The organism is Stenotrophomonas maltophilia, from assembly GCF_023518235.1.
Classification (GTDB): Bacteria; Pseudomonadota; Gammaproteobacteria; order Xanthomonadales; family Xanthomonadaceae; genus Stenotrophomonas.
This window is the reverse complement of the sequence record NZ_CP090423.1, coordinates 2,778,330-2,833,520: the sequence shown is the minus strand read 5'-3', so window position 1 is coordinate 2,833,520 and position 55,191 is coordinate 2,778,330. Positions and strand designations below refer to the sequence as shown.

The window sequence follows — 55,191 nt, the reverse complement described above, 5'->3', positions numbered from 1 at the left end:
AGGGCGGCAGGCAGCAGGAGCAGCGTTCGCAGAAGCATCCGCAGCAGCGCTGACGGAATCGGGGTCGGATCCCGCGCAGCGGGCTCTGACCCCACCCCCAGCCGGGCTCAATCCGGAATCGGCAGGCTCAGCGTCTCCTTCACCTCTTCCATCACGATGTAGCTCTTCGACTCACGGACATGCGGCAGCGTCAGCAGCGTGCTGCCGAGCAGCTTGCGGTAGGAGGCCATCTCGCTGATCCGTGCCTTGAGCAGGTAATCGAAGTCGCCCGACACCAGGTGGCACTCCAGCACGTTGGGCAGCTTCAGGGCGGCGCGGCGGAATTCCTCGAAGATGTCGCCGGACTTGTAGGCCAGGCTGATTTCCACGAACACCAGCAGGCTGGCCTTCACCGCGGCCGGGTCGAGGTGGGCGTGATAGCCGGTGATCACCCCTTCGCGCTCCAGCCGGCGCACGCGCTCGGTGCAGGGGGTGGTGGACAGGCCGACCCGCTCACCCAGCTCGGTGAAGGAGATACGGCCTTCGGCCTGCAGGATGCGCAGGATCTTGCGGTCGATCTTGTCCAGTTCGCGGGTACGGGTGGCCATGGCCGTCAACCTTCGGGAATGAATTGCAGGAGAACATCCTGCCGGTGTGTTTCAAAACAGGCAAATCAACTGGTATTGGCTGTCTATACTTCCCCAATTATGGTCCCGGCGCGCTTCAGTGCAGGGAATGATCGGGTTGGAGAAGTCCCATGCGAGTCCTAGTTCTCGGCAGCGGCGTGATCGGCACCACCAGTGCCTGGTACCTGCGACAGGCCGGGTTTGAAGTCACGGTCATCGACCGCCAGCCCGGCCCGGCGCTGGAGACCAGCTTCGCCAACGCCGGCCAGCTGTCGTTCGGCTACACCTCGCCGTGGGCGGCCCCGGGCGTGCCGAAGAAGGCGATCGGCTGGCTGTTCGAGAAACACGCGCCACTGGCGATCCGCCCGGGCATGGACCTGGCCCAGTACCGCTGGCTGTGGCAGATGCTGCGCAACTGCACCCACGAGCGCTATGCGATCAACAAGGCGCGCATGGTGCGCATGTCCGAGTACAGCCGCGATTGCCTGAACGAGCTGCGCGCGCAGGTCGGCATCGAGTTCGAAGGCCGCGACCTGGGCACCACCCAGCTGTTCCGCACCCAGCAGCAGCTGGACGCCTCGGCGCAGGACATCGAGATCCTGGCCCAGTACGGCGTGCCGTACCAGGTGCTGGACCGTGCCGGCGTCATCCAGGCCGAACCGGCCCTGGCCCACGTCGATGGCCTGGTCGGCGCGCTGCGCCTGCCGCGTGACCAGACCGGCGACTGCCAGCTGTTCACCCGCCGCCTGGCGCAGATGTGCGTGGACGCCGGCGTCGAGTTCCGCTTCGACCAGGACATCACCGGGCTGGAGTTCGATGGTGACCGCATCACCGGTGTGCGTATCGACGGCAAGCTGGAAACCGCCGACCGCTTCGTGGTCGCGCTCGGCAGCTATTCGCCGGCGCTGGTGGCACCGCTGGGCATGCGCTTGCCGGTGTACCCGCTGAAGGGCTATTCGCTGACCCTGCCGATCACCGACCCGGCGATGGCGCCGACCTCGACCATCCTCGATGAGAGCTACAAGGTGGCGGTGACCCGTTTCGACGACCGCATCCGCGTCGGTGGCATGGCCGAAGTGGCCGGCTTCGACCTGTCGTTGTCGCAGCGCCGCCGCGAGACCCTGGAGCTGGTGGTCCGCGACCTGTACCCGAAGGGCGGCGACCTGTCGCGTGCGCAGTTCTGGACCGGCCTGCGCCCGGCCACGCCGGACGGCACGCCGGTGATCGGCGCCACGCCGTTCCGCAACCTGTTCCTCAACACCGGCCATGGCACGCTGGGCTGGACCATGGCCTGCGGTTCGGGCCGCTACCTGGCCGATCTGATGAGCGCGCGTCAGCCGCAGATCAGCACCGAAGGCCTGGATATTTTCCGCTACGGCCAGTACGGTCACGCGCCGCAACATGAGAACCGCACATGCGTCCTGCCCGCGCGCTGATTGATCTGGGCGCCCTGCGCAGCAACTACCGGCTCGCCCGCGAACTGGGCGGCGGCAAGGCCCTGGCGATCATCAAGGCCGATGCCTATGGCCATGGCGCAGTGCGCTGCGCACAGGCGCTGGAGGGCGAGGCCGATGGTTTCGGTGTGGCCACCATCGAAGAGGCACTGGAGCTGCGCCAGGCCGGCATCGGTGCGCCGATCCTGCTGCTCGAAGGCATCTTCGAACCCAGCGACATGGCGCTGGTGGCCGAGCACGATTTCTGGTGCGCGGTCGGTTCGCCGTGGCAGCTGGAAGCACTGGCCGCCTTCGACAGCCCGCGCCCGCTGACGGTGTGGCTGAAGCTGGACAGTGGCATGCACCGCCTTGGTCTGGCCGTGGACAGCTTCCGCGCCGCGCATGCGCGCCTGTCAGCGCTGCCGCAGGTCGAGCGCATCGTACTGATGACCCACCTGGCGCGTGCCGATGAGCTGGACAGCGAACGCACCCATGAGCAGGCAGCCACCTTTGCGCGTGCCATCGATGGCCTCGAGGGTGAGACCAGTGTGTGCAATTCGCCGGCGCTGCTGGGCTGGCCGGATGTGCGCAGCGACTGGGTGCGCCCGGGCCTGATGCTGTACGGCGCCAACCCGCTGCCGGACAACAGCGCGCTGACCGAGCGCCTGCGCCCGGTGATGACCATGCAGTCCAAGGTGATTGCCGAGCGCTGGATCGAGCCCGGAGAGCCGGTCGGCTATGGCGCGCGCTTTGTGTCCAAGGTGCGTACCCGCGTGGGCGTGGTTGCGCTGGGCTACGCCGATGGTTATCCGCAGTTCGCGCCGAACGGTACGCCGGTGTTGATCGATGGCCAACCCGGTGCGCTGATCGGCCGTGTATCGATGGACATGCTGACCGTGGATCTGACCGCACACCCGCAGGCCACAGTCGGCAGTGTGGTGGAGCTGTGGGGCACTGCGCCGACATTGGCGGAACTGGCACCGCGTTGTGGCGTAAGCGCCTATCAGCTGCCGTGCGCGGTCAAGCGCGTGGCACGCGTCTATCAGGACTGAGGGGGTGCCGGCCAGCGGCCGGCACTACCGGAATCCGAGGGTAGCGCCGGCTGCAGGCCGGCGCCGTGCATGCGTGCCGACCAAGGCCGACACCTGCCCATGGGCCTACCGCGCCGCGGTGGCCTGCGCCGTCAGCTCGCGCTTCACCCAGTCATCGATCAGGCGCTTCTCGTAGCGCAGCGGGTCGCTGTCACTTCTCAGCCCGAGGTTGTGCAGGTAGCCACTGTCGCTGAGCTTGGCCTCGCCTTCGTCGACAATGCGGCCACTGGCGTCCTTCAGCGTGTACTGCAGCGTGATGCGCGGCGGATAGATGTCGCGCATGACCCTGATATCGCTGCCGCGCGGGCCGTGCCAGGGTTCATAGTCGCCCGCGCGCTTGATGTCGACCAGCGTCACATCCAGGGTCTGCCCGGGCTGCAGCGGTTTGGCCGCCGTGTCCTGCACATAGCTGGCCAGCTGCTGCACCCAGTTGCCGCGTTCGGCCTCGAAGCGGTTGGTGCTCTGGCGGATCTCGGTGAAGGTGGCCGGATCGTCCCACTTCACGCTGACCGGTCCCTTGGCCTGCAGCGCGCGCGGTGCATCCGGGGCGGTCACGGTGCGCGGTGCTGCGTGCGCGCCACCGGCCAGAAGAGCGCCCGCCAGCAGCAGGGCAGTTGCACGTGCGAGTTTCATGACGGTCTCCTGCGTCCCGCAACGGGGCGCGACGTTGATCACGGATTCGAGTGTGATCCTGCTGCCAGAGCGCCGCAATGGCCGATTGCGACATGCGCAAGAGCGGTTGCCGCCAATTCATCCTCGTCAAGCATGACTGACGGCGCTTGACGCTGTGAATACGCCCTTTGGAAGATGCTGTGCCTCCAACCCGGCCTGTCCAGACGCCCTTGTCCACTCTGCCGCCCCTCGTGGAGCGCCCACCGATGATGGTGCCGGCGCCCGAACCCGACCTGCATCATGGCGTGCTTGAGCGCATCAACGCCGGTTTCTGTGTGATCCAGGTGCTGTTCGAGGGCGAGCGTGCCGTCGACTACCGTTTCATCGAAGTCAACGACGCCTTCGAACGCCATACCGGGCTGAAGGATGCGCGGGGCCAGCGCATGACCGCGCTGGAGCCGAACCATGAGCAGGACTGGTTCCGGATCTACGGCGACGTGGCCCGCAGCGGCCGTCCGGCCCAGTTCGAGATGGAAGCGCGCGCGCTGGGCCGCTCGTTCGCGGTCGATGCGGTGCGCGTGGGCCGGCCCGGCGAGGACAAGGTCGGCATCCTGTTCTTCGACATCACCGCGCGCAAGCAGATGGAAGTGGAACTGGGCGAGAGCGAAGCGCGCTTCAGTGCACTGGCCGACGGCCTGCCGATGCCGGTGTGGGTGCTCGACGAACGTGGCCACGCCCGCTTCGTCAACAGTGCCTTCAGCGAATTCTTCGGTGGCGACGAAACGCGCGTGCCGGAGGATGTATGGCGCGGCCTGGTGCACCCCGATGACGCCTCGGTGTTCGAGTACGAGCTGCAGGAGGCGCTGAAGGCGCAGCGTTCGATGCATGCGCTGGTGCGTGCACGCCGTGCCGATGGCCAGTGGCGCTGGCTGGAGATGAACGCGCGGCCGCGCTTTTCGCGCATGGGCCGTTTCATCGGCCTGGCCGGCAGCAGCCCGGACGTGACCGAACGCCGCGAGATCGAACTGGCGCGCGAGGAACTGCTGCAGTCCGAGCGGGCCGCGCGCAGTGCCGCCGAGAACATGGCGCGGTTGAAAGACGAATTCCTGGCCACGCTGTCGCACGAACTGCGCACGCCGCTGACCACCATCCTGGGCTGGAGTGAACTGCTGCTGCAGCGCGTGGACAACACCAGCCCGCTGTTCAAGGGCCTGAACGTGATCGCCAACAGCGCCGCGGCGCAGAAGCGCCTGATCTCGGACATGCTCGACCTCAGCAGCATGCTGCTGGGCAAGGTGCAGCTGGAAGTGGAAGTGCTGGACCTGCGCGACCTGCTGGGTGAAGCCATCGGCGCGCAGGAACTGGTGGCCGAAGGCAAGGCGCTGGACGTCACCCTGCAGCTGCCCGAACAGCCCAGCCAGGTGCTGGGCGACGCCACCCGCCTGCAACAGGTGTTCTGGAACCTGCTGTCGAACGCGATCAAGTTCACTCCGGCCGAAGGCCGCATCGATCTGCAGCTGCAGTCCGACGGCAACCACTGGGTGATCACCGTGCGCGACAGCGGCGACGGCATCGCGCCGGAATTCCTCAACCACCTGTTCAGCCGCTTCCGCCAGGCCGATGGCACCACCACCCGCCGCCACGGCGGCCTGGGCCTGGGCCTGGCGATCGTGCAGCAGCTGGTGGAACTGCATGGCGGCACCGTCACGGCTGCCAGCGAGGGCCATGGCCACGGCGCCACCTTTACCGTGCGCCTGCCCAAGCACATCCCGGATGCCGAACGGCGGCCGTTGCGTGAAGTGATCAGCGGGCCGATCCTGGAACCGGTGATCGTCGAGCCCTATCCGCTGCGTGGCATGCATGTGCTGGCGGTGGAAGACCAGCCGGAAGTGCTGGAGTACCTGCGGCGCATGCTGGAAGAGCAGGGGGCCAGCGTGTCGGCAGCCAGTTCGGCCGGCGAAGCCCTGGCGCTGCTGGCCGACACCGGCCACCTGCAGTACCACGTGATGCTGACCGACATCGGCATGCCCGGCATGGACGGCTATGGGCTGGTGCGCACGCTGCGCGAGGACATGGGCGTGGATGCGGCTACCCTGCCGGCGGTGGCGGTGACCGCGCTGGCACGTGCCGATGATCGTCGGCGCGCGCTGGCATCGGGCTTCCAGGAACACGTCGCCAAGCCGTACTCGGTGGCACAGCTGGTGTCTGCGGTACGCAAGGTGCAGGTGCCGCGCGTCGACAGCGCGCTGCACTGAGCATTCACGGCCGATCGGCGACCCTGTCCGCAGGAGGTCGCCGATGTCCCGCTTAGCTCCCCGCATCCATACCGATCCGGCGCAGATCGCGCGCCTGGAAGCCCTGCTGCCACAGCTTGAAGGTGAAACACAGGTGCAGCTGACCCTGCACGATGGCCGCCGCCTGCTCGGTACGGTGGCGGTGAAGCCGACCGTGCAGCAGTACCGCAACGATGCCGGCGATGAAGGCAGCAATGGCCAGCTGCGCCTGGATGACTACGACACGCCGGTGCAGCAGCACCATGTGTGGCTGGATGAGATCGCCAGCATCGACCGGTTGCCGCCGAAGGCGCCTTGATGCGAAACGCCGTCGGCGTGGCCTCGAACCGCCGGTTTGATCCTGTGGTCTGCGCGGCTGCGCCGTCGCCCGAGCATGGGCTCGGGCGCTACAGGTGTGTCAATGCTCGAACAGCGTTGGCGTAGCCTCGAACCGCCGCGCATAGGCGCGTTCCTCGGCCACCCGCGCCACCTCGTCATCGGCCAGCTCCGGTGCACCGTACACCGCATAGGCCACGCTGCCGTCGGCGCCATGGCCGACCTGGTGCAGCCGATAGCGCGAATGGCCGCCGCCGGTGTCCTCGGGGTAATGCACGGGCGGATGGCTGCCTTCCAGGTCCATTTCACTGTTGTCGACCACGCCACCGACGAACAAGGCTCGCATGCAGGTTCTCCTGAGGTTTCCGGGGGAGCCTCTACCCTGAACGTTTCAATGTTGCTGGCACATCAAGGGCCCGTTCGGGTTTCGCAAAACCGGCGCCGGGGCGGGCCCGGCCAAGCCGGTACAATGGACGGCCCTCACGCTTGAAGTACCCGCGCCGATGGCCTCCAGCGACGACGCCCCCCTGCAGACCCTGCTCCTGCCGTTCTCCCAAGGCGCCCTGCGCTGGCCGGAGGGCACGGTGGCCTTCCTGCGCGCCCGCGATGGCTGGCCGCTGCGCGAAGTGGCCGGCAACCGCGAGCTGCACTGCGAACAGAGTTTTGCCCCGTTTGCGCAGCCGCTGCAGCAGGCTGCTGGCTGGACCGTCAGCGGCCAGCTGGACGACGTGGCCGGCAAGGGCCGCTACCCGCTGGTGCTGGTGCTGCCGCCGCGTCAGCGCGAGGAAGCCCGGGCGCTGTTCGCCCGCGCACTGGCGCTGGTGGCCGACGGCGGCCGCATCGTCGCCTGCCAGTCCAACAATGAAGGCGCGCGCTCCGGTGAAGGCGATCTCAAGCAGCTGGCCGGCCTCGGCGGCAGCCTGACCAAGAACCATTGCCGCGTTTACTGGACCGCACCGATGCAGGGCCAGCACGACGTCGACCTGGCCAAGCGCTGGGCCGCCCTGGACGCGGTACGCCCGATCGTCGGCGGGCGCTTCCTCAGCCGCCCGGGCGTGTTCGCCTGGGACCGCATCGACCCGGCGTCGGCGCTGCTGGCCGAGCATCTGCCGGCTGACCTGGCCGGCCGCGCCGCCGACCTCGGTGCCGGCTACGGCTACCTGTCGCGCGAGCTGCTGGAGCGCTGCCCGAAGATCACCGCGCTGGACCTGTACGAGGCCGAGCAGCGTGCCCTGGCGCTGGCCGAACTGAACCTGGCACCGCCGCCGCGCCCGCTCCCGCTGCGCTTCCTGTGGCGTGACGTCACCGCCGGCATCGAGCCGGGCTACGACGTCATCATCAGCAATCCGCCGTTCCACACGCCCTCGCGGGCCGACCGCCCGGACATCGGCCAGCGCTTCATCGCCGTGGCCGCGCAGGCGCTGCGCCCGGGCGGGCGCCTGTATGTGGTGGCCAACCGCCATCTGCCGTACGAGCACACCCTCAACGACAGCTTCGGCGCGGTGCGCGTGGTGGCCGAGCGCGACGGCTTCAAGCTGGTCGAAGCGGTGAAGGGGAAGGGCCGATGAAACTGGTCAAGCACATCGCCAACCTGGGCTATGGCAGCCGCAAGCAGGTGCAGTGGATGTTCCGCGAAGGCCGCGTCACCGACGCCGAGGGTGAAGTGCTGTACGCCGATGACCAGGTGCCGCACGAGGCCATCCGGGTTGATGGTGAGCCGCTTGATCCCCCGGTGGGCCTGTCTATCGCGCTGCACAAGCCGGCCGGCTACACCTGCTCGACGAAGGACACCGGCCGCCTGATCTACGATCTGCTGCCGCCGCGTTTCCGCGACCGCGACCCGGTGCTGTCCACCGTCGGCCGGCTGGATCGGGACACCAGTGGCCTGCTGCTGCTGACCGACGACGGTGGCCTGCTGCACCGGATCATCTCGCCGAAGTCGAAGCTGCCCAAGGTCTATGAAGTGGAACTGGGCGAGGATCTGCGCGGCGACGAAGTGGCGCTGTTCGCCAGCGGTACGCTGATGCTGGAATCGGAGAAGACCCCCCTGCTGCCGGCTGAACTGGAAGTGCTGGACGCGCGTCGTGCGCGCCTGGTGCTGCATGAAGGCCGCTACCATCAGGTACGCCGCATGTTCGCCGCCACCGGCAACCACGTGCAGGCCCTGCATCGCAGCCGCGTTGGCGGCCTGGATCTGCAGGGGCTGGACGAGGGGCAGTGGCGGCAGCTCACTTCCACCGACCTGGATACGCTGTTCGCTCCATGACCGCCATCGCTGCGCTGCCGTTCCTGCCCGCTGCCGTCATCTTCGACATGGACGGCCTGATGATCGACAGCGAGCGGGTCTCGCTGGCCTGCTGGAGCGAGGCCGCCGATGCATTCGGCCTGGGCCTGGATGAGGCGGTGTTCCTGCGCATGGTCGGCCTGGGTGACCGCGATTCACACGCGTTGCTGCGTGCGCAGGGCATCGAGGACAGCGTGATCGAAGCGGTGGCCGCGCATTGCCATGAGCTGTACGAAGCCCGCACCCAGACCGGTCTGCCGCTGCGGCCGGGCATCCTGGCGCTGCTGGAACTGCTGAAGGCGCACGCGATTCCGCGCGCGGTGGCGACCACCACGCGGCAGCCGCGCGCCAACCGCAAGCTGGCCGCTGCCGGCCTGCTGCCGTACTTCGATGCGGTGATCACCAGTGGCGATGTGGCGCGGCCGAAGCCGGCACCGGACATCTATCTGCTGGCCGCACAGCGGCTGGGCCAGGCACCGGAGCGCTGCCTGGCGCTGGAGGATTCACCGGCCGGTACGCGCGCCGCCCTGGCGGCGGGCATGACCGTCATCCAGGTGCCGGATCTGGTGCACCCGGACGAGGAACTGCGCGCGCTGGGTCACCGCATCGTCGGCTCGCTGGTGGACGCGCACGCGCTGCTGCTGCCGCTGCTGCCGAAATAACCGGGGTTGGCAGTCGAGCAAGCTCGACTCTACATTCATGGGTGGGTGCCGACCGTTGGTCGGCACCCCTGCCCTCATCACACCCGCCCGAACACCAGTGCCGCGTTGGTGCCACCGAAACCGAAGCTGTTGGACATCACCGTGTCCAGCTTCTGCTCGCGGCTCTCACGCAGGATCGGGAAGCTCTCCACCTTCGGGTCCAGCTCGCCGATGTTGGCCGAACCGGCGACGAAGCCATCGCGCATCATCAGCAGGCAGTAGATCGCCTCGTGCACGCTGGCCGCACCCAAGGAGTGGCCGGACAACGCCTTGGTCGAAGACAACGGCGGCACCGCATCGCCGAACACTTCGCGGATCGCGTTGAGCTCGGTGACATCGCCCAGCGGGGTCGAGGTGCCGTGGGTGTTGAGGTAGTCCAGCGGGCGATCGACACCCTGCAGTGCCATCTTCATGCAGCGCACCGCGCCTTCGCCGGACGGCGCCACCATGTCGGCACCGTCGGAGGTGACGCCATAGCCGATCAGCTCGGCATGGATGTGTGCACCGCGTGCAACGGCGTGGTCGTAATCCTCCAGCACCAGCATGCCGCCGCCACCGGCGATGACGAAGCCGTCGCGGTCCTTGTCATAGGGGCGCGAGGCGCTGGCCGGGGTGTCGTTGAAGCTGGTCGACAGCGCGCCCATCGCATCGAACATCACGCTCATCGACCAGTGCAGGTCTTCGCCGCCACCGGCGAACATGATGTCCTGCGCGCCGTGACGGATCATGTCCGCGGCCGCGCCGATGCAGTGCGCCGAGGTCGCGCAGGCGGCCGAAAGCGAGTAGCTGACGCCCTTGATCTGATAGGCGGTGGCCAGGCAGGCCGAGACCGTGGAGCACATCGTGCGCGGCACCATGTACGGGCCGACCTTGCGCACCCCGCGCTCGCGCAGCAGATCAACCGCACCGATCTGCCATTCGCTGGAACCACCGCCGGAGCCGGCGATCAGGCCGGTACGAAGGCTGCTGACCTGCTCGGCGCTGAGCCCGGCATCGGCGATGGCATCGCGCATGGCCAGATAGGCGAAGGCCGCCGCATCGCTCATGAAGCGCTTCTGCTTGCGGTCGATCAGTGCCTCCAGTTCGAGGTCGACACGACCACCCACCTGGCTGCGCAGGCCGGCCTCGGCATGGTCGGCCAGTGCGGTGATGCCCGAGCGGCCTTCGCGCAGCGCGCTGGAGACCGTATCCAGATCATTGCCGAGGCAGGACGTGATGCCCATGCCGGTGATGACGACGCGACGCATCAGAAGCTCCCGGTTTCGGTGAACAGGCCCACGCGCAGGTCGCGGGCGCTGTAGATTTCGCGATCATCCACGTACATCCGGGCGTCGGACTGGGCCATCACCAGCTTGCGGTTGATCACCCGGCTGATGTCGATCTCGTAGCGCACAAGCTTGGCCTCCGGCAGCACCTGGCCGGTGAACTTCACCTCGCCACAGCCGAGCGCGCGGCCCTTGCCGGGCGCGCCCAGCCAGGTCAGGTAGAAGCCGGTCAGCTGCCACATGGCATCCAGGCCCAGGCAGCCGGGCATTACCGGGTCGCCGATGAAATGGCAGCCGAAGAACCACAGGTCCGGGCGGATATCCAGTTCGGCGCGTACCATGCCCTTGCCATGCGGTCCGCCGTCCTCGCGGATTTCGGTGATGCGGTCGAACATCAGCATCGGGTCGTTGGGCAAACGGCCGGCAGCGGTGCCGAACAGTTCACCGCGTGCGCTGGCCAGCAGCTGTTCGCGGTTGAACGCGTGGAGACGGGTCATGAAGCACAATCCTGGAAGCGGGGAAACAGGGAAACAAGCGCTCGAGGATGCCCGTGGAAACTGCGCCGAGCAAACATTTCAACCGTACGCGACCGTAGTGTTTTCAAGGGAATACGCGCATCCTGTTGATGTGCAACGACCATACTTCGGCGTGTGGCCCGCACCGCCTGCCCCCGGCTCTTCCACCTGACATGACCCGACTGCGCAAGATCATCCACGTCGACATGGACGCGTTCTACGCGTCGGTGGAGCAGCGCGACGATTCCTCGCTGCGCGGCAGGCCGGTGGTGGTGGCCTGGCGCGGCGCGCGTTCAGTGGTCTGCGCGGCGTCGTACGAGGCGCGGGTGTTCGGCGTGCGTTCGGCGATGCCTGCGGTGCGCGCTGAACGCCTGTGCCCGGACGCGATCTTCGTGCCGCCCGACTTCGCACGTTACAAGGCGGTGTCACAGCAGGTGCGGGCGATCTTCCTGCGCCATACCGACCTGGTCGAGCCGCTGTCGCTGGACGAGGCCTACCTGGATGTGACCGAACCGAAGAGCGGCATCGAACTGGCCACCGAGATCGCCCGCACCATCCGCGCGCAGATCCGCGAGGAAACGAACCTGACTGCTTCAGCCGGGATTGCACCGAACAAGTTCCTGGCCAAGATCGCCTCGGACTGGCGCAAGCCCGATGGCCAGTTCGTGATTCCGCCGCAGCGGGTGGATGCGTTCCTGGCACCACTGCCGGTGAACCGCGTGCCGGGCGTGGGCAAGGTGATGGAAGGCAAGCTGGCCGCGCGCGGCATCGTCACCTGTGGCGACCTGCGGCAATGGGCACTGATCGATCTGGAAGAGGCCTTCGGCAGCTTCGGCCGCAGCCTGTACAACCGCGCACGCGGGATCGACGAGCGCCCGGTGGAACCGGACCAGCAGGTGCAGTCGATTTCCTCCGAAGATACTTTTGCCGAGGACCTGCTGCTGGAAGATCTGGGCGAGGCCATCGTGCAGCTGGCCGAAAAGACCTGGAAGGCCACCCGCAAGACCGAGCGCATCGGCCACACCGTGGTGCTGAAACTGAAGACCGCGCAGTTCCGCATCCTCACCCGCAGCTTCACCCCCGAGCGCCCACCCGAATCGGAACAGGAGCTGCGTGATATCGCCTTGGCACTGCGCGCGCGCGTGGACCTGCCGGCCGATACCCGTTACCGCCTGGTTGGCGTGGGCCTGGGTGGTTTCCGCGAAAAGGAACCGGTGGTGCAGGGGGAATTGTTCGAGCACGAACCCAACGATTCCCCGCGAAGCTGATCTATGTGTCGACCAAGGTCGACACCCACCAAGAGCAGGCCATGCCATCCAGACAGATTGCGGAGATCTGTCGAAGGCGGGGTGGGTCCGGTTGCGGGGGCGTGAGCGCCATGGATGGCGCGACCGAGCCTCCATGGACGGATTCACGGCGTCCCCCGCAACCGGATCCACCTCGCCATCCCACGGATAGCCAGCTGTTGCTGTTGCTTCGGCTGTGGCCGTTGCATTGAGCAGGTGCAGGGCGCAGCCCTGCAATAGAAAACTCCCTACCTCATGGCCACTGCATCTCGCCCTTGGCCACCTTCGCGCTCAGCTCCAGCGATGCTTCGCCGGCCAGCGTCGGGTAGCGCGCCTGCATCGCCTTCACCAGTGCCGCACTGTCCCTGGCCTTGGCCGTCTCGGCATCGAAGGCACGGATGTAGTCGGCGGTGAAGCGCAGCGCGCTGGCGTCCAGCGCCGCACCGGGTGCGTAATGTCCCGGCACCACCACCTTCGGCTTCAGTGCCTGCAGGCGTTGCAGCGTCTGCAGCCAGTCGGTGTGCGACTTCGGCGTCTGCGTATCGGCCATCCACACATGCTCACCGGCCACCACCGGAATGCCGCCGACGATCGCACGCAGCGAGGGCACCCACAGCACGCTGCGGTCCGGGGTCGGGCCGTCCAGACCGATCAGCGGCAGGCGCTGGCCTTCCAGCTGCAGGGCATCGCCGTCGAGCACCTGCGGCAGCACGATGCGTGCGGGTGCATCGGCGCCCATCTTCGGCCCCCAGTAGGCCAGCTTGCCGGCCTGGGTCTGCTGGATGTGGGCGACGGTCTGTGCGGTGGCAACGATGCGCGCCTGCGGGAACGCGTCCTGCACGGTGGCCAGACCGAAGTAGTAGTCCGGATCGCCGTGGCTGATGTAGATCGTGGTCAGCTGCTTGCCGCTGGCGCGGATCAGATCCACCAGCCTGCGCGCATCGCTGGTACCGAACTGCGCATCGACCAGGATCGCGTCGTGGCGGCCCTCGATCAGCACCGAAGACACCGAGAACATCGCCTGCGGGCCGGGATGGAAGGTCTGCAGGTGCAGCTGGGATTTCGCTGCCGTGGCCGGTGCCGGCGCCGCCGGGGCGGCCAGCAGCGGAGTGCTGGCGAAACTGGCGGCCAGGGCAAGGGGAAGCAGCAGGGCGGCGGTGCGCATGGGCAATTCCTTGTATCGGATGGGGAGCCGAGCGTGGGCTATGCCGGGCGTCCTTGCCCGGCCCCCTACGGGCCGTCGCAAGCGACGTTGGCAACGGCTCCTGCCGTTGCCTCCGGCTCTACACGTAGGTAGCGCCGGGCCATGCCCGGCGGACGGCATGATCAATATGCGGCAGTGATGATCTGCTTCGGGTACTGGTGCGCCTCCAGCTCGGCCACGAACGCCGCGCCGTAGTCGGCGTAGCTGATGCGGCTGTGGCCGCTGGCGTCGGCCAGGAAGGCCTTGGGCTGCACGCGGTACTGGCCTCGTTCTTCGCCCGGGCCGATTTCAGCGGCCGGCGAGAAGAAGGTCCAGTCCAGGTCGTCCACCGCCTGCAGGCGCTTGAACGCTTCGCGGTGGGCCAGCGCGTACAGCTTGTAGGCCTCAGGGAAGTTCGGGGTATCGACCAGCTGCACGCCCGGCGCGACTTCCAGGCTGCCGGCGCCACCGACCACCACCAGGCGCGGCACACCGGCCTTGCGCGCGGCCGCAGCCAGCTGCGCGGCCACTTCGCCGACGCGGCCGACGTCATCACCCGGGCGCGGGCCGTAGGCGCTGGCCAGCACGTCGTGGCCGGCGATGGCCGCCACCAGGGCGTCCTGGTCATCCAGCGAGGCGATCACCGGATGCGCGCCGGCCAGTTCGGCCGGCAGGTTCTGCGCGCTGCGCACGATGACGGTGAGTTGATGGCCGTGGGCCAGCGCGTGGCGGGCGATCTGGCGGCCGATATTGCCGGTGGAACCAACGAGGGCGATCTTCATGGCAGGACTCCGTGGGGCGGTGTGGGGTGGGAATGGGCTCACTCTAGGCCGCTGCAGTCGCTCGAAAAACAGCGTATAACGCGCTTGTTTGTTGCAGGAATCGAGCAGATGGACCGATTGACCGCCATGACCGTGTTCGTCGAGGTGGCCGAGCGCGGCAGCCTCACCGCCGCTGCCGAGGTGCTGGACATGTCGCGGGCGATGGTCACCCGCTACCTGGCCGAGGTCGAGGGTTGGCTGGGCGTGCGCCTGCTGCACCGGACCACGCGGCGGATCAGCCTGACCGGTCCCGGCGAAGCGGCACTGGCGCGCTTCCGGCAGATGCTGGCCATCGGCGAGGCGCTGCAGGGCGAACTGGCCAGCGACGATCCCGAGCCGCACGGCACGCTGCGGGTGACGGCCAGCGTGTCGTTCGGACAGAGCCATCTGGCGCGTGCGGTGGCCCGCTTCGTCGCGCGGCATCCGGCGGCGCGCATCGAGCTGCTGCTGGTCGACCGCACGGTCAACCTGGTGGAGGAACGGGTGGACCTGGCGGTGCGCATCGCCCGCCAGATCGACCCGAGCCTGATCGCGCGACGGCTGGCCACCTGCCGCTCAGTGCTGTGCGCGACTCCCGCCTACCTGCAGCTGCACGGTACTCCCACTGCGCCTGAGCATCTGGCCGCGCACAATTGCCTGACCCATCACTACGTGGGCAAGAGCCTGTGGCAGCTGCACCGCGATGGCCGCTCACTCTCGGTGGCGGTGGGCGGCAACATCAGCGCCAACGAGGCGTCGCTGTTGCTGGAAGCGGTGCGTGCCGGCGCCGGCATCGCCATGTTGCCGACCTACCAGGTGGCGCCGCTGCTGCGCAGTGGCGAGCTGATCGAGCTGTTGCCCGAGTTCAGTCTGGATGAGCTGGGCATTCATGCGGTGTACGCATCGCGGCGCCAGCAGCCCGTTATCATGCGGCGATTCCTGGACTTCCTGGCCGAATGCTTCGCCAGCCCGTCCTTCCAGGATCTGGATTGGCGCCCACCGGGCAAGGAGAACGCATGAACCATGGACAGGCCCTGATCGACCACAACCGCGCTGCCTGGGACCGCCAGGCCAGCGAGGTGCGCGAATGGTCGCGCCCCGTGGACAGCGCCACCGTCGCCGCCGCCCGCGAAGGTCGATGGCAGGTGCACCTGACCCCGCGCGCGCTGCCGCTGGACTGGCTGGGTGATGTGCGCGGCCGCCGCATCCTGTGCCTGGCTTCGGGCGGCGGCCAGCAGGCGCCGGTACTGGCGGCGGCCGGTGCCGAGGTCACCGTGTTCGACCTTTCCGATGGGCAGCTGGAACAGGACCGTGCGGTGGCCGCGCGCGATGGCCTGCAGCTGCGCACCGTGCAGGGCGACATGCGCGATCTGCACGCCTTCGCCAGCGGCAGCTTCGATGTGGTGTTCCAGCCGATCTCCAATCTGTACGTGCCCGACGTGCGCCCGGTGTGGAACGAGTGCCACCGCGTGCTGGCCCGCGATGGCCTGTTGATGGCCAGCTTCTACAACCCGGTGCTGTTTGTCGGTGCACGCGATCCGCAGCTGGATGCGCAGGGCCTGATCCGGCCGCAGTACGCCATTCCCTACTCGGATCTGGAAGACCTGGCGCCGGCCGAGCGCGAAGCGAAACTGGCCCGTGGCGATGCATTGACCTTCGGCCACAGCCTGACCGAACTGCTCGGCGGCCAGCTCGATGCCGGCTTCGTCATCGATCGCTTCCTGGAAGACTGGCAGCCGCAGCCACGCTTCCTCATCGATCGCTATCTGCCCACCTTCCTGGCCACGCGTGCGCGCCGCATCGGTTGAGGCCGGTCCGGCAGGAAAACCGGCGGCGTACAATGGACGGCTCCACGTCGTGCAGGTGCCGTCCCTTGTCGTATCCCTATCCGCTGGTTGTGTTTGACCTTGATGGCACGCTGGTGGACAGCGCCGCCGATATCGCTGAAGCGCTGAACCGCACGCTGGAGCAGATCGGCGTGGCGCGCGTGCCCGAGTCCACCGTGCTGGGCTGGATCGGCGACGGCGTGGGCCGGCTGGTTGAACAGGCCATGCAGGCAGCCGGTCGCAAGGTCGATCTTGCTGCTGTGATGCCGGTGTTCATGGTGCATTACCGCGACTGCCTGCTGCGCAGCCCGCAGCTGTTCGAAGGCGTGGCCGGGGCGCTGGCGCAGCTACGTGCCCGCGACGTGCCGCTGGCGATCTGCACCAACAAGCCCGAAGCCCTGGTGCCGCCACTGCTGCAGCACCTGGGCATCGCCGATGCGTTCGCGCTGGTGCTGGGCGGTGATTCTCTGCCACAGCGCAAGCCCAGCGGCGAGCCGCTGCGCCACATTGCCACCCACTTCGGGCTGCCGGTGGAGGACTGCCTGATGGTCGGTGACTCGCTCACCGATTACCGCGCCGCCGAAGATGCCGGCATGCCGATCGCACTGGTGCGCTACGGCTATCCGCGCGGCCTGGATCTGGCCACCGCGCATGCGGTGGCGGTGATCGATGACCTGCGCGAACTGCCGGGGTTGCAGCGTTGATTCAACGGACAACGCCGGTCGTCGGGCGGTAACCCGGGCCAACCCAATGGGTAGCGCCGGCCGCTGGCCGGCACCCCGCAATGCGTTGCCGAAGGTCATGATGTTGCCGGCCAGCGGCCGGCACTACCTCGGCTGGTAACGCACGCTCAGCTGGTACTCGCGGCCGGGCTGGTTGAACCACGCCACCGTCTCGTACCTGCGGTCGAACACGTTGGCCGCGCGCGCCAGTAGCGACCACGATGGTGTCAATGCGTACTCGGCGCGCAGGTCCAGCGTGCCGTAGCCGCCGACCTTCACCGTGTTGGCGGCATCGTCATAGCGCTTGCCGGCACCCTGCACGGTCGCCCCGGCGCGGAAATCACCGAAGCGACGGTCGATGTCCAGGCGAGCGGTCTGCTGCGCGCGGCGCGGCAGCCAGTTGTCGAACTGGGCACTGTCCCCGGTGCGGTTGCGCGGGTCGGTGTAGCTCAGCTGCGCAGTGATGTCGAAGCCGGCCAGCAGCGCGCCACCGGTCAGTTCGGCGCCGCGGATGCGCGCCTTCTCCACCTGTTGCATCCGGAACGTCGCGGCATCGTAGGTGATCAGGTCGTCGATACGCGTTTCGTACACGTCCAGGCCCCAGTGCCAGCCCTGGCCCTGCTGCGAAACGCCCAGATTGGCGCTTTTGGACTTCTCCGGATCCAGGGTCGGCACGCCGCTCCATGGGTCGTACAGGTCGCTGAAGGTCGGTGCCTTGAAGGCGGTGCCGTAGCTGGCGTTGAGGCGCAGGCCGTGGCCCAGCTCCATCGCCCAGCCGACGCTGCCGGTGGCGTGGTTGCCGAACTGCTGGTTGTCGTCGTTACGCGCGCTGGCCTGCAGCTGGTGGCGGCCGAAGCGGCCCTGGTACTGCACGAACACGCCGGTGTTGCGGCGGCTGTCGACGAGGTAACCGGCGCTGCTGCCGTCCAGGTTGTCTTCGCTCCAGTCGACGCCGGCGCTCAGCAGCTGGCCCTCGGCCACGCCGAAATCACCCTGCAGCGAAGCGCTGTCGCGGTGGGTCTGCGCGCTGCCACGCACATCGAAGGCGCCGAAGTTGTCCGATTCGTTGTCGCTGCGTCCGAGGTTGGCGGTGACGGCCACGCGCTCGGACGGGGTGTAGCGCACCTTGCCGGCCAGCACCTGCTGGCGGGTTTCGGAGTAGTTGTAGTAGCCGTCGTAATGGTTGTTGCCATCGGCGCGCAACGCGCTGCCTTCCACGTTCCACTGCTCGTTGAAGGTGTAGCCGCCGCGCAGGCTCTTGGACAGGTTGCGGTAGCCGTCGCGGTCAGGCTCGTCGGCGAAGCAGCCGGTGAACAGCGTGGCCGAGCCACGGCAGGCATCAATGCCATCGGAATGCTGGTAGGCGATGTCGGCGCCGAACCAGCCGCGCTCGGTGCCGCCGCCGATGCCACCGCTGGCCTCGCGCAGGCCGTTGCTGCCGCCACCGAGCTGGAAGTGCGGGGCGAAGTCACCCTGGTTGCGACGGGTGAAGATCTGGATCACGCCACCGATGGCATCGGCGCCGTACAGACTCGACTGCGGACCACGGACGATTTCCACGCGCTCGATCTGCGCCAGCGGCAGGTCCTGGTACATGGCCAGGCCGAGGTCGGCGCTGTTGATGCGCACGCCATCGACCAGCACCACGGTGTGGCCGGAGTTGGTGCCACGCAGGAACAGCGAACTCTGCTTGCCGAGGCCGCCGGCGTTGGTCAGGTTGATGCCGGCACGGCCGCGTAGCAGCTCCTGCAGCGAAGTGGCCTGGCTGGATTCGATCTGCGCACGGTCGATCACCTGCGCTGGCGCGATGCTGTCCTGCAGGGCGATCGGGGTGCGGGTGGCAGTGACCAGGATCTGGTCAAGCGCGGTGGTGTCCTGGTTGGCATGGGCCAGCGCGGGCAGGGCGGCCAGCACGGCCAAGGACAGCATTCGGGACTGCAGCTTCATGGGGGGACTCCAGGTGCCACGCACGCCCGCGTGGCGAAGGGGAGGAGCCGCGAAGGCAGGCACGCGCCGATGCCCGCAGGCTGCAGGCATCTGGCGCCATGCCCACCGCATCGCGACCTGAGGCTTCCGGGCCGGTCTCCGGGCTCGCCGCCGGGTGGCGCGAGGCCACCGTCCAGGCGCCTTCCCGTGCGCGCGGCACAGTGGCGTATTGCCTGGAACTGACGTGCTTACCGTTGCGGGGGCAGCGCCGGCATGGCGCGGAATCGCGCGTCACCGGCTTCCCGTTTCAACCTGCCGGCCGAAGCCGCAGGTCACCTGGAAGTGCGCGCAGTCTAAGTCATTGCCTGCCGCGGGCGTTAGAGTAGTGGCCTCTTCAGGTTCGTGCGAGTGGCCATGGTTGCGAAGGATCGCCTGCAGTTTCTCGATGCACTGCGTGGGCTGGCGGCGGTGTACGTGGTGCTGTACCACGTACAGTCGATGCCGGCACCGGCCCTGCCGGTAGCGGCGGCCTGGCTGCCGGCCGTGCACATGGGGGCCACCGGCGTTGCGCTGTTCTTCGTCATCAGTGCGTTTTCCCTGTGTTACACCATGCCCCGGCACCAGGCCAGCGGCCGGCCGCTGCTGAGCTTCTATCTGCATCGATTCCTTCGCATCGCGCCGCTGTTCTATGTGCTGTTGATGTTCTCCCTGTTCCGCGATGGTCGCGGCGACCATGCCGGCCATTCGTGGGGGGAGATCGCGGCCAACCTGTCCTTCACCTTCAACCTGTTCCCGGGATGGGAAGCGGGCATCGTGTGGGCCAGTTGGGCGGTGGGCGTGGAGATGCTGTTCTATGCCATCTTTCCCGCGCTCTACGTGCTGGTCGGCAAGGCGCGCAGCGCCTGGGCCCTGCTGATCGGGTTGCTGGCGCTGGTGGCGTTGGCCTGGATGGGCGTGCTGGGCCCGCGCCTCCAGGCTTCGCTGGGTGACTACGGTTGGCTGCGCCATGCCCCCGTCTTCGCGATGGGGCTGGTGGGCTTCCATGCCTTTACTGCACTGGCGCGGTTGCCGGCACCGCGCGCGCGGCGCTGGGCACAGGGGTTGAACCTGGCGGGTGTGCTGTTGTTGCTGCTGGCCGCGTCCTCAGCCGCGTGGGCTGCCGCCGGCCCCTGGCAGTGGCAGTTGTCGGGGCTGGGCTACCTGTGCCTGCTGCTGGGCTTCTCGCAGTGCCCGCCGCGTTGGCTGGTGAACCGCTTTTCCGCCTGGCTGGGCACGGTGAGCTATTCGCTCTATCTCGGGCATCCGATCGTCATCGCGGTGCTCGGTCCGGTGTTCGCGCGGGTGCTTGCCGTCCAGGGCGGCAGTGTCGGTTACCTGCTGTGCGCGGCGGTGACGCTGCTGGTGGTACTGCCGCTGGCTGCACTCGGCCATCGCTTCGTCGAAGCCCCGATGATCCGTCTCGGCAAACGGCTGATGTCGCCCGCCACGCCGGTGCGCAGCGCCGTTGCAGGTGGGCAGGCAGAGGGCGGCGCACGCTAGAATGATGCGCCCCGTCGCGGGGCATCCGTTCTGGAAGTGTTGCCGATGATTCTGTTCCAACCGCTACCGATCCCCGCCGCTGGCCTGTACGAGGCGCTGCTGCGCCGGCAGGTACAGACCGGCCGGCAGCGATGATTCTCGATCTGGTCCGCCACGCGGGCAACGGCCGTGATGAATACCTCGATGGCCGCAGCGATCCGCCGCAGCTGGCGCGCCTGCCGCAGGAACTGGTGGAGGCTTACGCCGGGCAGGAATGGCAGCGGGTGATCAGTTCGCCGCGCCTGCGTTCGCTGCATACGGCGATGGCGCTGGCCACCCCGCGCGGACTGGATGTGGACGCAGACGAGGAATGGGAGGAGCTGGATTTCGGCGATTGGGACGGGCAGTCGCTGTTCGACCTGCCGGAGGACGCGCTGGCAGCCTTCCACGCCGATCCGCATGCGTTCCCGCCGCCCAACGGTGAAAGCTGGGGCCACTTCGAACGGCGCATCGCGCGCGCGCTCGACCGGCTGCTGGACGACGAGGAGCCGCTACCGACTCTGGTGGTCAGTCATGGTGGGCCGCTGCGCATGGTGCTGTCGCAGGTCTGCGGTCTGCCGATGTCGCTGTGCTGGGCCTTGCGCATCGACCACGGTACCCGTCTGCGGGTGTGGCTGGAGCGTGGTGAGGTGGGCCTGGTAGGCGAACTGCTGGAGCTGCAGCAGCCCTAAGCGAGCGGTAGTGCCGGCCGCTGGCCGGCAGCTGCACGATCTTTGCAACGTTCCCGAGGTTGCCGGCCAGCGGCCGGCACTACCAGGCCGTCAATCCTCGTCGGCGTCGTCCGCTGGGCTGTCCTCAGCGTCACCGTCGTCATCGAAGCGCTGCTCATGCACCGGACCTGAGGCCGGGCCGGCCGCCTTCAGCGGATGTGCGGCGATGCGTGCTTCGTAGTCCTGCACCAGCGCTTGACGCTGCGGCTCGCTCAGTTCCTGCCAGTGGCACTCCAGCAAGGCTCCTTCCAGCGAGTACAGCAGGTTCAGGCTGGGCTTGAAGCCGGCCCGCTTGACCTTGACGAACGCACCGACCGCACCGATCGCGGCCAGGTCCTCGCGGCTGCGCAGGCCGACCTGGCGCAGCCAGGCTGCACTTTTCGGGCCGATGTTGCGCAGCTTCGGTGCGCTCATCCCAGCGCCTCGACGAACACGCGCGCGATGGCTTCCAGCCCGGCTTGGTCGTCGGCATCGAAGCGGCCGACCTTGGGGCTGTCGATGTCGAACACGCCGATCAGCTCATCGCCGCGCAGCAGCGGCACCACCAGTTCCGAGCGCGAGGCCGAATCGCAGGCGATATGGCCGGGGAAGGCATCGACGTCCTCCACGCGCTGGGTCACGCGCTGGCTGGCAGCGGCGCCACACACACCCTTGTCCAGCGGAATGCGCACGCAGGCCGGCAGGCCCTGGAAGGGGCCGACCACCAGTTCCCTGCCGTCGTACAGATAGAAGCCCACCCAGTTCAGATCGGGCAGGGCGTGATAGACCAGCGCGGAGAGATTGGCCGCATTGGCGATGCGGTCGGACTCACCGTAGACCAGGCCACGGGCCTGCTCCAGCAGCTGGGCGTATTGTTCCGGCTTGCTGCCGGTCAGCGAGGCATTGGCGAACATGCGTGCAGTCTAGCAAGCGCACCGGGCCGGCGATAATGAACGCTCTGTTGCCCTGTTGGAGCCTGTCGATGCCGTTGCCCGCCACCCTGCCGCCCGCGCTGTTCGTGACCGGCACCGATACCGAGATCGGCAAGACCGCCACCAGCACAGCGCTGCTGCATGCGCTGCGCCGGCGCGGCCTGCGTGCCGTTGGCATGAAGCCGGTGGCCAGCGGCAGCGAAGACCGCGGGCAGGGCCTGCGCAACGAGGATGCGCTGGCGCTGCAGGCAGCCAGCTGGCCGGTACCGGACTATGCCGACCTCAACCCCTATGCGCTGCGGCAGCCGCTGGCCCCGGAACTGGCGGCCGCCGAGGACGGCGTGCAGGTGCAGCTGGCACCGATCGTGGCCGCCTTCGAGCGCCTGCGCGCGCAGGCCGACATCGTGGTGGTGGAGGGCGTGGGCGGCTGGCTGGCGCCGGTCTCGGCCACGCTGGATCAGCTCGATCTGGTGCGTGCGCTGCAGCTGCCGGTGCTGCTGGTGGTGGGCATGCGCCTGGGCTGCGTCAACCACGCGCGGCTGACCGCGCAATCGCTGCAGGCCAGCGGCGTGGAATGCCTGGGCTGGATCGGCAACCACATCGACCCGGCCATGCAGCGCCAGGACGAGAACATCGCCACGTTGCAGCAGCGCCTGCCGATGCCGTGCTGGGGCCGCCTGCCGCATCTGCCGGGGGCGGATGGCGAAGCGCTGAGCGCGCACCTGCTTGGCGACCTGGGGTAGTGCCGGCTGCTGGCCGGCAGTGCAGTTGCCGGCCAGCGGCCGGCACTACCGTGTTGCAGCCGCCAGCTCGCACGCCATCGCACCCAGTCGCTCCACCGCGCCAACGAAGCGCGCGTCCAGCGTCTGGCAGCACGACAGGCGCAGGGCATGGCGGTAGCGCGCGCCGCGCGAATACACCTGGCCGGGCATGAACACGATGTCCTCCACCAGCGCACGCTCGAACAGCTCGCGGGTATCCACGCCGGGTAGTTCCAGCCACAACAGGAATCCCCCCTGCGGTTCGGTGGCACGGGTGCCGGCCGGGAAATGCTCGGCCACCAGTTGGCGCAGCCGTCCGACCTGTTCGCGATACAGGCGGCGCATGCGGTGCAGGTGGTGCTCGTAGCTGCCCGCTTCCAGATACGCAGCCACCGCGTCACCCAGCAGCTGCGGCTCGCCGCCGGTGGACTGGAACTTCAGCAATGCGATGCGCTCGGCGAAGCGCCCGCCATCGAGCCAGCCGATGCGGTAGTCCGGCGCCAGCGTCTTGGAAAAGCCACCGACCACCATCACCCAACCGTCGCGATCGAAGGCCTTCAGCAGCGGTGCCGGTGGCTCGCAGAACTGCAGCTCGGCATACACCGCATCTTCGATCAGCGGCAACTGGCGCGCGTTGACCAGCTCGGCCAAGCGCTGCTTGGCGGCCATTGGCATGGTGCAGCCCAACGGGTTGTGCACCGTCGGCATCACCACCAGCGCCGCCAGCGGTGTGTGCTCCAGCAGGGCCTCCAGTGCGTCCACCTCCAGGCCGTGTTGTGGATGGGTCGGTAGTTCGATGGCCTGCAGGCCCAGCGTGGCCAGCAGCGGGTACAGGTTGAAGTACGACGGCGCTTCGATGCCCACCGCATCACCGGGCTGGGTGACCGCACGCAGTGCCAGCTGCAGGGCCTCCATCGCGCCATGGGTGAGCAGCAGACGCTCGCTGTGGGTGTGCAGGCCCATGCGCGGGCCGCGCCGTACGATCTGCGCCAGCAACCGTGGTGATCCATTCGGACGCGCATAGGTCTCCACCGTCTGCTGGCCATGGCGCAGCACCTGCGCGGTGTGCTTGACCAGCTGCGCACCGGGATAGAACTGGCGACCGCGCGGGCCGGCGAAGGCCAGGTCGATCACACCGGGGCTCCGTTGCGCTTCCAGTACTCGGGCCATCAGCACCTGCTGCAGCGGCGCGGTCGGTGCCGAGGGCACATCGCGCAGCGAGCGATCCGGCACTGACAGCCGCGGCGCCACCTCGAAGCCGGCCTTGGGCCGCGGAATCACCAGGCCGGCATCCTCCAGCTGGCGATAGGCGGCAATCACGGTGTTCAGGCTGAGCTGCCGCTGCGATGCCATCTGCCGCAACGACGGCAGGCGGCTGCCTACGGGCAGGCGGCCACCGTGGATGGCCTCGGCCAGTTCATCGGACAGCCGCTGGTAGCGGGGAGGGATCATCGCGCTGTGGTCATCTGTATCCATCGAATGTCCCGTCATCTGGAGCTGTACCCATGATGACGGCGAGCCTAGCATGCTGTTGTCGGCCAGGCCTGATCGGTGCCTGGGCGATACTTTCCATGCGCACGGCTGGATGGCCGTGCGCTTTTTTTCGTTGCGTGTAGAGCCGAGCCCATGCTCGGCTGCTCTTCCCTCAGCGGCAGCCGAGCGTGGGCTCGGCTCTACAGAGGAGCCGGCCAGCGGCCGGCCCTATCCGGGTCGTTACCGCATCGGCACCAGCACCGCGTCGCGCCGGTACAGCGCCGGGAACTGACTGCCCAGCGCCGCCAGCTTGGGCGCGTCGTAATAGCGGATGTAGGCCGCCTGCGGGTAGTTGCTCATGTAGTTCTGGTGGTAGCTCTCGGCCGGGTAGAAGCGCTGGCCGCTGACCAGCTGGGTGACGATCGGCGCGGAAAAACTGCCGGCCTGGCCGAGCTGGGCGATGTAGGCACGGCTGGCCGCCTGCTGGCGGGCGTCGTCGCTGAAGATGGCCGAGCGGTACTGGCTGCCGTGGTCCGGGCCCTGCCGGTTGAGCTGGGTCGGGTCATGGGCCACCGCGAAGAACACCTGCATCAGTTGCCCGTAGCTCACCTGGCGCGGGTCGTAGTCGATCTTCACCGCTTCGGCGTGGCCGGTCTGGCCGCTGCTGACCCGTTCGTACCGCGCGTTGGCAGCGCTGCCGCCGATATAGCCGGACACCGCATTGCTCACGCCCTTGACGTGCTGGAACACACCCTGCACGCCCCAGAAGCAGCCGCCGGCAAACACCACGCTGGCATGAGTGGCGTTATCGCCGAACGCAGCATCGCCGGTGGGTGCGGGCAGCGCCTTCAGCGGTGCCGCCGCCTCGGAAGGGGCCGCCATCGCACCGTGATCGACCAGCAGCACCGCAGCGATCAGCGCGGTGGCGACCAGCCCGGCAACACCCGCCGCGACGCCCTGTTCAAGGGAGAGTTTCATCGTGTCCTCCTGGTTCAACCGAAGGTGAAGGCATAGGCCTGTACGCCCGCATCGAGGAACTCGATCTCGAAGCGGTGCGGGCCGACCGTGCCGCGCTGGCGCACCAGCTGGTACAGGCGGTGTTCGTCGACCACGCCACTGCCGTCGGCGCCCACATCGCTGCCGGCGTCAGTGGCCGGCAGCGGCTTGCCATCGAGCAGCACGCGGAAGCGCACCGGCTTTCCTTCCTGGCTCGGCGCCAGCACCAGGTGCAGGTCGCGCGCATGGAACTGGAAGGCGATACGGCCGCCGGCCTGTTGCAGCTGTGCCGCCTCGTCGGTGACCGTCCAGTGGCCGGACAGTCCCCACTGGTTCAGCGCCAGCGCAGTGGGCAGCGAGTAGTCGAAGGCGGTATCGGCACGCTGTCCACCGGGCGAGGCGAACTGCTCGGCGCGGGCGTGGCCCAGGTAGGTCTCCGGCGAACGCAGGTTGCCCATGTCGGCCTGCGCGGCCACGCCCTTCAGCTCGGCAGCGGCGGGATCGGCCGGTGGCGGCAGATTCGTCTGGCCGGCCTCGGCCAGCAGGCGGCGGATCACCTGTTCCGAACGCGCGTAGTTGCCTTCACCGAACTGGTGGCCACGGATGTTGCCCTGGGCATCGACGAAGTACTGCGCTGGCCAGTAGCGGTTGTTGAACGCGCGCCAGATCGTGTACTGGTTGTCCAGCGCCACCGGGTAGGCGACCTTCAACTGCTCAACCGCCTTCATCACGTTGCGTGGGTCACGTTCGAAAGCGAACTCCGGGGTGTGCACGCCGATCACCACCAGGCCGTGGTCGCGGTAGCGGCGCTCCCATTCGTGCACGAACGGCATCGCGCGCAGGCAGTTGATGCAGGAGTATGTCCAGAAATCGACCAGTACTACCTTGCCGCGCAGCTGCTGGGCGCTCAGCGGCGGGCTGTTGAGCCAGCCGGTGGCACCGTCCAGCGCGGGCAGGGTGCCTTCCACCGGCAGCGGTGCATCGGCAGCGGCGTTGGCACCGGCCATCATCATCATCGGCGGTGCCGCCGGCTGCGCGCCGGGCACCGCATCGAGCAGGCCCTGTTCGATGCGCGCTGTGCTGAGCGTGGACAGGCGGGTCAGCAGGCCGGTATCCCAGCCCAGACCGATCGCCACCACCGCCAGCAGCGCGGCCACGCCCAACATCTTGCGCAGCACGTCACCCAGGCCGAGGCGTGCCTGCAGGGCGCGGAACACGCGGCCGCCCACCCAGACCGCCAAGGCCAGTGCGGTAATGGCCCCCAGCGCGTAGGCCAGCAGCAGCGTGCTGGTGCCGGCGCTGGCGCCGTGCAGGGCCGCGCCGGTCAGCACCAGACCAAGGATCGGCCCAGCGCAGGGCGCCCACAGCAGGCCGGTGGCGATGCCGATCAGCAGCGAGGTCCACGCCCCGCCACGGCCGGCGGCATCAGCGGCATCGGCGCGCGCACTCAGCCGCGCACCCACGCGCTGGAACGGCGCCAGCAGATGGTCGGCCAGCCGCGGCCACAGCAAGGCCAGCGCGAACAGCGCCATCAGCAGCAGGGCGATCCAGCGTCCGATCTGGTTGGCCTGTGCCACCCATTGGCTGCCCACCGCGGCCAGGCTGGCAACCACGGTGAAGGTGAGTGCCATGCCCAGCAGCAGCGGCAGCGTGCTGCGCAGGAAGGGGCGGTCGGCGCGTGCGAACACGAACGGCAGCACCGGCAGGATGCATGGGCTGAGCAGGGTCAGTGCGCCCCCCAGGTAGGCAAGCAGCAACAGCAGCATCGTCAGGCTCCGGAAACAGGGGAAGAACCGACCGGCACGCGCCAGCCGTCGGCAGCGCCATCACCGGCGCCGGGAACAAACACCATGGCCGCACCGTTCATGCAGTAGCGCAGCCCGGTCGGGCGCGGGCCATCGTTGAAGACGTGGCCGAGATGGCCGCCACAGCGCCGGCAGTGCACTTCCACCCGCAGCATGCCGAAGGTGACGTCGCGGTCCTCGCCGATTGCGTTGTGCAGCGGTGCCCAGAAGCTGGGCCAGCCGGTACCGCTCTCGAACTTGGTGGAGGAGGAGAACAGCGGCAGCGCGCAGCCGGCGCAGGCGAAGGTACCCTGCCGGTGTTCCTTGTTGAGTGAGCTGCTCCAGGGCCGTTCGGTGGCCTGCTGGCGCAGCACCGCGTACTGCGCCGGGGTCAGCTGCTGGCGCCATTGCGCATCGCTGTGCATGACCTCGAACTGGCGCACCGGCCGTGCCTCGGCGGCGGCCGGTGCGGCTCGGCTGCAGGCGCCCAGTCCGAACAGGCCGGCGGCGGTGGCGACACCGCCCAGGCCCAGCAGATGGCGTCGGGTGAGGGGCATGGCGGACTCCGGGAAGGGGCGACGGGGCCATGCTGCGCCTGCCCGGGTCAACGAATCCTCACGCAGGATTCAATTTTTCGTGAGGTATCGGCGGCCGTCCCGCGCCACAATGCGGGCAGCCTCCCCACTGGCCCTGAGCTGCCGATGTCCACCAAACGCGTGCTGATCGTTGAAGACGATGCCCACATCGCCGACCTGCTGCGCATGCACCTGGGCGATGAAGGCTACGACGTCGCCCACGCCGCCAGCGGCGACGCCGGCCTGCGCCTGCTCGAACAGGACGGACCGTGGGATGCGCTGGTGCTGGACGTGATGCTGCCCGGCGTGGATGGCCTGCAGGTGTGCCAGCGTGCACGCGCGATGGCGCGTTACGTGCCGATCATCATCATCAGTGCGCGCGGCAGCGAGACCCAGCGCATCGTCGGCCTGGAACTGGGCGCGGACGACTATCTGGCCAAGCCGTTCTCGATGCCGGAGCTGGTGGCGCGGGTACGTGCGCTGTTGCGCCGTGCCGAGGCGATGGCGCAGAGCGCGCGCATCGATGCCGGTGCTATCGAGCTGGGCGGGTTGCAGCTGGACCCGGTGGCACGCACCGCTTCGGTGGATGGCAACGCGCTGGAGCTGACCCCGCGCGAGTTCGACCTGCTGCTGTTCTTCGCGCGCCACCCGGACCAGGTGTTCGCGCGCATGGAGCTGCTCAACCAGGTCTGGGGCTACCAGCACGATGGTTACGAGCACACGGTCAACACCCACATCAATCGGCTGCGCAGCAAGATCGAGCCGGACCCGGCCAACCCGCGGCGGCTGCTGACGGTGTGGGGACGCGGCTACAAGCTGGTCGATCCGGCCGGGGCGGCGGCATGATCAAGCCCAACCTGTGGCAGAAGCTGGCGGCGGTGATCGCCGCGCTGATGCTGATGTGCTGCATGGCGCTGCTGGCCCTGCAGATGCGCGCCAACACGCGCCACGAACAGGAAGTCGTGCAGCGGCTGTCGCTGGGCCTGGCCGAGCACATTGCCCAGCGCAGCGAGCTGATGGACACCAGCGGCATGCGCGACGCCGCGGTGCGCGCGCTGTTCGGGCAGCTGATGGCGGTCAATCCCAGCGTCGAGGTGTATCTGCTGGACGATCAGGGCCGCATCCTCGGCCACGATGCGCCCAGCGGCCATCTGGTGCGCAACCGGGTGGACGTGGCGCCATTGCGCCGCCTGCTGTCCGGTGCGCCGTTGCCGATCCTTGGCGATGACCCGCGCAGTGCGGACGGGCGCAAGGTGTTCAGTGCCGCGCCGCTGATCGTGCAGGGACGCCAGGCCGGTTACGTGTACGTGGTGCTGGTGGGCGAGCACCGGCAGATGCTGTCCGATGATCTTGCCGCCGGCAGCCAGTGGAACACCACATGGTGGTCGGTGGTGCTGGTCGGTGGCCTCGGTCTGCTGGCCGGGCTGGTGGCCTTCTACTGGGTGACCCGGCCGCTGCGCCGGCTGACCCGTCGCATCCAGGCCTTCGACATCGACGCCCCCACGCCGTTGCCGCCGCCGGAACCGCTGCGGCCGGGTGAGCGCGACGAGCTGGTGATCCTCGAACACGCGCATGCGCAGATGGCGCAGCGGCTGGGAGAGCAATGGCAGCAGCTGCGCCAGCAGGACCTGCAGCGGCGCGAGCTGGTGGCCAACATCTCGCATGACCTGCGCACTCCGCTGTCATCGCTGCACGGCTATCTGGAGACGCTGGCGTTGAAGGATGCCACGCTGTCGCCGGACGAGCGCCGCCGCTACCTCGGCATCGCGCTGGCGCAGAGCGCCAAGGTCGGCCGCCTTGCACGCGCGCTGTTCGAGCTGGCGCGGCTGGAGCATGGCGAAGTGCGGCTGGAGTGGGAGGTGTTCGCGCTGCCGGAGCTGCTGCAGGACGTACTGCAGAAGTTCGAGCTGGCCGCGCAGGCCCGCAACCAGAGGTTGCATGCGGACTTCCCGCCGGGCCTGCCACTGGTGCGCGCCGACCTGGGCCTGGTCGAGCGGGTGTTGACCAATCTGCTCGACAACGCCCTGCGTCATGCGCCCGAGGGTGGCCGGATCGAGGTACGCCTGCGTGCGACACCGGACAGCGTCGAGGTGAGTGTGGCCGATGATGGCCCGGGTGTAGCGCCGGCACTGCGCGCGCAGCTGTTCCAGGCACCGGCTGCGCTGGGCGCGCGCCGTGGCGAGAACGGTGGCCTGGGCCTGTTGATCGTGCAGCGCATCGTGCAGCTGCATGGCCGCCGCATCGAACTGCGCGACAGCGAGCAGGGTGCGTTGTTCGTGTTCGCGTTGCCGCGCGCGGAAGCGGCGGCCTAGCAGGCGGCCTCGCACTCCACCACGCCGCTGCTTTCCAGCGGCAGGTGCAGGCGGATGCAGGCGCCGCCCAGCTCGGAATCGGTCACCTCGACGTGGCCGTCGTGCTTGTCGGCCACCACCTGCACCAAGGCCAGGCCCAGCCCGAAACCGGGGCTGCCGGGGTCGAGCCGTACGTAGGGCTGCAGCACCTGGCCACGCAGTTCGGGCGCGATGCCGGGGCCGTCGTCCTCCACCTGCAGGCACAGCCAGCCATCATTGACCGTGCTGGCAATTCGGATCTGCCGGCGTGCATAGCGCAGCGCGTTGCCCAGCAGGTTGCGCAGGGCCAGCTCCAGCATGTGCCGGTTGACGTTGACCAGGCCGGCCGGCGACAGCGCCTGCTGCACCGGCATCGGCAGCGGCGCGAACTGGGCGACCACGCCGCGCACCAGCGCGGCCAGCTGCAGGCGCTGGCGGGTCAGCTGATGACAACGGCCGAGCGCGGCGTACTGGACGCCGGCATCGGTCAGGTGCTGCAGACGATCGACATCGGTGCGCAGCCCGCCCAGGGCATCGCGCTGGATCTCGTCCAGCGCGGTGTCCTCCAGGTCGGCCAGGCCGAAGCGCATGCGGGCCAGCGGCGTGCGCACTTCATGTGCCACCGCCTGCGCCAGCACGCGCTGGCTTTCCAGCAGCTGCTGCAGCTGTTCGGCCATGTGGTTGAAGGCATTGGCCAACGGCCGCACCAGTGCGGTGCCGGCGCGCGGCGCACGCGTATCCAGCTGGCCATCGCGCATGCGCCGCGCGGCCTGTGCCAGCTGCGAGACATCGCGCCACAGGCGGTAGACCATCACGTACATCGGCAGCGCCACGGCCACCATCAGGATCAGCAGCAGGATCGCCACGCCGGAGACATCGCTGTCCTGCCAGCCTTCGTCGGGCAACGCTTCGTCCAGTGGGCCCAGCATCACCGCATAGTCGCTGTCGCCGATGCGCTGCAGGCTGCGCATGTGCTCCAGATCGATCTGCACCCGGCCATTGTTGAAGGGCGGGCGCTGGCTGGCGGGCAGTTCCTTCACTGCCTCGGCCAGCGGCACCATGCGCAGGGCGTAGGCGAAATCGGTGTCGAGCTGGCGCGCCAGTGCCGGCCACTGTTCGCGCGGCGTCTCGGCGAAGCGGTGCTGCAGCAGCGCATGAGTACCGCGCATCTCGGCCTGCAGGCCCGCTTCGGTGCGGTCTTCCAGCAGCGCGTCCCAGGCCCACAGGCCAAGCACGATCAACAGCAGGTGGGCGACCAGGAAGCCGATGCCGTAGCGCAGGAAATGAAAGGCGTGACCGCGCATCGCCGAGGGCGTGCGTTTCATCCCCATGCCGAGCGGCTGAACAGGTAGCCGCGGCCGCGGACGGTCTTGATCCGTTCCGGTTGCTCGGGGTTGTCGCCCAGCTTGCGCCGCAGGCGCGAGATGCGCGCATCGATCGAGCGGTCCAGGCCGTCGAAGGCGATCCCGCGCAGGCCGCGCAGCAGCGCGTCGCGGTCCAGGATCTGGCCGGCGTTGCTGGCCAGCAGGAACAGCAGGTCGAACTCGGCGGTGGTCAGTTCCAGCAGGCCGCCCTGCAGGTGCACGTTGCGGGTGGACGGGTCGATGTTCAGCTCGCCGAAGCGCAGGCTGCCGTCACGCGGTTCAACCCGGCGGTGGCGACGCAGGTGGGCGCGCAGACGGGCCAGCAGGACCCGCGGTTCGATCGGCTTGCCGATGTAATCGTCGGCACCCAGTTCCAGCCCCAGCACCTGGTCGATGTTGTCGGTGCGGGCGGTCAGCACGCAGATGATGCCGTCATAGTGGGGGCGGATCTGCCGACACACTTCGAAACCATCCTGGTCGGGCAGGCCGACGTCGAGCAGCACCAGCGCCGGCTTTTCGGCCAGGATGCGGGTCACCGCACGCGCGCCGGTGCGCTCGTGGGCCACCTGGTAGCCATGCCGCTGCAGATAGTCGCTGACCATCGTACCCAGGCGGGCATCGTCTTCGACCAGTACGATATCCAGCATTATCAAGGCCTCCGTGGGCGCAAACGTACCGCCACGGCACGAGCGCGGCGATCCTATCCCAGCCTTCGGGCCGCCCGGGTCCCGGGGGCGGGCGCCATTCAGCCGGGGTTGCTGACGCGCGGGCCGGGTCTCAGTCCCGGCAACACCTTGCCGCCCAGCATAGCCGGTTGCAGTTACAAAACGTTACGTGGCGGCCACGGCCGGTGACGATCGCTGACAGCAAAGCGACTGACAGCGCCCGCCGGCCGCGCCGAGCATGGAGTCTCCTCCGCTCCGCGTGCCGTCCCCATGTCAGCCGCTGCCCCCTGCCTGCCCAACCTGTCCTGCCGCTGCCGTCATGGGGGCCTGCGATGAGCGGCGTGGTTGGCGCCTGGCTGCCGCCCGCCGACGATGAGCAGCTGCTCCAGCAGCTGGCGCCGATGCTGCGGGCCCTGCAGCAGCGCGGTCGCGGTCGCATCGGTTACTGGACCGACGCTGACGCCGGCCTCGCCCTGGGCCACTGCCGGGCACCCAGCGATACGCCGTTGCAGCCGCTCAGCTCGGATTGTGGCCGCTACGTGCTGTGCCTGGATGGCCGGCTGTACAACCGCGCCCACCTGCAGGGGCAACTGCGCGACCTGCCACGCAGCTGCAGCGACGCGCGGTTGCTGTTGCAGGCAATCGTGGAATGGGGCGTACAGCGGGCGCTGTCTCGCATCGAAGGTGCCTTCGGTTTCAGTGTCTGGGATCGCCAGTCGCGCGAACTCTGGCTGGCCCGCGACCCGGTGGGCGAGCGCCCGCTGTACTACGGCTGGCACCAGGGGCAGTTCCTGTTCGCCTCCGAGCTGAAGGCGCTGCAGGCGTTCGCCGGTTTCTCGCCCAGCATCGACCAGGACGCGCTGAGCCTGCTGCTGCGCCACGACTACGTGCCGGCACCGCACACGATCTATCGCGGCATCCACAAGCTGGTGGCCGGTGCCATGCTGCGCATCGATCTTGCCGACCACGCCGCGCGTGGTTCCGCGCAGGCCGCGCAGGGCGGTTCGCGCTACTGGTGCGCGCGCGATGCGATGCACAGCGCGCTGCAGGAACCGCTGCAGCCGGCACCCGACCTTGAGCAGGCCACCGATCAGCTGGAGGCCGTGCTGCAGAAGGCCATCGCCGCGCGCATGCACTCGCCGCTGGCCTGTGGCGCGTTCCTGTCCGGCGGCACTGATTCGTCGCTGGTGACGGCGATGATGCAGGCGCAGTCGGCGCTTCCGATCGAAGCGTGGACGGTGGGCTTCGACGATCCGGGGCATGACGAGAGCGACTGGGCCTCGCAGGTTGCGCGGCATCTGGGCGTGCAGCACCACCTGCACCGCATGGATGCGCGCCAGGGCCTGGACCTGCTGCAACGCCTGCCGCAGGTCTGGTGCGAGCCGTTCGCCGATGCGTCGCAGCTGCCGACCCTGCTGGCCAGCGAACTGCTGGGTGCACGCAAGCCGGTGGCGTTGACCGGTGATGGCGGCGACGAGCTGTTCTTTGGCCATCCCAGTTACGGCCGTGCGCTGCGCAATGCCCGCCTGTGCGGTGGCCTGCCGGACTGGGTGCGCGATCTGGCGCGGCGCAGCGGCACCCGCATGAACGCCGAACGCGGCCGGCTGGGGGGCTGGCGAGCGCTGGTGGCCGAAGTGGCGGCCAATGATGTGGAAGGCCACTACCTGCAGCGCGTCACCCGCTGGCGGCAGCCGGCGCAGGTGGTGCTGGGGGCACGTGAACCGATGACGATCTTCCAACAGCAGGACACCGGGCTGCCGGCGGAGGCGCGCATCCAGCTGCTGGATTTCCGCATGGATCTGGCCGAGGGCATCCTCGCCAAGGTCGATCGTGCCGGCATGGCGGCGGGGGTGGAAACGCGCGCGCCGCTGCTGGACATGGACGTGGTGCGTCTTGCCTGGCGCCTGCCGCAGCACCTGAAGTACCACGATGGCGAGCACAAGCGGATCCTCAAGCATCTGCTGGCGCGCTACCTGCCCGAGCCGCTGGTGTATCGCCCCAAGCGCGGCTTCGGGCCACCGATGGCGCGCTGGCTGGCTGGCCCGCTGCGCGATTGGGCCGAGGCATTGCTGGATCCGCAGCGGCTGCGCAACCAGGGCTGCTTCGATGCGGTACGCGTGCGCGGCATCTGGGAGGCGTTCCTGCGCGGCGAGCGCAAATGGCACACGCACCTGTGGAATGTGTTGATGTTCCAGGCGTGGCACCAGCACTGGCACGGTAATCGCGGGCGCTGAGGCTCCCTCGCGGTGTGTTGTGCGTGGCGCAGGGCGGAGGCCCTTGCGTACGAATGTCCTCCGGCGCCGGCCGTTGGCCGTCACCTCCTCCTTTACTTCGTACGCAAGGGCCTCCGCCCTGCGTTCGGAATCTATCGGCGCCTCATTGAAAGGCTGCCCCGGCGGGGCCCTTCAGTTCGCAGAGACTCCGGACGAAGACGCACTTCGAAATGCAGACACCAGGCAAAAAAAGACCCGGCAGAGGGAGGGATCTGCCGGGTCCGGATTGCATGGGGGGAGGGACCCATGCAATGAGCGTTGCGTCGCGTCAGTGACTGTTCGCGTCCGCCGTTGTTTCGTTGTAACCCTGCACCAGTTCGGACCAGGCCTTGCTGGCCTGCAGGCCGAGACCGACCACGTCCTGCTGCGCCTGGCCCAGCCGCTGCAGGTTGTCCTGCCACAGCTGTGCGCCCCTGGAGAGGGCACCGGCCGCGTCCTCGCTGCGGGCCAGTTCGCCCAGCCAGCCGCCGGTGGCGGTCAGGTTGCGCTCCATCGCCTTCAGCTGTACGCCGAACATGCTTTCCGCGTTCTCCAGCGCCAACCGGTTCGCGCGCGTAGCCGCAGCGGCGAGCTGGCGGGTGGCATCACTGAAGCGATCGCTGAAGGCGGCGGCCATGGGGCATCAGGGAGTGACTTGATGCAATGCAGCATACGCCGTTGATGCGGCAATGCAACAAAAATAACAAAGGCGCCCTGGGCGCCTTTGAAAATCCTTGAAGATCAATGGGTTGATCAGGTGGACGGGCCACGGTAACGGCAGCCGGAGGTGCAGGTTTCGTGCACGGTGATCTCGCTCAGCGCTGGCAGGCCGGGCTTGAGTTCCTTCCAGATCCACACCGCCAGGTTCTCGCTGGTCGGGTTCTCCAGGCCAGGGATATCGTTGAGGTAGTGGTGGTCCAAGCGGTCGTAGATCGGCTGGAAGGCGGCTTTCACGTCTCCGAAATCCATGATCCAGCCGGTCTGCGCGCCCGGCTCGCCCTCGACCTTCAGTTCCACCCGGAACGAGTGTCCATGCAGGCGCGCGCACTTGTGCCCGGGCGGCACGTTGGGGAGGCGGTGCGCCGCCTCGATCATGAAGACTTTGAAGATTTCCATGGCGCCCATTGTACGTCGCAGGTGTCGCCTACGGCCGGTCGGCGCGGGAGAGCCTGTGAAGAAATTCTTTCCATCCGGATGAAGAGATGATAGTTTCTCTTATATCCGTATGAAGAGATGTTATTGGCCGGCCCCCGGCCAGGCATGGACTACTGCGGAACTTACGTCGTCCTTCCACTACCTCCCCCACATCGTCATGCCCCAGCACACCCTGCTCGTGGCGGCCCTGGCCGTCGCTCTGGCCGCGCCTTTGTCCGCCGCCGCCGAAACCTCCGCCAACGCCAGTGGCGAAGCCAGCACACTGGCTGCCGTGCGCGTCACCGGCTCCAACATCAAGCGCGCCGATACCGAAGCCTCCAACCCGGTGCAGGTGATCGGCCGTCAGCAGCTGGAGCAGACCGGCAAGGCCACCGTGGCCGATGTGCTGCGCTCGATCTCGGCCAACACCGGTAATGCGGCCAACGAAACCACCAACAATGGCTGGGCCTCCGGTTCGGCCGGCATCGGCCTGCGTGGCCTGTCGCAGAAGAACACGCTGGTGCTGCTCAACGGTCGCCGCCTGGCCAACTACGGTTTCCCGGCCGGTGGCCTGTCCGACACCTTCGTCGATCTCAATGCACTGCCGCTGGTGGCGGTGGAGCGCATCGAAGTGCTCAAGGACGGCGCCTCGGCCGTGTACGGTTCCGACGCGGTGGCCGGCGTGGTCAACATCATCACCCGGCAGAACTTCGAAGGCGCCGAGATCGGCGGCAGCTTCGGCGGTGCCGACCAGGGCGGCCTGCACGAGCAGAACCTGAAGTTCGTCGGCGGCCTGGGTGATCTCGACACCGACGGCTACAACATCCTCTTCAGCCTGCAGGGTTACAACCGCGAACGCCTGGACCAGGACGAACGCAACCTCACCAAGAGTGGCATCTACAGCGACCAACCGGGCGGCCGCTGGAACGGCTGGTCGGCCAAGGGCGCGCGTTACCTGGTCAACGGCGTGTCGGTGCCGATGCTCGATGCCAGCGGCAACTGCCCGGCCGGCACCACCCGCGTCGCCAGTGCGCCGATCGACGGCCTGGCCGGCGATACCTGCGGTTTCAACCAGGCGCCGTTCACCACGCTGATTCCTTCAACCAAGCGCTACCAGGCCTATGCCAACGGCACCTTCCGCCTGAACGACAACGTCGAAGCCTTCGGCGAAGTGCTGTACAGCCAGATCAAGAGCGCTGCATGGTTCGGCAGCAGCCCGTTCTTCACCCTCGAAAGCGGTCGCTTCGCGTTGAACGCCGACAGCGGCCTGGCCGAGCCGGTGTCGTCGCTGCTGCCGGCCAGCAATCCGTACAACCCGTACGGCCGCGCGATCCCGATCGAGTACACCTTCTTCGACCTCGGCGGCACCATCAAGACCAACCGCTCCACCGCCTATCGCGGCGTGTTCGGGCTGCGCGGCACCACTGCGAACTGGGACTGGGAAGTGGCCGCATTCGGTGCGCGCAGCAGCGAACGCGAGACCGTGTCCGGTGGTTTCGCCAACCGTTGGGCACTGGCCGATGCGCTGGCCACGGGCAGCTACAACCTGCTCAACCCCGCCGCGACGCCGCAGTCGGTACGCGATGCGATCAACATCGCCACGCTGCGCCCGGCCGAGTCCAAGCTGCAGGGCATCGACGCGAAGATCTCCGGCACGCTCGGCCACACCTGGGCCGGTGAGATCGGCTTCGCCGCCGGTGCCGAGTGGCGCCGCGAGAAGCTCGACTCCAACAACCCGTGGCAGATTGACGCCGGCCTGCAGGTACGCCCGGCCATCGCCGAAGTGCACGGCGAGCGCCAGGTCAGCGCCGCCTACGCCGAAGTGAATGTACCGCTGGCCTCGACGCTGGAGCTGTCCGCTGCGGCGCGCGCCGACCATTACGACGATTTCGGCGACGCATTCTCGCCGAAGATCGGCCTGCGCTGGCAGCCTCTGGACATCCTGCTGGTGCGCGCCTCGGCCTCGAAGGGCTTCCGTGCACCGTCGCTGTCGGAGAACTCCAACAGCACCAGCATCGCCTACGGCAGCGTGGTCGACCCGCGTGATCCGGACGTGCCGGGCTCGCGGCAGAACCCGACCTTCTTCACCGTCGGCAACAACGCGCTGAAGCCCGAACGCACCAAGAGTGTGAACTTCGGCGTGGTGCTGTCGCCGTGGGCCAACACCAACCTGAGCGTGGACTACTACCGCATCCAGCTGGACAACCTGGTCGGCACCAACAACACCCAGACCCTGGTCAACGACAACGTGGCCGGCGCGGTGCAGCGCGACGAGCGCGGCAAGCTGCAGGCGGTCTACAACCGCTACCAGAACCTGAGCGAACTGAAGACCTCCGGCATCGACGTCGAACTGCGCCAGCGCATCCCGACCGCTGCACTGGGTGACTTCACCGTGTCCTCGGCCTACACCCATGTGCGCGACTACCGTCGGCCGACCGTGGTCGGCGGCCCGCTGGTCGATTACGCCGGCAGCAACCTGGGCGCGACCCTGCCCAAGGACAAGGCCACCACCACGCTGGACTGGAAGCAGGGCGACTTCAACGCGGCGGTGACCTGGTACTACACCAGCGGCTACCGGCAGGAAGCCAGCACCGCAGCCAAGGCCGTGCAGACGCGCGTCGGCAGCTACAGCCAGTACGACCTGTACCTGGCCTACACCGGCGTGGACAAGCTGACCGTGTACGCCAAGGTGCAGAACCTGGCAGACAAGACGCCGCCGTATGACGCCTCGTTCCCGGGCATCCGCGCGCCGTACGACTTCAGCCAGTACGACCTGCGCGGCCGCTACTTCACGCTGGGCTTCGATTACCGCTTCTGATCCATCCGCCGCGGCCGGTCACCTTCAAGGGCCGGCCGCGCGATTACCTGCCGTTGTGTTCCTGGGGAGTTACCGTGTCCTTGCATCGCCGTGCTGTTCTTCCGTTGCTGCTTGCCGCCGCCACCGCACTGTCCTGCCCGCAGCCGGCGCAGGCGCAGAGCGCGTACTTCTTCCCGCAGGCTACCGACGCGGGCGCATTCGATACGTCCATTCCCACGCCGGAGCAGTTCCTGGGCTATCCGATCGGCAGCCGCTACACCCGGCATGACCAGCTGGTGGCGTACCTGCAGGAACTGGCCCGCCGTTCGGAGTCGATCAGCGTGCGCGAGATCGGTCGCAGTTACGAGGGTCGCCCGCTGCTGATCGCTACCGTCACCGCCGCCAGCAACCACGCGCGGCTGGAGCAGATCCGCCAGCAGCACGCCACCCTGGTCGATCCGGCGCAGCCGCGCAGCGCCGCCGGCGACAGCCCGGTGGTGGTCTGGCTGGGCTACAGCGTGCATGGTAATGAAACGTCCAGCGCCGAAGCGGCGATGCTGACCGCCTACTACCTGGTGGCCAACCGCAGCGCCGAAACCCGGCAGTGGCTGCAACAGGCCGTGGTGCTGTTCGACCCGGCGCAGAACCCGGATGGCCGCGACCGCGCCGCCAACTGGCACAACGCCTGGGCTTCGGATCCGGCCTCGGCCGACCCGGCTGACAAGGAGCACGTCGAACCTTTCCCGCAGGGCCGCACCAACCACTACTTCACCGATCTCAACCGCGACTGGCTGGCCCTGACCCAGCGCGAGTCGCGGCCGAAGGTGGAGGTGTTCCATCAGTGGTATCCCAACGTGCAGATCGACTTCCACGAAATGGGCAAGGACAGCACCTACTACTTCGAGCCCTCGCCGAAGAGCATGCACAGCCCGCTGATTCCGCCGGCGTCGTACGAGTTCAACAAGACCCTGGCCAAATACCACGCGCAGGCGCTGGATGCGTTGGGATCGCTGTACTACACCGGCGAGAATTTCGACAACTTCTCGCCGGTGTACGGTTCTACCTATCCGGACTTCCATGGTGCTGTCGGCGTGACCGTCGAACAGGCCAGCTCGCGCGGCCGCGTGCAGGAATCGGTGAATGGGCTGCTGACCTTCCCGTTCACCATCCGCAACCAGATCGCCACCGGGCTGGGCACCGTGCGTGGTGCAGTGACCGAGCGCAGCGGCCTGTTCGATCTGCAGAAGCAGTTCTTCCAGAGTGCACTGAAGCAGGCCGCACAGCAGCCGGTGAAAAGCTTCGTGTTCGGTGATGCGCATGACCCGGCACTGACCCGTCGCCTGCTGGAACTGTTGCTGCTGCATCGCATCGAGGTGCACGCTCTGGATCGTGCCGTCACTGTCGATGGACAGCGTTTCGATGCCGGCAGCGCCTACGTGGTGCCGGTGCAGCAGGCGCAGTTCCGCCTGGTGCATTCGATCTTTGCCGAGACCCCACCGATCAAGGGCGATGTGTTCTATGGCAGCACCAGCTATGCGATTGCGCCCGCCTACGGTGTGGCGTTCGCGGGTAGCCGCAGCCGTATCGACGGCGGAGCCCGTGTGACCGCGCTGCCGGCGGAGCAGGGCACAGTCAATGGCGGCCAGGCCAGCTTTGCCTATGCCATCGACTGGCGCGATTACAACGCCGGGCGCGCGCTGGCCGCGCTGCAGGGCAAGGGGTTGAACGCGCGTGCGGCGTTCCAGCCCTTCACCACCGCCACCGCACAGGGCGAAGTCCACTTCGCCGCCGGCAGCCTGGTGATTCCGGTGGCCGGGCAACCCCTGCAGGGCGCCGCGCTGCTGGAGGCCCTCAGCGCCGCCGCGCGCGAGGCCGGTGTGCAGGTGCACGCACTGTCCAGTGGCCGCAGCCACGAAGGCATCGATCTCGGCAGCGATGGCGTCAGGGCGCTGCGCACGCCCTCGGTCGCGCTGGTGATGGGCGAAGGTGTGGCCGCGACCGAGATCGGCTCGGCCTGGTTCCTGCTCGATAAGCAGCTGCGGCTTCCCGCCAGCAAGCTGGACCCGCAGCAACTGGGCAAGGTGGCGTTGGACCGCTACACCACCATCGTGCTGTCCGGCGGAACCTACAACGGCGTGGATGGCACGGCCGTGGCGGCGCTCAAGCGCTGGGTGCAGGCTGGGGGCTCGCTGGTGACTTATGGCAGCGCCTCGAAATGGGCGATCGAGCAGAAGCTGGCCGACGGCGAGACGGTCGGCAAGGATGAAGAGGCGACCGAAGCGGGCCGTCGCGCCTTCGGTGACCAGCGCGATATCGCCGCGATCGAGCGGGTCAGCGGCAACATTCTCAGTGCCGACGTCGATACCAGCCATCCGCTGGCCTTCGGCGTGCCGCGCCGGCAGCTGGCGATCAACAAGGAGAACACGGTGACGCTGCAGCCAAGCGCGAATCCGTTCTCGACGGTGGTACGCATCGACACGCCGCCGCGGGTGAACGGCTATCTGTCAGAGCGTAACCGCGCGCGGGTGGCGGGCAGCGCATGGCTGCTGGTGTCGGCGCAGGGGCAGGGCAATGTGGTGCTGTTCGCCGATGACCCGGCGCATCGGAAGTACTGGCACGGGACGGATCGGCTGTTGATCAACGCGATCTTCTTCGGGAATCTGGTGAATCCGAGTAAAGCGCGGGGTTGAGGTTTTACGCGCCTTGATTGATGCGTGTGGGGGAGGCCGGGCGGGCTGCGCAGGACACGCTGTAGATGCGCCGATCGAGCCCCCATGGATGGGTTTACGGCGTGTTCTGCGCTGGCCCCACGCCCATCCGCCCTCAGCGCAACACACCGCGCGCTTTATCACCCGGCAGCCAGCAACAAAAAAGGACGGCGCGTCAGCGCCGTCCCTCGATATGCCCCCGCGCAGCGGGAGACGTCATCCAATTCAGCTGGGATCAGCCGGCGCGACCGCCGCCGTTGCCACCCTGGCCGCGGCCACGGCCGCCACCATTGCCGCCACCGCCACGACGCTGGCCCTGACCCGCGCCCGCACGCTGCTGGCCATTGCCACCGCCCTCGCGACGGCCACCACCGGCCTTCTTCGGGCCCGCATGCGCATGGCGCGGTGCATCGCCGTGCGGACGACGTGCGTGGCTCTTGCGCGGCGCGCGCTCGCCGGTCTCGTGCTCGGCCTTGCCCGGCGCACTGTTGCCCCAGCGGATCGGCACCTGCAGCTCGAAGCCCGGCACATCGCGGATGTCCATGTCGCGGCCCAGCAGGCGCACGATCGCGCGCAGCAGCTTCACTTCATCCTGCGCCACCAGCGAAATCGCCTGGCCGGTGGAACCATTGCGGCCGGTACGGCCGATGCGGTGCACGTAATCCTCGGCCACCATCGGCAGATCGAAGTTGATCACCTTCGGCAACTCGTTGATGTCGATGCCACGCGCGGCGATGTCGGTGGCCACCAGCACGGTCACGCGGCCGGCCTTGAAATCGCCCAGTGCACGCAGGCGCTGGCCCTGGCTCTTGTTGCCATGGATTGCCGCGGTCTTGATGCCCGACTTTTCCAGGAACGCGGCCAGCTTGTCGCTGCCGTGCTTGGTGCGTGCGAACACCAGGGTCTGCTCGCGGCTGTCCTGCGCCAGCAGGTGCAGCAGCAGGTCGCGCTTGCGGCCGGCATCGACCGGGTGCACGCGGTGGGTGATGGTTTCGGCCACGGTGTTCTTCGGCGTCACCTGGATCTGTTCCGGGTTGCGCATGAACTCCAGCGCCAGCTGGCGGATGTTGTCCTCGAAGGTGGCCGAGAACAGCAGGGTCTGACGGTTCTGCTTCGGCAGCTTGGCCAGGATGCGCTTGATCGACGGCAGGAAGCCCATGTCGAGCATGCGATCGGCTTCGTCCAGGATCAGCACTTCGATGCCGGACAGGTCGACGCTGCGACGCTCCAGGTGATCGATCAGGCGGCCCGGGCAGGCCACCAGCAGGTCCACGCCGCGACGCAGGATGTCCAGCTGGTTGCCCATGCCGACGCCGCCGTAGATGCAGGCGCTGGGGATGCGCAGGTACTTGCTGTAACCGCGTAGGCTGTCATGCACCTGGGTGGCCAGCTCGCGGGTCGGGGCGAGGATCAGCGCGCGCGGCTTGCGCGGGCCGGCGCGCACTTCCTGCGAGGCGGTGCCCAGGTGCTGCAGCAGCGGCAGGCCGAAGGCGGCGGTCTTGCCGGTGCCGGTCTGTGCGCCGGCCAGCAGGTCACGACCGGCCAGCGCCAGCGGGATCGCCTGCTGCTGGATCGGGGTCGGGTTTTCGTAGCCCTGCTCGGCGAGCGCACGCAGCAGGAAGGGCGCCAGGCCCAGCGATTCAAAAGACATTGAGTTTGCTCCAAGTACAAGAAACGCCTGTCCGAACGGACAGACGGGGGCAGATCAGAGTGATCGGCTGACTCGGAGCGTTCCCGTGAACCGCGCTGCGAGAAGTTGGGTGCAGCCGACGCGGAGCGCAGGCTGGAATGCGTGACGAACGGCGTCGGAGTGGGGGCGGGCGACGGGGCGGACCCCGGACGCCGGCGATCCCGAAGGGAAACGGACGGCCGCTGCAGACCTGCCTAGTCTAACCGATGGCTGAGACCTCGCGCAAAAAGCCCCGTTCAGGTAGGGGGGCTCTCTGCAGGGCTGCGCCCTGCACCCGCAGAGGCCGAAGCGACGTCAACCTCAACGTCAAAAGCGGGTTTCCTGTGGGACGGCGGGGTGGGTCCGGTTGCGGGGGGCGCCGTAAATACGTCCTTGTAGGCTCGGTCGCGCCATCCATGGCGCTCACGCCCCCGCAACCGGACCCACCCCGCCTTCGACAGTTTCCCGCGAGCTGCCGGAACGGCTCTTGGGGTCAGATCCGTTTTCCAAAGGAAAACGGATCTGACCCCGGAATTCCATTCGTTATCTGACAGATTTCATCCACGCATGGCGTGGATCTACCGACCGTCACCTGGAAACCATCAAAGGTGGGGCGGTGTGGGCGGGCAGGACCGTTGGCGCCATGGATGGCGCCATCGAGCCCCCAAGGATGGGTTTACGGCGTGTCCTGCCCGCCCACACCGCCCCGCCAAACCCGCGGACAACCCAGAGCCGGCTGTTGCCTTTGCCTTTGCCGTTGCCGTTGCATTGAGCAGGTGCAGGGCTGCAAGCCCTGCCGACCCCCACTACGGTAGGGTGGGGCGATGCCGCGCTGCAGCTTGGCGCCGCCGCAGATTTGATTACACTTGAAACTTGTTTGCCCACGACTCCGGACACCCACCCATGAAGCTTGGTTCTTTGAAGGAAGGCGGCCGCGACGGCACCCTGATCGTCGTCTCGCGTGACCTGCGCCACGGCGTGCGCGCCACCGGCATTGCCGCCACCCTGCAGCAGGCCCTGGAGGACTGGAGCCACATTGCGCCGCGCCTGAACGCCCTGTCCGAATCGCTCAACAGCGGCGACGCCGATGGCGTGTTCGACCTCGATCCGCAGGCGCTGGCCGCGCCGATGCCGCGCGCCTATGAATTCGTCGATGGCAGCGCCTACCTGCCGCACGTGGAACGCGTACGCCGCGCCCGCGGCGCCGAGGTGCCGGAGAGCTTTTACACCGACCCGCTGATGTACCAGGCCACCAGCGCCGGTTTCTACGGCCCGCGCGATGCGGTCAAGGTGGTCAGCGAGGACTACGGCATCGACCTGGAGGCGGAGATCGTGGTGATCACCGACGACGTGCCGATGGCGGCCACCCCGGAACAGGCCGCTGGCCACATCCAGCTGGTCGGCCTGGTCAACGATGTCTCGCTGCGCAACCTGATTCCCGGCGAGCTGGCCAAGGGCTTCGGCTTCCTGCAGTCCAAGCCGCGTTCGGCACTGTCGCCGGTGTTGGTCACCCCCGACGAGCTGGGCGCCGCCTGGCAGGACAGCAAGGTGCATCTGCCGCTGCTGACCCACATCAACGGCCAGTGGTTCGGTGCGCCGGAAGCGGGCGTGGACATGCAGTTCAATTTCGCCCAGCTGGTCGCGCATGCAGCCAAGACCCGTCCGCTGGGTGCTGGCACCATCGTCGGCTCGGGCACCATCGCCAACGAAGACACCAGCAAGGGCGCCTCGTGCTTCGCCGAACAGCGCGTGGTCGAAACCCTGCGCGACGGCAAACCGAGCACGCCGTTCATGTCGTTCGGCGATGTGGTGCGCATTGAAATGCTCGATGCGGCCGGCAACAGCATCTTCGGTGCCATCGAACAGCGCATCGAACAGGCGGCCAAGCCCTGAGCATGGAGGCGGCGATGGACATCCTGGTTGACGACGGCATCGTGCTGTACACCTACTGGCGATCCAGCGCCGCCTACCGCGTGCGCATCGGCCTGGAGCTGAAGGGCCTGGCCTGGGAAGCGCGGCCGGTGCACCTGGTGCGCGAGGGCGGCGAGCAGCATCTGCACGCCTATCGCGCGCTCAACCCGCAGCAGCTGGTGCCGACCCTGCTGCATGAGGGACACACGCTGGCCCAGTCGCTGGCGATCCTGGAATACCTGGACGAGCGCTTCCCGCAGGTGCCGCTGCTGCCGGCCGACGCTGCCGGCCGCGCACGGGTGCGGGCGCTGGCGCAACTGGTGGCCTGCGATATCCATCCGATCAACAACCTGCGGGTGATGCAGTACCTGGAGCGTGACCTGCAGCTGCCGGCCGACGCCCGCACGCAGTGGACCCTGCACTGGATCGCCGAAGGCTTTGCCGCGATGGAAGCGATGCTGGCCAACAGCCGCGACACCGGCACCTTCTGCCATGGCGACCGCCCCGGCCTAGCCGACCTTTGCCTGCTGCCGCAGCTGTACAACGCCCACCGCTTCGGCCTGGATCTGGCGCCGTACCCGACCCTGCGCCGTATCGAAGCGTCCTGCCAGGCGCTGGACGCCTTCGATCGCGCGCGCCCGGAAAACCAGCCCGACGCCGCCTGACAGGCGGCGTCGCTCGCCGGGCGCGGCGCGGCGCTACCGGTCCCCGGCCCGTGGTAGCGCCGCGGCATGCCCGGCGGATTCCCCATCCCCTCGCAGCATCTGCCGAAGGTCATCGCGGAACAGCGCATAGGCCTGTTCGCGTCGCGCGCCGTCGCTTTGCCGCAGCACCCACGCCGGGTGCACGGTGGCGTAGCCGCGGGTGCCGTCCTCCAGCGTGCGCCAGCGTCCACGGTCGCGCGACAGATTGAAGTCACGGCCAAATACCGAGGCTGCCGCGGTTGCGCCCAGGCAGACGATGACCTGTGGCCGCACCCGTGCGATCTCGCCCATCAGCCACGGCCGGCAGGCCTGGATATGGCGGCTTTCCGGACGCTTGTGCAGCCGGGTCCTGCCGCGGCGCTCATGGTGGAAGTGCTTTACCGCATTGGTCAGGTACAGCGTGGCGCGATCAATGCCCAGCTCGGCCAGTGCGCGGTCCAGCAGCTGGCCGGCCGGGCCGGCGAACGGCTGGCCACGCAGATCCTCGGTATCACCGGGTTGCTCGCCGATCAGCATCACCCGCGCATCGGCCGGCCCCTGACCGAACACCGTCTGCGTGGCGGTCTCCCATAGCGGGCACTGGCGGCAGGCGCTGGCCTGCTGCTGAAGCGTCTGCAGGCTGCCGGTATCGGTGGTCGCTGTCGCCGCGTTTTCACGAATGGGAATCCGGCGCTGGGGTGCCTGCGCGGGCCGATCATGCATTTCCTGCACGCGATCGCCCGCATCGCGCACCAGGCGCGGCAGCAGCTGCGCCTCGGGCAGGTGGCGCCAGTACCGGGCCGGCATCTCCTGCATCATCATCCGGGTATTGAGCCGGGCCGGATTGAAGATGCTGGCGTAATAGGTCTGCCACAGGGCCTCGCGTGCATCCTCGGCCGGGGCATCCTCACGCCGTGCACCCGGGCCGAACGCCAGCGCCTGTCCGTCCCATGCCACGCTGCGCGACGGCGTCAGGATCGCCCAGCGCATGCCAGTGAAGCGGCGGGCGAAGAAGGGCGCCACCCGATCGACGATGTGATGCTGTGGTTCGAACCACGCGATGAACGCCTCGGGTTGGCCGGGTACCTCGCGGAAGCGCACGAAGGCCTTCATCTTGTGCGTGTCACGGCGCACGGCCTGGGCCAGCGCCATCGCACGCAGCACATCGGCATCGGCGGGATTGGTCAGCACCGCGCGTTCGCCATGGGTGATGCGCCACAGCAGCCGGTACAGCAGCGACAGGCGCTGCGGTTCGCTGTAGCACAGGCAGGTGGCGGCCAGTTCCAGGAATTCGCGCGGGACGCCGGGAACGGTTGCGTGTGCCGGCACCGGTGCCTGCTGCACCGGCGGCGCATCCAGCAGTGAGGCTTCGCTGCCATCGAGCCAATCCAGCTGTTCGGGCCGCACGCCACGCAGCAGCGCATCACGCGCACCGTCGCGCCAGGCCTGCAGCGACCAGGCCGGGTCCACCCGTTGTGACCAGCGCGGCGCGTCAGGTTGCCGGCGGCGCATCGAACAGCGATCCCTGGCGTGGAGGCGGGGCCAGTTGCGCGCGCAGCGCGGCCGGGTCATCCAGTGCCTTGCGCGGGTGATGGTCGGCCAGCAGCACGAACGGCAGCAGCTTGCTCATCGGTGCCTTCAGGCGGGCGATGTCGGCCACCCGCAGGCGCCCGTGGCGGCGCGCCATCAGCACGCGCTTTGCATTGCGCACGCCCAGACCAGGCACCCGCAGCAGCATTTCCTTCGGTGCACGGTTCAGATCGACCGGAAAGCGTTCGGGATGGCGGATCGCCCAGGCCATCTTCGGATCGATATCCAGATCGAGCATTCCGCCCTGCGTGGTGTCGGTGATCTCGTCCACGCCGTAACCATAGAAGCGCAACAGCCAGTCGGCCTGGTACAGCCGGTGCTCGCGCTGCAGGGGTGGGGCGTGTAGTGGCAGTTGCCGGCTGGCATCGGGAATCGGACTGAACGCGGAGTAGTAGACCCGGCGCATGCGGTAGTTGCCGTACAGGCTGTCGGCGCTGGTCAGGATCTGCTGGTCACTGGCGCCATCGGCGCCCACGATCATCTGCGTGCTCTGGCCTGCTGGTGCGAAACGGGGTGGCTTCGGCCGCGCGCTGCGGGTGACGGCCGGCGCCAGCGCGGGCGCGGCCTTGCGTGCTTCCTGGGCTTCCTCGATGCGCCAGCGCAGCTCACCCATTGCGCCGCGGATCGACTGGACGGTCTTCTCCGGCGCCAGTGTGCTCAGCCCGGCCTCGGTGGGCAGTTCCACATTGATCGACAGGCGGTCGGCGTGGCGGCCGGCGCTGGCCAGCAGTTCCGGCGACGCTTCGGGAATGGTCTTGAGGTGGATGTAGCCGGCAAAGCGGTGTTCCTCGCGCAGGCGCCGGGCGACCTCCACCATCTGCTCCATCGTGTAGTCCGCATTGCGGATGATGCCGCTGGAGAGGAACAGACCTTCGATGTAGTTGCGCTTGTAGAAATCCAGGGTCAGCGCAACCACCTCGTCCACACTGAAACGCGCGCGGGCCACATTGCTGGACACGCGATTGACGCAATAGGCACAGTCGTAGACGCAGAAGTTGGTCAGCAGGATCTTCAGCAGTGATACGCAGCGGCCGTCCGGCGTATAGCTGTGACAGATGCCCATGCCCTCGGTGCTGCCGATGCCACCGCTGGCAAGCGAATCGCGCTTTCCCGAGCCACTGGAGGCGCAGGAGGCGTCGTACTTGGCGGCATCGGCCAGAATGGCCAGCTTGCGGATGGTTTCCATTGCGGAAACCTACGGATGAGCGATCTCAATGGATGAGACCGCCCCTGAATCCTTCAGGCTTCCGCCGGGCCATACCCGGCGCGCGCGGTCAGAAGCCGTGGGTGATGGTGGGCTGGGTTGGCGAGGAGAAATCCGCGTACGGATCGTGCTCGCCGCTGCTGCCTTCGGACAGGCGGAACTTCAGCGCCAGGCCATCGCGCGAATCGGCTGCACGCAGCGCTTCTTCCTGCTCGATCACGCCGCTCTTGGCCAGCCGGAACAGGCACTGGTCGAAGCTCTCCATGCCTTCCTCCAGTGAACCTTCCATCGCCGCCTTGATCTCGTGCACCTGGCCGCGGCGCAGCAGGTCGCGGATCATCGGCGTGTTGATCAGCACCTCGGTGGCCGGCAGGCGACGGCCTTCCTTGTTCTTCACCAGGCGCTGGCTGATCACCGCACGCAGGTTCAGCGCCAGGTTCATCAGCACGTTCTTGTGCGCGCTTTCCGGGAAGAAGTTGAGGATGCGCTCGATGGTCTGGTCGGCGTTGTTGGAGTGCAGGGTGGCCAGGCACAGGTGGCCGGTCTCGGCGAAGGCGATCGCCGCCTCCATCGTTTCCGCGTCCAGGATCTCGCCGATCAGGATCACGTCCGGCGCTTCGCGCATCGCGTTCTTCAGCGCGTTGTGGAAAGCATGGGTATCCAGCCCGACCTCGCGCTGGTTGACGATCGACATCTTGTGCTTGTGCAGGTACTCGATCGGGTCCTCGATGGTGAGGATGTGACCGGTGGTGGTGCTGTTGCGGTGGTCGATCATCGACGCCAGCGAGGTGGACTTGCCCGAGCCGGTGGACCCCACCACCAGCACCAGCCCACGCGGAGTCATGATGACGTCCTTCAGCACCTGCGGCAGGTTCAGCTCCTCGATGCTGGGGATGCGGCTGCGGATGGCGCGGATGACCATGCCGACCTCGCCGCGCTGCTTGAACACGTTGACGCGGAAGCGCCCGGCATCGGGCAGGGCAATGGCCATGTTCAGTTCCAGCTCGCGCTCGAACTGCGGCACCTGGCCTTCGTCCATCAGCGAGTAGGCGATCTTCTTGACCATGCCCGGCGGCAGGCCGGTGTTGCCCAGCGGATAAAGCTTCCCCTCGATCTTGATATAGACCGGTGCCCCGGTGGTCAGGAACATGTCCGAAGCGTTCTTTTCGGTCATCAGCTTCAGGAAGTAGCCGATATCCATTGCGAATTTTCCCCAACGAAACGGCCGACGCCCGTTGCCAGCACGGTGTCGGCTTGACGACAATGGCCGTGAACCGACAACCGGTACGGCCTCCCCAATGAAACGACTTAGCTTCGCACGAATGCGCCATGTCCTGTATGTGATGGCGTTTGCATTCGCACTGTCTGCCCCCGCCTGGGCGCAGGACGCCGCCCTGGAACTGGCGCAGGCCCGGCAGGCGGTGGACAAGGCCACCCAGGCCGATGCCGACCAGTACGCCCCGGACCTGATCGGCCTGGCCCGCCAGGGCCTGGAGCAGGCCCAGCGTGCCGCCGCCGACCGCCGCGAGCGCAAGAACGCCCCGGCGATGGCCCTGCGTGCCGCTGCCGACGCCGACCTGGCGCGTGTGCGCAGCGAGGAAGCCACGGCCACCGCCCAGCTGCAGCTGCGCCGCAACGAGGTCAACCAGCTGCAGCGCCAGCTGTCGACCGGGGAGGGCCGCCGATGAAGCCGATCACTGCCGCAACCCTGGCCGCGCTGCTGGCGCTGCCCGCGCTGGCCATGGCCGCCGACAACCCGATGGTGGCGCAGCTGAGCCAGCGCCTGATGGCCATCCAGGCCAATCCGGACACCGCCGAGCTGGGCGCCTTCGAGCGCATGCAGGCGCAGCAGGCCATCGCCACCCTGGACAAGGCCAAGCGCCGCGACCAGGAGCTGGCCACCTACCTGGCCGAGCGCCGCGTGGAGATTGCCGAGACCGCCGTGCGCACCGCCCTGGCCGCGCGCGAGGTTGACCGTCTGGAGCGGACCCGCAGCGACCTGCTGATCGAGGCCAGCCGCCGCGATGCCGCCCGTGCGCGCCAGGAAGCCGAGCAGCTGCGCATGCAGGCGCAGATGCAGGCCGAGGAGGCCGAGCGCCTGCGCCAGGCCGCCGAGGCCGAGACCCTGGCCCGCCAGGATGCCGAGAATGCCCTGACCAGCGTGGCCGGCAAGCAGCAGCAGCGGCTCAGCGCCGCCCAGCAGAACGCGGCCAAGCTGGCCCGCGAAGAAGCCGAGCTGGTGTCCGGGCAGAAGCTGCCCGGCTCGAAGTTCGACGGCCGTGGCGAGGTCTTCACCTTCACTGGTGATGCCTTTGCCGCCGGTGCCTCCAGTCTGTCCGGCGGCGCCCGCAACCAGGCCAAGGCGCTGGCCGAGTACCTGAACATCGGCAAGAAGGGCCGCCTGCGCATCGAGGCCTATGACAGCGCCAACGGCGTGGGCCAGAAGCGGGCCGAAGCGCTGCGCGACGCACTGGTCGCGGCCGGTGTCGCAAGCAACCGCATCCAGCTCAGTGGCAAGAAGGCGGCCGCTACCCGGGCGCGCTCGGCCGAGGTCATCATCGCCCCGTAATTGCTTGATATTGTTTGTTTTTCGTTGCAATGAGCATTCAGCCTGAACCCCGCCCCGGCGGGGTTCGGTCTTTTTGCCGCAGGGGCTTGAACCCCGCCCGGAGCAGGCGTAGGGTCAATCGTCCGGGACGCAATGCCGCGGACCGGACGATGGGAGGGCCGGGCCGATGCAAGCAGGGCGCGAACCGCAGCAGACCGACGTGCGCAGGCCAGTGCCGCAGGTCGTTGCAGGCGTCCAGGTGGCCATCGACCGGCGCTCCTCCATGAACAACGCCCCGTGCCTTGCGGCCGGGGCGTTCGTGTATCTGTCGAAGGAGGTCCATCATGTTTGAAGATCAGCCCCAGAGCGAGATCGACGCACGTCGTGCGCGGGATCCGGAGTTCAGGGCACTCCATGACCAGCACCGCAAGTTGAACAAGAAGTGCATGGATGCGGAGTTGGGTGTACTCCCGATCGATGATGTCACCCTGGGTCGCATGAAGCGCGAGAAGCTGCTGGCCAAGCAACGACTTCTGCGAATGTACGCAACACCGCTCTCAGCACCCTCCCCCACGCTTTGACGCACCCCGTCACGCCCGGAACGGCGTGGCCCGGCCATTGATGGCCCCGCCAGGCGCTCCTGCCCTGGCATCGCGGCACCGCCGATGAGGCGGCCGCGCCAAGGCACCACAGGCCGTGGTGCCTTGGCCTGCAGGCACAACTCACCGATGCGGGCGGTACCGGTCTCCTCGTCGATCCGGGGCCGTCCGCATCCCTTTTCCGGGCAGGATGCGGGCGCCCGCGCGCCGACCTGACTTTCCGCGCCATCCGTCGGATAATCATCGGTCCGGCCCTGTGTGGCGCGAATCGAAAGTCCTCCGAATGCCCATCCATTCCTCCGTCCTCGAACTCATCGGCCAGACCCCGATCGTCAAGGCCCAGCGCCTGGATACCGGTGTCTGCGAGCTCTACCTGAAGCTCGAAAGCGCCAACCCGGGCGGATCGATCAAGGATCGTATCGGCCTGTCGATGATCGAAGCGGCGGAGCAGCGCGGCGAGCTGAAGCCCGGTGCCACCCTGGTGGAGGGCACCGCCGGCAACACCGGCCTGGGCCTGGCGCTGGTGGCCCAGCAGAAGGGCTATAAGCTGATCCTGGTTGTTCCCGACAAAATGAGCCGGGAAAAGATCTTCAACCTGAAGGCGATGGGTGCCGAGGTGCGCCTGACCCGTTCAGACGTGGCCAAGGGCCACCCGGAGTACTACCAGGACCTGGCCAAGACCATCGCCGAGCAGACCCCGGGCGCGTACTTCATCAACCAGTTCGGCAACCCGGACAATCCGGCTGCGCACGAATTCGGCACCGGCCCGGAAATCCTGGAGCAGATGGGCGGCGATCTCGACGCCATCGTATTCGGCTGTGGCAGCTCGGGCACCATGACCGGCCTGTCGCGGGCCTTCGCCAGGCTGTCGCCGAAGACCGAACTGGTGCTGGCCGACCCGGTGGGCTCGATCCTGGCCGAGTACATCAACGACGGCGTGCTCAACGACAAGTCGGGCAGCTGGCTGGTGGAAGGCATCGGCGAGGACTTCCTGCCGTCGATCTCCGACTTCAGCCGTGTCAAGAAGGCTTATGCCATCAGCGATGCCGAGAGCTTCCACACCGCGCGCGAGCTGCTGGGCAAGGAAGGCATCCTCGGCGGTTCGTCCACCGGCACCCTGCTGGCCGCGGCGCTGAAGTACTGCCGCGAGCAGACCACGCCGAAGAAGGTGCTGGTGCTGGTCTGCGATACCGGCAACAAGTACCTGTCCAAGATGTACAACGACTACTGGATGCTGGACAACGGCTTCCTGCAGCGCCCACAGCATGGCGACCTGCGCGACCTGATCCTGCGCCCGTACGGCCAGCGCGACACGGTGGTGATCGGCCCGAACGATCTGCTGACCACCGCCTACCAGCGCATGAAGCTGTACGACGTGTCGCAGCTGCCGGTGATGGACGGCGACCAGCTGGTCGGCATCGTCGATGAAAGCGACGTGCTGCTGCATGTCTATGGCGACGAAGCGCGCTTCCGCGACACCGTGGCCACTGCGATGGTCAGCAAGCTGGACCGGCTGGACGTCAAATCGCCGATCGAAGCGTTGCTGCCGGTGTTCGACCGTGGGCAGGTGGCAATTGTGATGGACGGCGACGCCTTCCTGGGCCTGATCACCCGCATCGACCTGCTGAACTATTTGCGCCGTCGCGTGCAGTAAGCCGCTGATCGCCGACATTCGCCACTGAATTCCGGTTTATCTGCGTCAAAGGTCGTTAAGGCCGCGCTGATAGACTCCCGATCCTTTGACGGCGCCGCCTGCCGGCGCCCACCAGGAAAGAACATGTCCAACGCTACTTCCCAGGATCGCGCCCTGGCCCTGGCTACCCTGGCCATCCATGGCGGCCAGTCGCCGGACCCCAGCACCGGCGCAGTGATGCCGCCGATCTACGCCACCTCCACCTACGCCCAGTCCAGCCCGGGCGAGCACCAGGGCTTCGAGTACTCGCGTACGCACAACCCGACCCGCTTCGCCTATGAGCGGTGCGTGGCGTCGCTGGAAGGCGGCACCCGCGGCTTTGCCTTCGCCTCGGGCATGGCGGCCAGCTCGACCGTGATCGAACTGCTGGACGCCGGCAGCCACGTGGTGGCGATGGACGACATCTACGGCGGCAGCTTCCGCCTGTTCGAGCGCGTGCGTCGCCGCACCGCCGGTCTGGATTTCAGCTTCGTCGACCTGACCGATCTGGCGGCCTTCGAAGCGGCCATCACGCCGAAGACGAAGATGGTGTGGATCGAGACCCCGACCAACCCGATGCTGAAGATCGTGGACATCGCCGCGGTGACCGCCATTGCCAAGCGCCATGGCCTGATCGTAGTGGTCGACAACACCTTCGCCTCGCCGATGCTGCAGCGTCCGCTGGAACTGGGCGCCGACCTGGTGCTGCATTCGGCCACCAAGTACCTCAACGGCCACTCGGACATGGTCGGCGGCATGGTGGTGGTTGGCGACAACGCCGATCTGGCCGAACAGATGGCCTTCCTGCAGAACTCGGTGGGGGGCGTGCAGGGCCCGTTCGACAGCTTCCTGGCCCTGCGTGGCCTGAAGACCCTGCCGCTGCGCATGAAGGCGCACTGCGCCAACGCGCTGGCACTGGCGCAGTGGCTGGACAAGCACCCGGCGGTGGAGAAGGTGATCTACCCGGGCCTGCCGTCGCACCCGCAGCACGAGCTGGCCGGCAAGCAGATGGCCGGCTACGGCGGCATCGTTTCGATCGTGCTCAAGGGCGGTTTCGAAGCGGCCAAGCGTTTCTGCGAGAACACCAAGCTGTTCACCCTGGCCGAGTCGCTGGGCGGCGTGGAAAGCCTGGTCAATCATCCGGCGGTGATGACCCATGCCTCCATTCCGGTCGCGCGCCGCGAGCAGCTGGGCATCAGCGATGCGCTGGTGCGCCTGAGCGTGGGCGTGGAAGAACTGGGTGATCTTCAGGTGGATCTGGAACGCGCACTGTCGGCAGGGAACCGCTGATTCATGCAGAAGCACGCCAATCTCCTGTTCCTGTTCCGCCAGCTGCTGGGGCGTGAGTTGGCAGCACGGTACCGCACCACCACGCTGGGTGTTCTGTGGCTGGTGCTGCAACCGTTGCTGATGTTGTGCGTGTACACGCTGGTGTTCAGTGGTGTGTTCAAGGCGCGATGGGCGGGGGCCGAATCCACCGGCGACTTCGCCCTGATGCTGTTTGCGGGCCTGGTGCCATTCACGCTGCTGTCCGAAGTGCTGATCACCGCACCGGGGATCATCGCCGGCCAGCCCAACTTCGTGAAGAAGGTGGTCTTCCCGCTGCCGGTGCTGTCGATCGTGAAGGTGGCCGCAGCGCTGACCACCGCCGGCATCGGCCTGACCATCCTGCTGGTCGCGCAGACCTGGCAGTCGGGGCTGCCGTCGGCGTGGGCGCTGGCTTCGCCGCTGATCCTGCTGGAAATGACCCCCATGCTGCTTGCGATCGCCTGGTCGCTGTCGGCGCTGGGAGTCTATCTGCGTGACATCAGCCAGTTCGTCGGCATCCTCAGCAGCGTGCTGCTGTTCCTCAGCCCGATCTTCTTCCCGGCGCATGCAATGCCCGAGGCGGCGCGGGGCCTGGTGTTCTTCAACCCGCTGGTCACGCCCATCGAACAGCTGCGCGCGGTGACGGTGCAGAACTCGGCGCCGGATCTGGCCGCGCTGTTGCCGCACTTCCTGCTTTCCGTGGTGGCGGCGATGCTGGCCTACGCGCTCTTCCGTCGCCTCTCGCGCGGCTTCTCGGACGTCCTATGAACAACCCGCAGACCACCACGATGCATGCCTCACCCGACGCGGCCATCGAAGTGGTGGGCGTGACCAAGGACTATCCGGTCTACGCCAACCCGCGCGAGCGCCTGCTGTCGCTGCTCAAGCCTTCCGGTGACCGCGCCAGCCGCACCTTCCGTGCGCTGGATGGCATCAACCTGGTCGTGCCGAAGGGCGAAACGGTTGGCATCATCGGGCGCAACGGCGCCGGCAAATCGACCCTGCTGCAAATCCTGTGCGGCACGGTGCGCCCGACCTCCGGCTCGGTCAGCATCCGCGGGCGCTTTGCCGCCCTGCTCGAACTGGGGGCCGGCTTCAATCCGGATTTCTC

51 protein-coding genes and 1 riboswitch (2 of these 52 running past the window's edge) are annotated in these 55,191 nt (G+C 67.8%); of the genes, 29 read left to right on the top strand and 22 right to left on the bottom strand.

The window, feature by feature from the left end:
* Positions 1-53, top strand: partial view of a lana protein gene (locus LZ605_RS13305; RefSeq protein ID WP_180868863.1) — the 3' end only. 130 nt of this gene lie to the left of the window's left edge; only the last 53 of its 183 coding nucleotides appear in the window; the start codon falls outside the window, past its left edge; it ends in the stop codon at positions 51-53.
* Between the two features lie 54 nt (positions 54-107).
* Here the strand turns inward: LZ605_RS13305 and LZ605_RS13300 are convergent, their stop codons facing one another.
* Positions 108-587, bottom strand: coding sequence for a winged helix-turn-helix transcriptional regulator (locus tag LZ605_RS13300; protein WP_005407919.1), 480 nt, complete (start codon positions 585-587; stop codon positions 108-110).
* A 149-nt stretch (positions 588-736) separates the two neighbouring features.
* Here LZ605_RS13300 and LZ605_RS13295 point away from each other — a divergent pair, with 149 nt between their 5' ends.
* Complete coding sequence (locus LZ605_RS13295; RefSeq protein ID WP_249842052.1) at positions 737-2,041, top strand: D-amino acid dehydrogenase; 1,305 nt, start codon at positions 737-739, stop codon at positions 2,039-2,041.
* Positions 2,020-3,090, top strand: coding sequence for an alanine racemase (alr, locus tag LZ605_RS13290; RefSeq protein WP_249842051.1), 1,071 nt, complete (start codon positions 2,020-2,022; stop codon positions 3,088-3,090). The genes LZ605_RS13295 and alr overlap by 22 nt, the downstream gene beginning before the upstream one ends.
* A 105-nt stretch (positions 3,091-3,195) precedes the next feature.
* Here the strand turns inward: alr and LZ605_RS13285 are convergent, their stop codons facing one another.
* A complete protein-coding gene (locus LZ605_RS13285) occupies positions 3,196-3,762 on the bottom strand; it encodes a DUF3016 domain-containing protein (RefSeq protein ID WP_249842050.1) in 567 nt (188 codons plus the stop codon).
* A gap of 245 nt (positions 3,763-4,007) precedes the next feature.
* Between LZ605_RS13285 and LZ605_RS13280 the strand changes: the two genes are divergently transcribed.
* Positions 4,008-5,996: an ATP-binding protein gene (locus LZ605_RS13280; RefSeq protein ID WP_249842049.1), complete on the top strand. Its 1,989-nt coding sequence runs from the start codon at positions 4,008-4,010 to the stop codon at positions 5,994-5,996.
* A gap of 43 nt (positions 5,997-6,039) precedes the next feature.
* Positions 6,040-6,333: a DUF3247 family protein gene (locus LZ605_RS13275; RefSeq protein ID WP_249842048.1), complete on the top strand. Its 294-nt coding sequence runs from the start codon at positions 6,040-6,042 to the stop codon at positions 6,331-6,333.
* A gap of 99 nt (positions 6,334-6,432) precedes the next feature.
* Here the strand turns inward: LZ605_RS13275 and LZ605_RS13270 are convergent, their stop codons facing one another.
* Entirely contained in the window at positions 6,433-6,696 is a 264-nt protein-coding gene (locus LZ605_RS13270) for a hypothetical protein (protein ID WP_249842047.1), read from the bottom strand.
* Between the two features lie 157 nt (positions 6,697-6,853).
* Between LZ605_RS13270 and LZ605_RS13265 the strand changes: the two genes are divergently transcribed.
* Genes LZ605_RS13265 through LZ605_RS13255 form a run of 3 tightly spaced genes read left to right on the top strand, consistent with a single transcriptional unit; the run spans position 6,854 to position 9,296 of the window.
* On the top strand, positions 6,854-7,918 hold the full coding sequence (locus LZ605_RS13265) for a class I SAM-dependent methyltransferase (protein ID WP_249842046.1): 1,065 nt from the start codon (positions 6,854-6,856) through the stop codon (positions 7,916-7,918).
* The gene (locus LZ605_RS13260) at positions 7,915-8,616 is read left to right on the top strand and encodes a pseudouridine synthase (protein ID WP_249842045.1); all 702 of its coding nucleotides are present in this window, start codon (positions 7,915-7,917) and stop codon (positions 8,614-8,616) included. Before LZ605_RS13265 ends, LZ605_RS13260 begins: the two co-directional genes overlap by 4 nt.
* Positions 8,613-9,296, top strand: a complete 684-nt coding sequence (locus LZ605_RS13255; protein WP_249842044.1) for an HAD family hydrolase — start codon at positions 8,613-8,615, stop codon at positions 9,294-9,296. Before LZ605_RS13260 ends, LZ605_RS13255 begins: the two co-directional genes overlap by 4 nt.
* 77 nt (positions 9,297-9,373) lie before the next feature.
* Here LZ605_RS13255 and fabB read toward each other — a convergent pair whose 3' ends face one another.
* Positions 9,374-10,582 carry a beta-ketoacyl-ACP synthase I gene (gene fabB, locus LZ605_RS13250; RefSeq protein WP_107232204.1) on the bottom strand — a complete coding sequence of 403 codons (1,209 nt, stop codon included), beginning with the start codon at positions 10,580-10,582 and terminating at the stop codon, positions 9,374-9,376.
* Positions 10,582-11,097, bottom strand: coding sequence for a 3-hydroxyacyl-[acyl-carrier-protein] dehydratase FabA (fabA, locus tag LZ605_RS13245; RefSeq protein ID WP_249842043.1), 516 nt, complete (start codon positions 11,095-11,097; stop codon positions 10,582-10,584). Before fabA ends, fabB begins: the two co-directional genes overlap by 1 nt.
* A 191-nt stretch (positions 11,098-11,288) precedes the next feature.
* On the opposite strand from fabA, the gene dinB reads away from it, so the two are divergent.
* Complete coding sequence (gene dinB / locus LZ605_RS13240) at positions 11,289-12,383, top strand: DNA polymerase IV (protein ID WP_249842042.1); 1,095 nt, start codon at positions 11,289-11,291, stop codon at positions 12,381-12,383.
* A gap of 271 nt (positions 12,384-12,654) precedes the next feature.
* Here the strand turns inward: dinB and LZ605_RS13235 are convergent, their stop codons facing one another.
* Together LZ605_RS13235 and LZ605_RS13230 are read right to left on the bottom strand one after the other, a co-directional pair.
* Positions 12,655-13,566 carry an MBL fold metallo-hydrolase gene (locus LZ605_RS13235; protein WP_249842041.1) on the bottom strand — a complete coding sequence of 304 codons (912 nt, stop codon included), beginning with the start codon at positions 13,564-13,566 and terminating at the stop codon, positions 12,655-12,657.
* Between the two features lie 161 nt (positions 13,567-13,727).
* Positions 13,728-14,366 (bottom strand): NAD(P)-dependent oxidoreductase, encoded by a 639-nt coding sequence (locus tag LZ605_RS13230; RefSeq protein WP_249842040.1) that lies wholly within the window; start codon positions 14,364-14,366, stop codon positions 13,728-13,730.
* A 108-nt stretch (positions 14,367-14,474) separates the two neighbouring features.
* Here LZ605_RS13230 and LZ605_RS13225 point away from each other — a divergent pair, with 108 nt between their 5' ends.
* The 3 genes from LZ605_RS13225 to gph all read left to right on the top strand — a co-directional run bounded on the left by LZ605_RS13225 (position 14,475) and on the right by gph (position 16,914).
* Complete coding sequence (locus LZ605_RS13225; RefSeq protein ID WP_249842039.1) at positions 14,475-15,404, top strand: LysR family transcriptional regulator; 930 nt, start codon at positions 14,475-14,477, stop codon at positions 15,402-15,404.
* Positions 15,401-16,192, top strand: coding sequence for a class I SAM-dependent methyltransferase (locus LZ605_RS13220; RefSeq protein ID WP_249842038.1), 792 nt, complete (start codon positions 15,401-15,403; stop codon positions 16,190-16,192). The genes LZ605_RS13225 and LZ605_RS13220 overlap by 4 nt, the downstream gene beginning before the upstream one ends.
* A gap of 65 nt (positions 16,193-16,257) precedes the next feature.
* On the top strand, positions 16,258-16,914 hold the full coding sequence (gene gph, locus LZ605_RS13215) for a phosphoglycolate phosphatase (RefSeq protein ID WP_249842037.1): 657 nt from the start codon (positions 16,258-16,260) through the stop codon (positions 16,912-16,914).
* 123 nt (positions 16,915-17,037) lie between these two features.
* On the opposite strand, the gene btuB is transcribed toward gph, so the two are convergent.
* Positions 17,038-18,879, bottom strand: a complete 1,842-nt coding sequence (btuB, locus tag LZ605_RS13210) for a TonB-dependent vitamin B12 receptor (protein ID WP_249842036.1) — start codon at positions 18,877-18,879, stop codon at positions 17,038-17,040.
* A gap of 112 nt (positions 18,880-18,991) precedes the next feature.
* Positions 18,992-19,213, bottom strand: a riboswitch (cobalamin riboswitch).
* Positions 19,214-19,272: 59 nt separating this feature from the next.
* Here btuB and LZ605_RS13205 point away from each other — a divergent pair.
* Positions 19,273-20,397, top strand: coding sequence for an acyltransferase family protein (locus LZ605_RS13205; protein ID WP_249844914.1), 1,125 nt, complete (start codon positions 19,273-19,275; stop codon positions 20,395-20,397).
* 131 nt (positions 20,398-20,528) lie between these two features.
* A complete protein-coding gene (locus LZ605_RS13200; protein WP_249842035.1) occupies positions 20,529-21,107 on the top strand; it encodes a histidine phosphatase family protein in 579 nt (192 codons plus the stop codon).
* A gap of 90 nt (positions 21,108-21,197) precedes the next feature.
* Here LZ605_RS13200 and LZ605_RS13195 read toward each other — a convergent pair whose 3' ends face one another.
* Both LZ605_RS13195 and LZ605_RS13190 read right to left on the bottom strand, forming a co-directional pair.
* A complete protein-coding gene (locus tag LZ605_RS13195; protein WP_249842034.1) occupies positions 21,198-21,560 on the bottom strand; it encodes a TfoX/Sxy family protein in 363 nt (120 codons plus the stop codon).
* Positions 21,557-22,039: a GAF domain-containing protein gene (locus LZ605_RS13190; RefSeq protein ID WP_065199401.1), complete on the bottom strand. Its 483-nt coding sequence runs from the start codon at positions 22,037-22,039 to the stop codon at positions 21,557-21,559. The genes LZ605_RS13195 and LZ605_RS13190 overlap by 4 nt, the downstream gene beginning before the upstream one ends.
* Positions 22,040-22,107: 68 nt before the next feature.
* Between LZ605_RS13190 and bioD the strand changes: the two genes are divergently transcribed.
* Positions 22,108-22,800 carry a dethiobiotin synthase gene (gene bioD, locus LZ605_RS13185; protein WP_249842033.1) on the top strand — a complete coding sequence of 231 codons (693 nt, stop codon included), beginning with the start codon at positions 22,108-22,110 and terminating at the stop codon, positions 22,798-22,800.
* A gap of 45 nt (positions 22,801-22,845) precedes the next feature.
* Here bioD and LZ605_RS13180 read toward each other — a convergent pair whose 3' ends face one another.
* The 4 genes from LZ605_RS13180 to msrB all read right to left on the bottom strand — a co-directional run bounded on the left by LZ605_RS13180 (position 22,846) and on the right by msrB (position 27,628).
* Entirely contained in the window at positions 22,846-24,294 is a 1,449-nt protein-coding gene (locus LZ605_RS13180) for a PLP-dependent aminotransferase family protein (protein ID WP_249842032.1), read from the bottom strand.
* 237 nt (positions 24,295-24,531) lie between these two features.
* Positions 24,532-25,269, bottom strand: a complete 738-nt coding sequence (gene msrA, locus LZ605_RS13175; protein WP_249842031.1) for a peptide-methionine (S)-S-oxide reductase MsrA — start codon at positions 25,267-25,269, stop codon at positions 24,532-24,534.
* A 14-nt stretch (positions 25,270-25,283) separates the two neighbouring features.
* Positions 25,284-27,053, bottom strand: coding sequence for a cytochrome c biogenesis protein DipZ (locus LZ605_RS13170; protein WP_249842030.1), 1,770 nt, complete (start codon positions 27,051-27,053; stop codon positions 25,284-25,286).
* Between the two features lie 2 nt (positions 27,054-27,055).
* Positions 27,056-27,628 carry a peptide-methionine (R)-S-oxide reductase MsrB gene (gene msrB, locus LZ605_RS13165; protein ID WP_249842029.1) on the bottom strand — a complete coding sequence of 191 codons (573 nt, stop codon included), beginning with the start codon at positions 27,626-27,628 and terminating at the stop codon, positions 27,056-27,058.
* Between the two features lie 144 nt (positions 27,629-27,772).
* Here msrB and LZ605_RS13160 point away from each other — a divergent pair, with 144 nt between their 5' ends.
* Entirely contained in the window at positions 27,773-28,492 is a 720-nt protein-coding gene (locus LZ605_RS13160; protein ID WP_014035866.1) for a response regulator transcription factor, read from the top strand.
* Entirely contained in the window at positions 28,489-29,958 is a 1,470-nt protein-coding gene (locus tag LZ605_RS13155; protein WP_249842028.1) for a sensor histidine kinase, read from the top strand. The genes LZ605_RS13160 and LZ605_RS13155 overlap by 4 nt, the downstream gene beginning before the upstream one ends.
* Here LZ605_RS13155 and LZ605_RS13150 read toward each other — a convergent pair.
* Positions 29,955-31,301 (bottom strand): ATP-binding protein, encoded by a 1,347-nt coding sequence (locus LZ605_RS13150; protein ID WP_249842027.1) that lies wholly within the window; start codon positions 31,299-31,301, stop codon positions 29,955-29,957. The two genes, LZ605_RS13155 and LZ605_RS13150, sit on opposite strands and share 4 nt — an antisense overlap.
* A complete protein-coding gene (locus LZ605_RS13145; RefSeq protein WP_249842026.1) occupies positions 31,298-31,987 on the bottom strand; it encodes a winged helix-turn-helix domain-containing protein in 690 nt (229 codons plus the stop codon). The genes LZ605_RS13150 and LZ605_RS13145 overlap by 4 nt, the downstream gene beginning before the upstream one ends.
* A gap of 350 nt (positions 31,988-32,337) precedes the next feature.
* On the opposite strand from LZ605_RS13145, the gene asnB reads away from it, so the two are divergent.
* Positions 32,338-34,239, top strand: coding sequence for an asparagine synthase (glutamine-hydrolyzing) (gene asnB / locus LZ605_RS13140; protein WP_249842025.1), 1,902 nt, complete (start codon positions 32,338-32,340; stop codon positions 34,237-34,239).
* A 307-nt stretch (positions 34,240-34,546) separates the two neighbouring features.
* Here asnB and LZ605_RS13135 read toward each other — a convergent pair whose 3' ends face one another.
* A complete protein-coding gene (locus LZ605_RS13135) occupies positions 34,547-34,894 on the bottom strand; it encodes a phasin family protein (RefSeq protein WP_249842024.1) in 348 nt (115 codons plus the stop codon).
* Positions 34,895-35,010: 116 nt separating this feature from the next.
* A complete protein-coding gene (queD, locus tag LZ605_RS13130) occupies positions 35,011-35,373 on the bottom strand; it encodes a 6-carboxytetrahydropterin synthase QueD (RefSeq protein WP_249842023.1) in 363 nt (120 codons plus the stop codon).
* A 196-nt stretch (positions 35,374-35,569) separates the two neighbouring features.
* On the opposite strand from queD, the gene LZ605_RS13125 reads away from it, so the two are divergent.
* Both LZ605_RS13125 and LZ605_RS13120 read left to right on the top strand, forming a co-directional pair.
* Entirely contained in the window at positions 35,570-38,209 is a 2,640-nt protein-coding gene (locus tag LZ605_RS13125) for a TonB-dependent receptor (protein WP_249842022.1), read from the top strand.
* Positions 38,210-38,283: 74 nt separating this feature from the next.
* On the top strand, positions 38,284-40,878 hold the full coding sequence (locus LZ605_RS13120; protein ID WP_249842021.1) for a M14 family metallopeptidase: 2,595 nt from the start codon (positions 38,284-38,286) through the stop codon (positions 40,876-40,878).
* Between the two features lie 253 nt (positions 40,879-41,131).
* Here the strand turns inward: LZ605_RS13120 and LZ605_RS13115 are convergent, their stop codons facing one another.
* Entirely contained in the window at positions 41,132-42,547 is a 1,416-nt protein-coding gene (locus tag LZ605_RS13115) for a DEAD/DEAH box helicase (protein WP_249842020.1), read from the bottom strand.
* 921 nt (positions 42,548-43,468) lie between these two features.
* On the opposite strand from LZ605_RS13115, the gene LZ605_RS13110 reads away from it, so the two are divergent.
* Positions 43,469-44,458, top strand: coding sequence for a fumarylacetoacetate hydrolase family protein (locus LZ605_RS13110; protein WP_249842019.1), 990 nt, complete (start codon positions 43,469-43,471; stop codon positions 44,456-44,458).
* A 14-nt stretch (positions 44,459-44,472) separates the two neighbouring features.
* Entirely contained in the window at positions 44,473-45,141 is a 669-nt protein-coding gene (gene maiA / locus LZ605_RS13105) for a maleylacetoacetate isomerase (protein WP_249842018.1), read from the top strand.
* A 33-nt stretch (positions 45,142-45,174) separates the two neighbouring features.
* Here the strand turns inward: maiA and LZ605_RS13100 are convergent, their stop codons facing one another.
* The 3 genes from LZ605_RS13100 to LZ605_RS13090 all read right to left on the bottom strand — a co-directional run bounded on the left by LZ605_RS13100 (position 45,175) and on the right by LZ605_RS13090 (position 49,154).
* Positions 45,175-46,671, bottom strand: a complete 1,497-nt coding sequence (locus LZ605_RS13100; protein ID WP_249842017.1) for a UdgX family uracil-DNA binding protein — start codon at positions 46,669-46,671, stop codon at positions 45,175-45,177.
* Positions 46,652-47,935: a putative DNA modification/repair radical SAM protein gene (locus LZ605_RS13095; protein ID WP_249842016.1), complete on the bottom strand. Its 1,284-nt coding sequence runs from the start codon at positions 47,933-47,935 to the stop codon at positions 46,652-46,654. The genes LZ605_RS13100 and LZ605_RS13095 overlap by 20 nt, the downstream gene beginning before the upstream one ends.
* Before the next feature lie 88 nt (positions 47,936-48,023).
* Positions 48,024-49,154 carry a PilT/PilU family type 4a pilus ATPase gene (locus tag LZ605_RS13090; protein ID WP_107232233.1) on the bottom strand — a complete coding sequence of 377 codons (1,131 nt, stop codon included), beginning with the start codon at positions 49,152-49,154 and terminating at the stop codon, positions 48,024-48,026.
* A gap of 121 nt (positions 49,155-49,275) precedes the next feature.
* Here LZ605_RS13090 and LZ605_RS13085 point away from each other — a divergent pair, with 121 nt between their 5' ends.
* The 7 genes from LZ605_RS13085 to LZ605_RS13055 all read left to right on the top strand — a co-directional run.
* Positions 49,276-49,641: a DUF4398 domain-containing protein gene (locus LZ605_RS13085; protein WP_249842015.1), complete on the top strand. Its 366-nt coding sequence runs from the start codon at positions 49,276-49,278 to the stop codon at positions 49,639-49,641.
* A complete protein-coding gene (locus LZ605_RS13080) occupies positions 49,638-50,522 on the top strand; it encodes a hypothetical protein (protein WP_249842014.1) in 885 nt (294 codons plus the stop codon). The genes LZ605_RS13085 and LZ605_RS13080 overlap by 4 nt, the downstream gene beginning before the upstream one ends.
* A 323-nt stretch (positions 50,523-50,845) precedes the next feature.
* Positions 50,846-51,082: a YdcH family protein gene (locus LZ605_RS13075; RefSeq protein ID WP_057496722.1), complete on the top strand. Its 237-nt coding sequence runs from the start codon at positions 50,846-50,848 to the stop codon at positions 51,080-51,082.
* A 301-nt stretch (positions 51,083-51,383) separates the two neighbouring features.
* Positions 51,384-52,754 (top strand): pyridoxal-phosphate dependent enzyme, encoded by a 1,371-nt coding sequence (locus LZ605_RS13070; RefSeq protein ID WP_249842013.1) that lies wholly within the window; start codon positions 51,384-51,386, stop codon positions 52,752-52,754.
* A 123-nt stretch (positions 52,755-52,877) separates the two neighbouring features.
* Positions 52,878-54,062: a cystathionine gamma-synthase gene (locus LZ605_RS13065; protein ID WP_249842012.1), complete on the top strand. Its 1,185-nt coding sequence runs from the start codon at positions 52,878-52,880 to the stop codon at positions 54,060-54,062.
* A 3-nt stretch (positions 54,063-54,065) separates the two neighbouring features.
* On the top strand, positions 54,066-54,848 hold the full coding sequence (locus tag LZ605_RS13060) for an ABC transporter permease (RefSeq protein ID WP_249842011.1): 783 nt from the start codon (positions 54,066-54,068) through the stop codon (positions 54,846-54,848).
* Positions 54,845-55,191 carry the start of an ABC transporter ATP-binding protein gene (locus tag LZ605_RS13055; RefSeq protein WP_306803695.1) on the top strand. 886 nt of this gene lie beyond the right edge of the window, so only the first 347 of its 1,233 coding nucleotides appear in the window; its start codon is at positions 54,845-54,847; its stop codon lies beyond the right edge, outside the window. Before LZ605_RS13060 ends, LZ605_RS13055 begins: the two co-directional genes overlap by 4 nt.

Coding starts and splice junctions, on each gene's coding strand:
- LZ605_RS13160 (WP_014035866.1), top strand. CDS start 27,773: ATGTCCACCAAACGCGTGCTGATCGTTGAAGACGATGCCCACATCGCC.
- fabB (WP_107232204.1), bottom strand. CDS start 10,582: ATGCGTCGCGTCGTCATCACCGGCATGGGCATCACGTCCTGCCTCGGC.
- LZ605_RS13225 (WP_249842039.1), top strand. CDS start 14,475: ATGGACCGATTGACCGCCATGACCGTGTTCGTCGAGGTGGCCGAGCGC.
- LZ605_RS13295 (WP_249842052.1), top strand. CDS start 737: ATGCGAGTCCTAGTTCTCGGCAGCGGCGTGATCGGCACCACCAGTGCC.
- LZ605_RS13075 (WP_057496722.1), top strand. CDS start 50,846: ATGTTTGAAGATCAGCCCCAGAGCGAGATCGACGCACGTCGTGCGCGG.
- LZ605_RS13195 (WP_249842034.1), bottom strand. CDS start 21,560: ATGAGCGCACCGAAGCTGCGCAACATCGGCCCGAAAAGTGCAGCCTGG.
- LZ605_RS13155 (WP_249842028.1), top strand. CDS start 28,489: ATGATCAAGCCCAACCTGTGGCAGAAGCTGGCGGCGGTGATCGCCGCG.
- LZ605_RS13200 (WP_249842035.1), top strand. CDS start 20,529: ATGATTCTCGATCTGGTCCGCCACGCGGGCAACGGCCGTGATGAATAC.
- LZ605_RS13230 (WP_249842040.1), bottom strand. CDS start 14,366: ATGAAGATCGCCCTCGTTGGTTCCACCGGCAATATCGGCCGCCAGATC.
- LZ605_RS13180 (WP_249842032.1), bottom strand. CDS start 24,294: ATGGATACAGATGACCACAGCGCGATGATCCCTCCCCGCTACCAGCGG.
- LZ605_RS13255 (WP_249842044.1), top strand. CDS start 8,613: ATGACCGCCATCGCTGCGCTGCCGTTCCTGCCCGCTGCCGTCATCTTC.
- LZ605_RS13115 (WP_249842020.1), bottom strand. CDS start 42,547: ATGTCTTTTGAATCGCTGGGCCTGGCGCCCTTCCTGCTGCGTGCGCTC.
- LZ605_RS13070 (WP_249842013.1), top strand. CDS start 51,384: ATGCCCATCCATTCCTCCGTCCTCGAACTCATCGGCCAGACCCCGATC.
- fabA (WP_249842043.1), bottom strand. CDS start 11,097: ATGACCCGTCTCCACGCGTTCAACCGCGAACAGCTGCTGGCCAGCGCA.
- LZ605_RS13170 (WP_249842030.1), bottom strand. CDS start 27,053: ATGCTGCTGTTGCTGCTTGCCTACCTGGGGGGCGCACTGACCCTGCTC.
- LZ605_RS13090 (WP_107232233.1), bottom strand. CDS start 49,154: ATGGATATCGGCTACTTCCTGAAGCTGATGACCGAAAAGAACGCTTCG.
- LZ605_RS13280 (WP_249842049.1), top strand. CDS start 4,008: ATGATGGTGCCGGCGCCCGAACCCGACCTGCATCATGGCGTGCTTGAG.
- LZ605_RS13135 (WP_249842024.1), bottom strand. CDS start 34,894: ATGGCCGCCGCCTTCAGCGATCGCTTCAGTGATGCCACCCGCCAGCTC.
- LZ605_RS13270 (WP_249842047.1), bottom strand. CDS start 6,696: ATGCGAGCCTTGTTCGTCGGTGGCGTGGTCGACAACAGTGAAATGGAC.
- asnB (WP_249842025.1), top strand. CDS start 32,338: ATGAGCGGCGTGGTTGGCGCCTGGCTGCCGCCCGCCGACGATGAGCAG.
- queD (WP_249842023.1), bottom strand. CDS start 35,373: ATGGAAATCTTCAAAGTCTTCATGATCGAGGCGGCGCACCGCCTCCCC.
- LZ605_RS13145 (WP_249842026.1), bottom strand. CDS start 31,987: ATGCTGGATATCGTACTGGTCGAAGACGATGCCCGCCTGGGTACGATG.
- dinB (WP_249842042.1), top strand. CDS start 11,289: ATGACCCGACTGCGCAAGATCATCCACGTCGACATGGACGCGTTCTAC.
- bioD (WP_249842033.1), top strand. CDS start 22,108: ATGCCGTTGCCCGCCACCCTGCCGCCCGCGCTGTTCGTGACCGGCACC.
- LZ605_RS13060 (WP_249842011.1), top strand. CDS start 54,066: ATGCAGAAGCACGCCAATCTCCTGTTCCTGTTCCGCCAGCTGCTGGGG.
- LZ605_RS13300 (WP_005407919.1), bottom strand. CDS start 587: ATGGCCACCCGTACCCGCGAACTGGACAAGATCGACCGCAAGATCCTG.
- LZ605_RS13110 (WP_249842019.1), top strand. CDS start 43,469: ATGAAGCTTGGTTCTTTGAAGGAAGGCGGCCGCGACGGCACCCTGATC.
- LZ605_RS13100 (WP_249842017.1), bottom strand. CDS start 46,671: ATGCGCCGCCGGCAACCTGACGCGCCGCGCTGGTCACAACGGGTGGAC.
- maiA (WP_249842018.1), top strand. CDS start 44,473: ATGGACATCCTGGTTGACGACGGCATCGTGCTGTACACCTACTGGCGA.
- LZ605_RS13095 (WP_249842016.1), bottom strand. CDS start 47,935: ATGGAAACCATCCGCAAGCTGGCCATTCTGGCCGATGCCGCCAAGTAC.
- LZ605_RS13125 (WP_249842022.1), top strand. CDS start 35,570: ATGCCCCAGCACACCCTGCTCGTGGCGGCCCTGGCCGTCGCTCTGGCC.
- LZ605_RS13260 (WP_249842045.1), top strand. CDS start 7,915: ATGAAACTGGTCAAGCACATCGCCAACCTGGGCTATGGCAGCCGCAAG.
- LZ605_RS13275 (WP_249842048.1), top strand. CDS start 6,040: ATGTCCCGCTTAGCTCCCCGCATCCATACCGATCCGGCGCAGATCGCG.
- LZ605_RS13065 (WP_249842012.1), top strand. CDS start 52,878: ATGTCCAACGCTACTTCCCAGGATCGCGCCCTGGCCCTGGCTACCCTG.
- LZ605_RS13150 (WP_249842027.1), bottom strand. CDS start 31,301: ATGAAACGCACGCCCTCGGCGATGCGCGGTCACGCCTTTCATTTCCTG.
- msrB (WP_249842029.1), bottom strand. CDS start 27,628: ATGCCCCTCACCCGACGCCATCTGCTGGGCCTGGGCGGTGTCGCCACC.
- LZ605_RS13235 (WP_249842041.1), bottom strand. CDS start 13,566: ATGCGCACCGCCGCCCTGCTGCTTCCCCTTGCCCTGGCCGCCAGTTTC.
- LZ605_RS13190 (WP_065199401.1), bottom strand. CDS start 22,039: ATGTTCGCCAATGCCTCGCTGACCGGCAGCAAGCCGGAACAATACGCC.
- LZ605_RS13085 (WP_249842015.1), top strand. CDS start 49,276: ATGCGCCATGTCCTGTATGTGATGGCGTTTGCATTCGCACTGTCTGCC.
- LZ605_RS13220 (WP_249842038.1), top strand. CDS start 15,401: ATGAACCATGGACAGGCCCTGATCGACCACAACCGCGCTGCCTGGGAC.
- LZ605_RS13285 (WP_249842050.1), bottom strand. CDS start 3,762: ATGAAACTCGCACGTGCAACTGCCCTGCTGCTGGCGGGCGCTCTTCTG.
- LZ605_RS13265 (WP_249842046.1), top strand. CDS start 6,854: ATGGCCTCCAGCGACGACGCCCCCCTGCAGACCCTGCTCCTGCCGTTC.
- LZ605_RS13080 (WP_249842014.1), top strand. CDS start 49,638: ATGAAGCCGATCACTGCCGCAACCCTGGCCGCGCTGCTGGCGCTGCCC.
- btuB (WP_249842036.1), bottom strand. CDS start 18,879: ATGAAGCTGCAGTCCCGAATGCTGTCCTTGGCCGTGCTGGCCGCCCTG.
- LZ605_RS13205 (WP_249844914.1), top strand. CDS start 19,273: ATGGTTGCGAAGGATCGCCTGCAGTTTCTCGATGCACTGCGTGGGCTG.
- msrA (WP_249842031.1), bottom strand. CDS start 25,269: ATGAAACTCTCCCTTGAACAGGGCGTCGCGGCGGGTGTTGCCGGGCTG.
- alr (WP_249842051.1), top strand. CDS start 2,020: ATGCGTCCTGCCCGCGCGCTGATTGATCTGGGCGCCCTGCGCAGCAAC.